A 53,555-nucleotide genomic window follows, 5' to 3' on the forward strand; every position below is an offset into this window, starting at 1 on the left:
TTGAGGGCGAGGCGCGGAGCGCCGATGAGGGGGGAGAGGGGCGCAGCCCCATTCGGGTGCGGGGGCTGGGGCTGCGGCCACAGGGAAGGGCGGGTGGGTGGGGACAAGTAGGCTGGCCCGCGTGCATCACCGTCAACCCCTCGGGAGAGAAATGCCCACCGCCATGGACCGACCGCACTTCATCGGCATCGGCGGAGCCGGAATGTCGGGCATCGCGAAGATCCTCGCCCAGCGGGGCGCCGCGGTCGCGGGCAGCGACGCCCGTGAGTCGGAGACGGTGACGGCCCTGCGCGAGCGGGGCGCAACGGTGCACATCGGGCACGCCGCCGCCCACCTCGCCGACGACGCGACCTGCGTCGTCGTCTCCTCCGCGATCCGCCCCGACAACCCGGAGCTGGCCCGCGCCACGGAGCTCGGCATCCCGGTCGTGCACCGCTCGGACGCGCTCGCGGCGCTGATGGACGGCCTGCGCCCGATCGCCGTCGCGGGCACGCACGGCAAGACGACCACGACGTCGATGCTCGCGGTCAGCCTCTCCGCGCTCGGCCTGCACCCCTCGTACGCGATCGGCGGCGACCTGGACGCCCCCGGCTCCAACGCCGACCACGGCACGGGCGGGATCTTCGTCGCCGAGGCGGACGAGAGCGACCGCAGCTTCCACAAGTACGCGCCCGAGGTCGCCATCGTCCTCAACGTGGAGCTCGACCACCACGCCAACTACGCGTCCATGGACGAGATCTACGAGTCGTTCGAGACGTTCGCGGACAGGATCGTGCCCGGCGGCACGCTGGTCATCGCCGCCGATCACGACGGCGCGCGGGAGCTCACGCGGCGCCTCGCGAAGAAGCCGTCGGGCCCGCGGATCGTCACGTACGGCGAGTCCGCCGACGCCGACGTGCGCATCACGGACGTGACGCCGAACGGGCTCAAGAGCGAGGTCACCGCCGTCCTCGACGGCACCGAGCTGCGCTTCGCCGTGTCCGTGCCCGGCCGCCACTACGCGCACAACGCGGTCGCCGCGCTCGCCGCCGGCGTCGCCCTCGGCATTCCGGCCGCCGAGCTCGCCCCCGCCCTGGCCTCGTACACCGGCGTCAAGCGCCGCCTCCAGCTCAAGGGCGAGGCGGCCGGCGTGCAGGTCGTCGACTCCTACGCGCACCACCCGACGGAGATGACCGCCGACCTGGAGGCGATGCGCGGCGCCGCGGCGGACGCCCGGCTCCTCGTCCTCTTCCAGCCGCACCTGTTCTCCCGCACCCAGGAGCTGGGCACGGAGATGGGCCAGGCTCTCGCCCTCGCCGACGCCTCCGTGGTCCTGGACATCTACCCGGCGCGCGAGGACCCGGTCCCGGGCGTGACCAGCGACCTGATCGTCGACGCCGCCCGCGCCGCGGGCGCCGACGTGCGGGCCGTCCACGACAAGGACGCCGCGCCCGCCGTGATCGCGGGAATGGCGCGGCCCGGCGATCTCGTTCTCACCATGGGAGCGGGCGACGTGACGGACCTGGGCCCGCAGATCCTGGCCCGGCTCTCGCAGCAGGCCGAACCTTCGAAGTAAGGGGATGCGACCCATGTCGTACGACGTCGAGAAGCCCGACGAGCAGTGGCGCGCGGAGCTGACCCCCGCGGAGTACGCGGTCCTGCGCCAGGCGGGCACCGAGCCCGCCTTCCGGGGCGAGTACACGGACACGAAGACCAAGGGCGTCTACTCCTGCCGCGCGTGCGGCGCGGAGCTCTTCACGTCGCAGGAGAAGTTCGAGTCCCACTGCGGCTGGCCGAGCTTCTACGACCCCAAGGACACCGACGCCGTCGAGCTCCTGTCGGACACCTCCCACGGCATGGTCCGCACGGAGGTCCGCTGCGCCCGCTGCGGCTCCCACCTCGGCCATGTCTTCGAGGGCGAGGGCTACCCGACGCCGACGGACCAGCGGTACTGCATCAACTCCATCGCGCTGCGCCTGACGGCCGACGACGGCTGAGCCATCGCCCTTGAGTAGCGTGGAGGGCATGGCTGCTGATCGGGCCCACGGGCCGGTTGGAGTGTTATGCCCCGGCTGCGGCGGGACGGGAGGCCTCCCGGTCCCCGTCGTGGCCGTCGGCAAGGAGGCGCGGCGGGGCGGGCTCGGGACGCGGCTCGCCAAGGGTCCCGGCAAGGCCGGGGACGGCCCTCTCCACTTCCTCGAAGGCATGGTGCTCGTCGCCCTCTCGCTGGCCTGGGCCTATATGGGCACCGACCAGGGGAAACCGCTGTACGTCGGGGGCGGGATCGGGCTCGCGGTGCTGCTGTTCGTCGCCACGCTGCTCGTGGTGCGCGGCGACGGGAGGGAGAAGGCCGCGGAGGAGGCGGGCCGGGAGCGCGCCGACCGGCTCTGGCTGCCCGCCCACTACTGCCCGGACTGCGTGTCCGTCTTCTGCCCCGAGGGCACCCCGTGGCGGGGGCTGCTCACCCCCGAGCAGTTCAAGAAGCTCGTGTGGACCGAGGCCGGGTACGGGGACCAGCTCGCCCCGGGCGACGAGGCGAAGGACGCCGTGGTGCCGCCCGGGACCGTCGTGCGGCCCTGACCTCCCGCACACCTGTTTCACCTCCGGCGTCCCGCGCGCTCACGTCCGGCGTGCTCAGCGGAACGGGACCGTCAGCCACGGGCTGTCCGGGTCCGTCGTCAGGGCGCGGTGGGCGTCGAGGACCGTCGCGTACCAGGTGCCGAACTCCTCCTCGTCGAAGTGCAGGCAGCGGCCGAGGACGTACCCGGCGGAGAACTCCGTCCAGGACGTGTACGCGGAGCGGGCCCCGTCGGCGGCGCGTTCGAGGGCGGCGACCAGCTCCGCGTGGCGCGCGTAGCGCGCGCCGCGGCCCCAGCGGGCCATCTTGGACGCGCGGCCGATGTCCCAGGCCGCGACCGAGTCGACCCGGCCGTCGGCGGGCAGCAGGCCGTCGGCGCGGAACCGCGCCTCGTAGCGCAGGACCTTGCCGACGAGGTCGCGCAGCGCCGCCACGAACTGGTCGAGCTCCGGGTCCTCGCCGGGCAGGTGCGGCGTGCCGGGGCCGCCGTCCGACGCCGCGCGCACCCGCAGCGTCGTCTCCACGCAGGCCCGCCACGCCTCCGGGTCCACGGGCCCGCCCTTCTCGGCGGCGACGGCCGTGCGGGCGCCGAGGACGAAGTCCCAGTACCAGGGGCTCAGTTCGCGGTCGAGCAGCCGCTCCTGGACGTCCAGCCACTCCTCGCGGTCCCGCACGCCCCACCACTCCTCGAGGCGCGCCACCTCGTTGCTGTAGCCCGCGCCGTGCCAGTCGAGCGTGTTCCACGGGGCGCCGTTGGCGTAGCAGAGGTGGGCCCCGCAGGCCAGGCCGTGCAGCAGCCGGTCCGCGTCCGGCGCGCCGGTGCGGCGCGTGTCGACGCGGTCGCCGGTGCGCTCCTCGTCGTAGTGGTCCTCGTGCAGGTCGGCCCAGACCTGCCGCTCCTCGTCCGTGGTGAGGTAGTACTGCTCGCACGGCGTCTGGCTGTTGACCACCAGGACGTCGACGTCGTCCGGCCACGCCCGGGCCAGGGTGCCGAGGGTGACGAACTCGTAGACCAGGTCGGGGTGCGGGCGCGGCAGAAAACCGGACGTGTAGACCTGCGCGACCCTGCGGCCGTCGGCGACCTCGACGCTGAACAGGGCGGGCGCGTCCGGCCGCGCGGCGAAGTCGGTGAGCGGCACCGGGCGGTAGACGCCCTCGACGGCGAGCGCACGCAGATACGTGTAGCCGTCGTCCGCCCGCGCCAGCTCGTACAGGTGCTCCTCCAAGTCGGCGGGGGCCTGCCAGTCGGCGCCGTCGGGCGGTGCGGGGACGACCGGGAACACCTCGTCGTGGTACTCGTCGTACTCGTCATCGGTGGCCGCGTCCATGCCCGTCCGCTCGCTTCCGTGTTCGGGGGAGTCGTCGGGGCGATCTTTCCCGACCGGGGCGCGGCGGCCGACGCCGGGGTCCGGCGCGGCACGGATCCCCGCGGGTCAGTCCGTGACCCGCAGCGGCAGCGACTTCAGGCCGTTGATGAAGTGCGAGACCAGTCGGCGCGGCGGTGCGGCGGTGCGCGGGGCGGGGACGGCCGACAGGAACTCCTCCAGGAACACGGTCAGTTGGAGGCGGGCGAAGTGGGCGCCCAGGCAGACGTGCGGGCCGTCGCCGAACGACACGTGCGGGTTCGGGGCGCGGGTCAGGTCGAGCCGGTCGGGGGCGGCGAAGGCGCGCTCGTCGCGGTTGGCGGCCGCGTGGAAGACGACGACCTTGTCGCCGCGCCGGATGCGGCGGCCCGCCAGGTCCGTGTCGCGGGCGGCCGTGCGCCGGAAGGACAGGACCGGAGGGTGCCAGCGGAGCAGCTCCTCCACGGCGGTCGGCACCGGGGCCTCGCCGGAGCGCAGGCGGCGCTGCTCGGCGGGGTGCTCCGCGAGCGCGAGCAGCGCGCCCGGCGCCGCGCTGCGCACGGTGTCGTTGCCCGCGACCGTCAGCAGGAAGAAGAACATCTCCAGCTCCCGCGCGGTCAGTTCGGGCGTGCCCGCGAGGGTGCTGAGGATGTCGTCGGCGGGGCGGCGGCGCTTGTGCGCGGCCAAATCCGTGGCGTACGCGAACATGTCGCGCAGCATCGCGGGGGAGCGGGGGTTGACCGGCCGCCCGTCGGGCCCGGTGACGGGCTCGGCCGCCTCGTCCGGGTCCTGGTAGCCGATCACGCGCCGCGTCCAGTGCAGGAGCAGGCCGCGGTCGCTCTCCGGTACGCCGAGCAGGTCCGCGAGGTTCATCAGGGCGTAGTCGTCGGTGACCGCCGCGACGAGGTCGCAGGTGCCGTCCCCGGCGCGGGCCTCCTCGACGGCGCGGGCGAGCAGCGTCCGCGCGCGGTGCCGTGCGACGTCCGCGAAGCGGGCGATGCGGCGGGGCGTGAACGCCCGGCTGACCAGCCTCCGCAGCCGGCCGTGGTCGGCGGGGTCCGCGCCGCCGGAGGACGGGTCCTGATTGAGCATCATGCGGCGGATGAACGGCAGGTCGGCCGGGTCCGGGTCGCGGATCTGGGTGGCGCCGAGGTGCGAGGAGTACGTCGCCGAGTCCTTCAGGACGGCGGTCACGTCCGCGTGCCGCGTGACCGCCCAGAACCCGGGCCCCTCGGGCCAGCCGAGCACCGGCGGCTCGTCCTGCCGGGCCACGGGGTGGTGGTCGCGCAGGACGCGGTAGCGGTCGTACGGGACGGAGTGCGCGTACAGGCGCGGGTCGAAGACGTCGGGGACGGCCGGGACCTCCGCCGTCCCGGCTGTCTCCGCTGTCCCCGCTGTCTCTGACGTCACGCCGTCTCCGGGGTCACGCTTCGGTGCCGCCCGGCGACGTCGTCGTGCCGTGCGTCTCCGCCGTCCCGTCGTCCGCCCGCAGGAAGTCCTCCACCGCGCGGATCAGGGCGAGCGGCGTCTCGTCCATCGCGTAGTGGCCCGCGGCCCGCAGCTCGACGAGTTCGGCGCGCGTGAACCAGGTCATCCAGGTCGCGCGCATCACGTCGGCCGACAGCGCGGGGTCGAGCTCACCGGTGACGGCGAGCGCGGGCACCGACGAGCCCTGGACGCGGTCGTGGAAGTCCTCGCCCGACCAGGAGTCGAGCCACGCCCGGGCCGCCTTGGCGTCGCTGACGGCGAGGGACCGGGCGACCATGCGGTCCAGCCACGCGGCGGGGCAGACGCCGCCCGTCGTCACGTCGATGATGGCGCGGCGGCTGTCCGGATCGTGCGCGGCCGAGGCGAAGAGATCCCACTGCTCGGGCGACAGGGAGAGCCCCGACGCGGGCACCGGCGAGACGCCGACGAGCCTGCGCACCCGGTGCGGCGCCGCGGCCACGACGCGCTGCGCGACGGAGCCGCCCATCGAGTGCCCGACCAGCGAGAAGCGCTCCCAGCCGAGCAGGTCCGCCAGGTCGAGGACGTCGGCGGCGCCCTCGGACGTGGTGTACGCGCCGACGGCGTCCTTGGCCTCGCCGTACCCGCGCAGATCCACCACCGCGTACTGGAAGGCGCCCGCGTCGAGGTCCGCGAGCATCGGCGCGAACGTCGACCGGTCGCCGAACCAGCCGTGCACGGCGATCACTTTGTGGGGGCCTTCGCCCACCAGGTCATGGGGGAGCGTGAAGGAGGTCACGACGGCCACGATGACCGCAAGTCCTGGGTGGCGCAAGGGTGCGGGGGTGCGGTCGGCCGGGGCAGGGGATGGTCGAACTCCCTTGCGGGTGCAGGGGGTTCGGGGGTGGGATCCGGCCTGCGGGAGTCGGGGCGGGCCGGGGGAAGTTGGCGGACCGGCTGCGGTCGGACGGTGCTGGTGGTCAGAATGTGGCATGGCCATCCGCCGTCTGACCTACCGGCTCGACGAGGAGCCGGGCTCCGGAACCGTCCGGCTGATACCCGTCCCTCCGCCCGCGTCGTCGCCCGCGTCGTCGCCCGCGTCGTCGCCCGAGTCGTCGCCCGCCGCCGAACCCGGGGTCCAGCGGCAGGTCCTGGAGTGGGTGCAGCTGGCCATCGGCGCCGAGTACGGGCGGGGCCGCGGCGGCGACGGAGGGGGTCTCAGTTTCAGCAGGCTGCCGGACGGCGGCAGCCTGCTGTGCGCCACCGCGGAGGCGGGCCCGGGCGTCGAGGCCGTCCACGTCACCGGGCCCGACACGGCACGGTTCTCGGAGGACTGGCCGATCACGCAGTGGGAGCCGGACGAGGCGCCGCCGACCGCCGGGGCGGGCCGTTCAGACGGTGACGGTGACGGCGGCGAGGGTGAGGGTGAGGGCGGCGGCGAGGGGCACCAACTCCCCGCCCCCGGTGGCCGGTTCGGCCGCGCCGCGCTCATCGCGTTCGCCCGCGCCCACGAACCCCGCGTCGCCCCCTTCCTCGCCGACGTGCGCCGCCTCTTCGCCGACCCGGCCGGGCGCCAGCTCGTCGTCGCCGAGGAGAGCCCCGACACCGTCGCCCAGTGGATCGCCCTCGCCTGCGCCTCGCTGCCCACCGCGTACGTGCCGTCGCTGACGTTCAGCACCCGCGCCGCCGACCCCGCCCGGGCCCCGCAGCACATCGTCGGCATCGGGCCCGACGCCGACTTCGACCGCTTCGACGCCACCGTGCTCGACCACCTCTACCGCGTCCACGACGGCCTCGACGGCCCCGGCAGCCCGCCCCTGACCGACACCTGGGCCACCTGGACGGCCCGGCTGTGGACCGCCGGGGAGCCGCCGCGGCCGCCGGACGGCGGACCCGACGGCCGGGGCGACCCCTTCGCGCCCGGCCCGCTCGTCCCGCGACTGCTGCGCGCCGGGCTGCTCACCGGCGCGGAGCTCACCGGGCTCGACGGCGACCCGCTGCGCGCCGCCGTCGACACCCTCGTCACCGCCCTGGCCGACGGCACCGCCGAGCCCGACGCGCTCACCGCCGTCTGCCGCGACGTCCACGCCCACGACCCCGCCGCGGCCGCCCCGCTCGCCCTCGCCCTGGCCAGGCACCGGCTCACCGCCGCGCACCCCGACCGGCTGACCGGCGAACTCACCGCGATCCGCGCCGATCTGCCGCTCGACGCCGCGACCGAGCGCGCGCTGCGCGGCGAGTTCGGCGGCGACGCCGACGACGCCCTGCGGCGCGCCCTGCGCGAACCCGTCGGCACCTGGGCCGAGCCGCTGCGGCTCGCCCTCGCCGTCGGCGCCGACGACGGGCGCCGCCTCGGCGCCGCCGTCGACCGGCTCGCCCAGGCCCTGCGCGACCCGACGGGCTCCGGCTGCGCCCCGGCCGCCGCGGTCCTCGACGAGGTGGGGCACGCCGACCTGACCCGGCGCGTCCTGGAGCGGCTGTGCGCCGACGTCCACGAACGCCGCCTGGACCGCCTCAAGGAGCTCGCCGCGTCGCCCCAGGGCGACTGGCTGCGCCGCAACCTGGACGACGGCTCGCCGCTGCCGCTGCGCCTCGCCGACGCGGCCGTCCGGTGGGGCGGCGACCCCGGCGGCCTGCGCGGCGTCGAGCTCTTCACGAAGCTCACCGAAGTGCTGCCGGGCCGCCGCGTGACGGACGCGGCGACGCTGTCGCACATGTGGTGGCTCGTCTGGCGCAGCGGCGCCCCCGACCCCGCCGAGCTGCCCTGGGTCGCCCGCACCTGCACGGTGCGGCTGCTCATCGACGCGAAGCTCGGGGTGCGCATGACGGGACTGCTCAAGTCGCCCGAGCGGGTCGACCGCGAACTGGTCGCGTTCGCCCGGGACATGCTGCACGAGCGGCATCTGACCATGAGCGAGCGCGCCACCGCCGAACTCGTCGTGCTCGCCCGCGACCTCGCCGACCACCGCGTCCCCGTGCCGAAGGGCCTGCGCCGCGTGAAGGTCCTGCAGCATGACGCGGCGCCCCTCGGCGTGACCGTGCGGTGCGGCGTGTCCCGGCTCGTCGCGCTCGCCCTGACCCGCACCGACGCCCAGACCGTCGCGCGGCACGCGTTCGGCCACCTCGTCGCCGCGGGCCCCGAACTCCTCGACCCCTACCGGTCGTTCATGCTCGACGAGGACAAGCGGCGGCAGCTGGACCACGAACTGCCGCTGCGGCCCGACGAGATCAGCGCCTACTACTACCTGTGGCGGCCCCGGGACCGCTCCGACATCAAGCACGACTGGCGGCGCGTCGCCGACGAGCTGCTGCACGAGATCCTCGCGCCCGTCGTCGTACGCCTGGACGCGCGGAGCCTGGACGAGGCAACCGACTTCGTCGCGCGGACCCAGGGCGTCAAAGGCGTGCAGAGGTGGAACGCCTGGCGCCATGGATTGCGTGAAGGGTAGTGCGCGGCTCCACATCGGCGTACCGACCATCGGCGTACCGACCCTACGACGTACAGCTCACCCCCGCACGTACCGACTGATCCACCTGGAGAGGACCAGCGTGAGCCACAGCAGCGACACCGTGATCGTCGACAATTTCCCGGGCGGCTCCATGGCGAGCCGCCCCGTGCACTTCATCTGGATGCTCGACTGCTCGGGTTCCATGAGCGTCAACGGCAAGATCGGCGAGCTGAACTTCGCCATCCGTGAGGCCATCCCCGAGATGCAGCAGGCCGCCAACGCCAACCCGGCGGCGTCGCTGCTCGTGCGCGCCATCTCCTTCGCCAGCGGCGCGAGCTGGCACGTCGGCGAGCCCACGCCCGTCGACACCTTCTCCTGGGAGGACGTGCACACGTACGGCGGTACGGACATGGGTGCCGCCTTCAAGCTCGCCGCCGGAGCGCTCCAGACCCCGCCGATGCCGCAGCGCGCGCTGCCGCCCGTGCTCGCGCTCGCCTCGGACGGGCAGCCCACCGACGACTGGCGGGCGGGCCTGCGCGCCATCGACGCGACGCCCTGGGGCAAGCGGGCCGTGCGCGTCGCCGTCGCCATCGGGGACGACGCGGACAAGAGCATGCTCAAGGAGTTCCTCGCCAACCCCGAACTGGAGCCGCTGCAGGCCAGGAACCCGCGCCAGCTGGCCGCCGCGATCCGCTGGATGTCCACGGCGGTCGTGAAGGACGCGTCGACTCCCAAGGTCGAGGACGGGGGGCCCGCCACGCCCGTCACCCCGCAGCTGACCAAGGGCGAAGAAGCCGACATCTGGTGACCGGACCCCGGCACGCGGCGCCCTCCGCGGCGGCGGCGCCCCCCGAGGCGCGCTGGGCGCTCCTGACGGGCGCCGTCAAGGGCGTGGGAAAGAAGTACAGCCAGGACCGCTTCGCGGCCAGGGCCACCGCGGACGGCCTGGCCGTGGTCCTCACCGTCGCCGACGGGCACGGCTCCGCCGCGCACTTCCGCAGCGACCTGGGCGCGCGCTGGGCCGTCGAGGAGTTCACGGCGTGCGCGGAGGCCTTCGCGCGGGAGGCGGTGCGGGTCGGCGCGGACGCCGCGAGCTGGCCGGGCCTGCGGGCCGAGGCCCGGCTGCTCCCGCAGGCCGTCGGGCACCGCTGGCACCGGCGCGCCCTGCTGCACGACGCCAACGCGCCCGCGCACGGCGCGTCGCCCGCCCAGCGCGCCGCCGCCCGGGCGCGCGGCAAGGGCCGCGGCACCCCGGACCTCGCCGCCTACGGCAGCACGCTCCTCGGCGCCGTCCTGACCGAACACACACTGATCTGCTGGCAGTTGGGCGACGGCGACATCGTCCTCGTCGACGACGCGGGAGCGCCGCACACGCCGCTGTCCACCGGGCCCGACATGGGCGACGAGACCGACTCGCTGTGCGAGCCCGAGCCGTGGCGCAAGACCCGTACGTACTGGCAGCCGATCACCGGCGGCCCGCCGCCCACGGTTCTGCTGTCCACCGACGGCCTGTCGAAGAGCTTCGCCGACCACCAGGGCTTCCTTGACTTCGCCACCGGCGTGCGCGAGCGGGCCGCCGAACAGGGCGTGCCCGCGGTGCAGGGCCAGCTCGGCGACTGGCTGGCGCGGGCGGCGAAGTACTCGGGCGACGACACGACGCTCGTCGGCGCCTTCGCCATGGATGCAGGCGTGGATGCAGGCATGGATGCAGACACGGACGCAGACGTAGAAACGATGGACATGGACACGGAACCGCGAGGAACGGGGACAGCAGGATGAGCAACGGCATGCTCGCCCGGGGCAAGAAGCTGGTGACCGAGGACGCCGAACGGGTCACGGTCGAGGAGCTGTTCGGCTCGGGCGGCCAGGGCGAGGTGTACCGCGTCACGACGTCCCACGGCGACCGCGCGGTGAAGTGGTACTACCCGCAGCTGGCCGACGCGCGGCAGCGGCACATCCTCGAAGGGCTCATCGAGAAGGGCTGGGACGACGACCGCTTCCTGTGGCCGCGGTCCATCGTGATGGACCCCGACGGCAAGGAGCCCGGCTTCGGCTATCTGATGGACGTGCGCCCGGCACGCTTCCAGGACCTGCCGGCACTGTTCCGCCGCGACCCGTCCGTCAAGGACGCCACCATGCGCACGCTGGTGACGGTCGCCCTGCACACCGTGGAGGCGTACCGCGCGCTGCACTCCAAGGGCATCGCCTACCGCGACATCAACTGGGGCAACATCTTCTTCGACCCGCGCACCGGCGACGTCCTGGTCTGCGACAACGACAACGCCGTCGTCGAAGGGGCGCTCGCGGGGGTCGCGGGCACGATGGACTTCATGGCGCCGGAGCTGGTCCGCGGCGACAAGGGCGCCCAGCCCGGCACCCAGACCGACCTGCACTCCCTCGCGGTGCTGCTGTTCCTGCTCCTGATGAACGACCACCCGTTCAACGGCGCGCTCGCCATGCAGATCCACTGCATGGGGGAGGCCGCCAAGCGCAAGCTGTACGGGACCGACCCGGTGTTCGTGTACGACCCGACGGACACCCGCAACCGCCCGGTCACCGGTGAGCAGCCGACCGTCATCGCGACGTGGGCGGCGCTGCCGAAGATCCTGCGGGACCTGTTCGTGCAGACGTTCACGGACGGCCTGCGCAGCCCGGCGCGGCGCGTGCGGGAGACCCAGTGGCGGGACGCGCTCAGCCAGGTCCTGGACGCCATCACGCAGTGCCGCGGCTGCGGCAAGCAGAACCTCACCCAGCCCGACGGCGCGCCGCCCGACTGCTGGAAGTGCGGCACGCCGCTCCAACTGCCGCCCCGCCTGGAGCTGGTGACGGCCACCGGCACGACGCTGCGCACCCGGCGCGGCATCCGCCTCGACCCGAGCGCCCGCCTCTACGCCCACCACCTGGACGGCGACCCGGATCGGCACGACTTCCGCGCCGTCGTCGGCGAGGTGACCGAACACCCCAAGCAGCGCGGCCGGTTCGGCCTGACCAACCGCACGCGGAGCGTCTGGACGGCCCGCAAGCAGGACGGCACGGTCCTCGACGTGGAGCCGGGCCGCACCGTCGCCCTCCAGTCGGGGCTGCTGCTCGAGTTCGGCGGGGGAGCGGAGGCGGAGGTGAAGGAGTAGGCCGCGTCGAGGGCGGCGGTGTGCGTGCGTCGTACGGGCTGCGGGTCACGAGCTACGGACCCGTGGGCGCGGGAGGGCGGCGCCGCAGTCGGCGGCGCCACCGTTGCCAGCGCTGCCAGCCCTGCCACCGCGCGGCCGACGGCCACGGTCCCGCCGTCGGCCGGGCGGGCGGCGGCGCCGGGGGCAGCACGGCGTGCGCCGGGGCGGCGGGCACGGCCACGGCGTCCGGGCGGGCCAGCGGGGTGACCGTGACGGTGCACGCCGTCTCCGGCACGGCCACGGTGACCGTGCCACCGGCCGCGCGGTGCCTGCTGCGCGGTACGTGGACCTCGCCGCGGCGGACGCCGTCGTCCCACACGACGAGCGTCAGGACGGCGGGCTCGGGCCAGCCGAACGACACGTCGGCGAGCCCGGCACCGGCCCGACGCACCCTCAGATCCGTGACGCCCACGGGGTGTTCCACGACGACGCTCGGCCCCGCCACCACGCGGTCGCCGAGCGCGCTCACCGCCGTCATCCGCAGCCGCTGCCCGGGCGGCGCGAGGAGCTCCGCGCGCAGCGGGGCGGCGCCGTTCGCGGCGTGCGCGGCGGCCAGGCTCCCCACCTGCGCGGACACGTCGGAGCCCGCCGCGACCGGCCCCGCGGGCCACGGCACGACGCTGCTCCCGCCGCGCTCAGGGGCGCGCCAGGCCAGGTGCACCCGGTCCCCGTCGCGCCGCGCGGTGAGGTCCGTGACCGGCGCCGGCCACTCCTCGGAGCGGGCCGTGACCCGCACCCCCGGCGACCAGACGACGCCACCGTCCGGACCTCCGCCCGGATAGCCGCAGTTGACCTCGTAGGCGTACGTTCCCAGCGGCAGCGGTACGTCCAGGAGCCGGTCCCGCTCGCACGGGACGACGGTGTGCGGGGCGCCGCCCGCCGAGCGCAGCACGCGGACGGCGGTCGCCGCCGGGTGCGGCCGCCAGCGCAGGCGTACGCCGTCGGGCACGGACACGGCCGTCAGGTCCGTGGCGTCCGGGGCGATCAGGACGGGTCCGGTGACGCGCGGCACCCCGGCGACGCGGGGGCCGACCAGGGGAAGGACGGCGTAGCGCAGGGCGCGGCCCAGCGGGGCCTGGGCGTCCTCGGCGGTCAACACGTCGGTAGCGGTGGCGAGTTCGACGGCCTGCTCCGGCGCGCCGTCGGGGAAGCGGAGGATCCGGTACGTCACGGGTCCCGGGCGGGTCCGGGGCGCGCGCGGCGGCTGCCAGGCCAGGCGTACGCACGGGGCGTCGAGGGTGGCCGTCACCAGTGGCCCGACGGTCCCTTGGGGTGCGGCGGTCGCGTGCGGTACGGCGGTTGCGTGGGGTGCGACGGCCGCGTCGGCCAGGGCGGTGGCGGCGCGGAGCAGGCCCGTGCGGGCCTCGGGGGCGTCCTCGGCCTGCCGCAGGGCGCCGAGCCACGCGGTGGCGGCGGCACGCCAGTCGCCGCGCTCCTCCAGCGCGCCCGCCTGTGCGGCGAGCCGGGCCACGGCGGCGGAGCGGTCCCGGAGCGAGCCGAGCAGCCGGGCGAGGACGTGGTCCTCCGGGTCGTCGGGCAGCGGTGCGGCCACGAGCTCGGCCGCGCGCAGGCGGCTCCCCGGCCAGAAGGAGTTGATGGCCTCGGCGGCCCGGCGCCGCGCCCCGGCGGCGGGAAAGCCGGCGTCGACGGCGGCGGCGAGCAGCCGGGCCTCACTGCGGTGCACGCCGAGCGCGATGACGTCGTCGGGGGTGGTCGGGGGGCTCGGGTCCGGCGGGCCTCCGGGGGCGGAGCTCTGGCCCGCGTCTCCCCCGGTGCGGCCCTCGTCCCCCGGATCGCGGTCCTTGAGCAGGCAGCACAGCTCCCAGAGCACCACCCTGCGCAGGCCCATCGGGTCGTCGCGGGCCAGCGTCTCCAGGGTGTCGGCGACGGCCGCCGCCGTGAGCGCGCGCCGGTCGGTGGACGCCTGCCAGGCCTCCCGCGCCCGCCGCACGTACGCCACGTCGACGCGCTGCCACAGGCCGCCGCGGCCCGGGAACCACAAGCCGTCCAGGACGCGGAAGCCGTCGTCGGTCTCCGGCCGCGGCAGGGTTCCGAAGACCCCGCCCGCCGCGCGCCGCCGCGCCGGTTCGCGCAGGAGCTCGGCGGCGTGCCGGAAGCCCAGGCCCTGGAGGGCGGCGCGCAGTTCGGCGTACCCGCGCATGCCGGGGAACTGCGGCAGGACCGGCAGCGGGGGCAGGCTTTCGGTGTCCGTGGCCCGTACGCCGGGCCGCCACGTCGTCGCCACCGGTCAGCTCCCGGGCGCCGTGAAGAAGTACACGCGGACCACCGCGGTGTCCGGCTTGCTGCCCAGGTCGTGGAAGTCGTCCGTCGCCGTCTTCGCGGTGAACATCCCCGGACGGCCCTTGCCGAGCAGCGCGTTGACGCGGTGGGCGTACACCGTGCCGCTCTGGCCGCCACCGAAGGTCAGCACGAGGGCGGCCCTGCGGCCCTCCCACTTCCGGGTCGACCTGCCGATCTGCGCGACGAGGCCGTCCCGGTCCGTGCCCCGCACCTTGAACTCCTCCGGCGTGCGCTCCACGGACGGCGGCCCTGAGTCCTTCGGCTTCTTCTTGTGCGCGCCGGACGAGCCCGCGCTCTGCGAGGGCTTCGGGCGCGCGGCGAGCGGGTCGGGGCGGTCCGCCATCGACACGAGGGCGAGGACGAGCAGCAGGTCGGCGAAGAGCCAGCCCGCGAGGACCACACCGGCGATCCGTCCGCCCGAGCCGCGTCCGCGCCGCCGCCGGGTCACGTGTCACTCCCGCGCCGCGGGGGCGTGGGGGGCCGTTTCGCGGGCGGGCGCAGGGCGCGGGTGCGGTCGGAGCGCAGGTCGGTGTCGACGGGGGCGTCCGCTGTGTCCGCGGGCGGAGGCGTCAGGTCTGGTCCGTCGTCGCTCTGGGGGTGGGTGTCGCCCGTGCGGGGCGTCGTTACGGGCCCGCCGTTCACGTCAGGTGCCGGTGGGGCGGGTGCTCCGGAGACGTCGGTGCCGGGTGGGCGGGAGGCGTCGGTCCCGGGACGGTTGGTCTCGGACCAGCTGACCTCGAACGGGTTGGCGGCGGGCACCGTCGCCCCGTACGGTTCGGAGCCGTGGCCATTCGCCCCGTGTGGATCGGATGTGTGGCCAGTCGCCCCGTGTGGATCGGACGTGTGGCCATTCGTCCCGTACGGATCGGCCCCGCGACCACCCGCCCCGAACAGGTCGGCCCCCTGGCCCCCCGCCGCCACCGCCCCGTTCCGTAACGGTGCCGCCAGCGACCGGACGCCCGAGTCGACGCGTGCCGCCGCGTCCTGCCAGTGCGCGGCCGCCGCGTCCCACCGCTCCGTCGCCTCGCGCATGCCGTCGACGGCGTCGTTCGTCCGGCCCGTGCTGGAGACGAGGGCCTTCGACGCCTGCTCGGTCGCCAGGGCCACCGCCGCCGTCTTGGCGACGAGCTCCTTCTGGGCGGTGAGCAGGGACTTCAGCGAGGACTCGACCGTCGAGCCCGCGGCCTTCACCTGGTCGGCGATCAGGCGGGCCGCGTCGGCGTTGGCGGTCTCCGTCTTGGCGGCTGCCACCTGGCCCGCGCGCAGCGTCACCCGGATGCGGTCCGCCGCCGTGCTCAGCTTCGGGATCTCGGCGGTGAGCCTGACCGCGGCGTCCTGCAGCGACGTGGTCGCGCCGGTCACCGCGCCGGTGGCCGTGACGAGCGCCTTGTGGTTCCGCTCCGCCTCACCGGCCAGGTGCCGCAACTCGCCCGCCGCCTTGGTGAGTTCGGACGTGAACTGGGCCGGGGACGCGCTGCGGCGCGGCGCGAGCAGCATCTGCAGCCGCGTGAGCACCCCCGCGAGCTCGGCGAGCAGCAGCTCGCGCTCGGCCTCCTGCTCCGCCTCCTCCCTGTCGGCCCGCGCCCGCACGCGCGCGTGCACCACGGAGAGGAGCACCAGGAGCGCGATCAGGACCACCGCCATCAGGGCCACGTTCTCGAACCGCCCGAGCGGCGACAGATGGCCGTCGAACCCCGACTGCCACAGTTGCAGGAAGGGCCGGGTCGCCTCCTCCTTGTCCGCCTTGCTGAGCTCCCCGTACGCGAGCACGGCCTCGCGCAGGCCGAACCAGGTCACCAGGAGCGGTACGAAGACGAGCGCGCCGAGCGCCGCCTCCAGGAGCCCGTCGCGCCGCGCCGACGGTCTGCCGCCGCCCGTGGTGACGCTCTCCGGGCGTACGTAGGCGTGGACCAGGTCCAGTTCGGCCCACCGGTCGAGGCGGGTGTCGTGCGTCAAGTCGTGGGCGAGCGTGTCGAGTTCGACGGCGCGCGGGCCGAGCTGCGGCTTCCCCGCCAGGTTCCGCAGATGCTTGATGAGCTCCTGCTTGTCCAGCAGCTGTGCGGGCGTCAAGCGTGCACTCCCTGTCTCGGGCCTGTCCCGGTCCTTCCCGGGCGTGTGCCGGTCTTTCCCGGCCGTCCCGGTCCTGTCCCGGGGCCGATGCGGTGCCTCGTCAGTCGAGGACGTCCCCCCTGCCACGGCGGTTCCGGCCGCCGCGGCCGAGCCGGGTCAACAGGGCCTCGGCGTCGGGGTGTTCAGGGTCCCATGTGAGGCACTTGCCAAGGGCCTCAATCGCCTCATCTCTCGCCCCGCGCCGGTGCAGCTCCTCCGCGTGCCGGTAGGTGCGCTGGGCGAGCAGGCCCCGCACCCGCTCGTTCGTCGGGTCGTGGCCGTACGCGCAGCGCAGCCACCGCTCGGCGTCCGGGAAGTGGTCGGGCGCCATGTCGGCCATCGCGGCCGCGCAGTGCACGTCGATCATGGCGTCGAGCACCTCGGCGTGCGCCGGATGCGCGGTGGCCTCCTGCCAGGCCAGATGGGACGCCTGCACGGCGTGCTCGTACTTGCCGAGTTTCAACAGGGCGTCGGCACGGGCGAGCCGGTGCCGCGAGGCGTCCCCCCACGCAGTGTCGCCCCCCGCGCCGGGACCGGTCCCGGCGTCCTGCGCCGCGTGCTCCTCCGGCCCGCCCTGCTCCGGGACCCGGCCCGGGCCCCTGTCCGCGTACCCGCCCTCGCCCTGCCGCGACGGCTCACCCTCACCCCGTCGCGACTCCCCGCCCTCGCCCGTCAGCCCGGCGAGCAGCTCCCGGGCCTCCGCCACGATGTCCCGGAGCAGCGCCACCGCCTCCTGGCGGCGCCCCTGCCCGGCGAGCTCCCGTGCCCGGTCGACGTCCCGCCGCACCGCGCCCGGCGTGTCGTCGGGGCCGAGCAGGGTCGCGGCGAGGGACGGCGTGTCGGCGAGCGTGTCACGGCCGGGGTCCGCGGCCTCCAACGGCCCCTCCTCCAGGGCCGCGTGACCGGACGACGAGGCGCCGCCGCCCGCGAGCCGCACCGCGTGCTTCAGGGCGCCGAGCGCGAGCAGCTCCCGCGGCCCGTGGGCCGTGCGCCGCCCGAGCTCGGCGACGCCCGACCGCACCTGCTGCATCAGCGTGCCGCCGCCGACCAGGAGCAGCGTGTCCACGTCCGGCCTGCCGAGCGCGGACTCGGTGAGCAGCGCGTGGACGCGCCGCACCGTGCGGTGGACGTGCGGCTTCAGGAAGGCGTCCAGGTCGGGGCGCGTGAACCGCATGCGCAGCGCGGGCCCGGAGCCGAGGTCGAGGGTGAGCGCCGCGACGTCGTCGGCGGACCCGTCGGCGCCGCCCAGGGACTCGCGCGCCTCCTGGGCCCGCTCGCGCAGGCCGAGCCACGCGTCCGCGCCGCCGCCGGTCACCGACGCGGGCCCGCGGTGCGCCCGCAGCAGCCGGACCGCGGAGGCGAGCGTGGCCTCGTCGAACGCCCGGCCGCCGGAGGTGGGCGCCCCGTCGTAGCCGAGCGCCCGGTAGTGCCCGCGCACGCCGCGCACCAGGCCCGTCTCGAAGCCCTCGTACCCCATGCCGTACACGAGGAACGTGCCGCTGTCCCGGTCCGTCGTGTGCCCCATGACCGCGGCGAGCGAGTCGCTGACGAGCCGCACCGGCGCGAGCCCGGCCTGCTGCGCGGCGTCGCGCAGGGCCTGGCGCTGCGCCGACTGGAAGGCCGCGGGCACACTGATCACCGTCTGCGCGAGAGGCCCGGACGCCCGCGCCTCGACCCGCTCGCGCAGCTCCCGCAGCATGCCCGCGACCACCGCGTCCACCTCCGCCGTACGGCCCCGCCACGGCACCGAACGGCCGCTGCCGAGCAGCGACTTGAGGCTCGGGAACACCACGGGCAGGACCCCCGCGACGGCGGGCGCGCACACCAGCCACGGCCAGTCGCCCACCGGCAGGTCGAGCCGCCGCACCGGCTCGCCGGGCGCGGCGAACAGCGCCCGCACTCCGGTGGCCCCGAAGTCGACGCCCAGGCTGACCCGGTCCGCGGCCGCCCCCGCCGGTCCCTTCATCCGCCCGCCGAGTCGTCGGGGACCTGGAGGATGCCTCCGTAGTCCTTCTTGTTGGGCAGCGACGGCACCGCGCGCTCGGAGTAGGCGACGGCGATCAGGCTGCGCAGGTTCTTCGCCTGCTCGGCGGTCTGGATGCGGTTGCCCTGCCGGTGGGCGGCCTTGACCTGCTCCACGGCCTCGCTGATCGCCTTGACCGTCTCCAGCGGCGCGCCCTCGGAGGCCAGTTCGGCCTGCCGGAACTGGCTGGCGAGCCCGCACTGGTGGTACATGTCGTCGAGGAGCAGCTCGGTGAGGCGCTTGTACTCGCCGCTGTCTCCCATCTCCACGGCCCGCTGCGCCTGCGCGACATCGCGGCGCACCTTCATCACCTGCGTGTGCTCGATGTACGTGCCGTACCGCTTCAGGAAGTGCTGGGCCTCGCGCTCGGCGAGCCCCAGCTCCTCGCGCAGGACCGCGCTGTCCACCTCCTGCTCGGTCTCCGGCGGCGGCATCCGCGGCTTCTCGCGCCGCGGCGTCGCCTCCAGGACCATGTCGGTGCCGCGCACGCTGATGCGTACGGTGATGATGCGGTCCGCCGAGTAGTTGAACGACACGTCCACGTGCCGGTTGATCTCGATCTCCTGCGGCAGCTCGAACTCGACGACGCCCTGCTCGTGGTTCTCGCTCGCCACATGGCTGTCGCCCTCGTACACCGGCACCCGGATCAGGCGGCTGTCCGTCGCGTGGAACGTGCGCTGGCGCGGCTCGGGCAGCGGGTACGGCGAGCCCGCCGGGATGATCGGCACGAACACGTCGCGCTGTGCGCCCCTGATCGCGGCGATGCCCATCGCCATGGGCGTCGACTCGAAGAGCCCGGTGGAGCCCACGGGCCGCGCGTTGACCAGGCTCTGCCCGCAGGCCGCGCACGCCTCGGCGGCGTACTCGTTGGTCGTCAGGCACGCGGGCGCCGGGCACTCCACGCCGTTCAGGGTCTCGGCGAGCACGCCCGCGCCGTAGGCCACGCACTCCATGGGGTTGATGTTGCGGCGCACCTTGTCGCTGCCGAAGTACTCCTCCACCGCCTCGTACACCGGCCGCGTCAGCGTGCCGCCGCCGACGAGCAGCACGTCCGAGATGTCGGCGGGGGTCAGCTCGTAGCCGGACAGGGTCTCCTTGACCAGGTCCATGGTGCGGGCCACAAGCGGCCGGATCAGCTCCTGGAACTCGTCGCGCGTGAGGGCCATTTCGACGTCGACGATGCCTTCGGGGCCGCGGTACGCCGCCGGGATCACGATGTACGTCTCCGGCAGCTCGTTCAGCTCCCGCTTGGCGGCCTCGGCGGCCTTCTTCGCCTGGAACAGGAACTCCTTGTCGCCGACCGGGTCGACGCCCCGCTCCTGCCGCATCCACGCGATGATCCGCTCCACGATCGCCAGGTCGAAGTCGTCGCCGCCCAGCCAGATGTCCCCGGCGGAGCGGAGCACCTGGAACTGGCTGTGGCCCTCGCGGTCCTTGACCGTGTTCAGGACGGAGATGTCGAAGGTGCCGCCGCCCAGGTCGTAGACCAGGACGCGGCTGCGCGCACCGCCCGGCTTGTGCAGGCCGAACGCCACCGCCGCGGCCGTCGGCTCGTCGACGATCTTCTTCACCACCAGGCCCGCACGCTCGGCCGCCTCGCGCGTCGCGGCGCGCTGCGCGTCACGGAAGTACGCCGGGACCGTGATCACGGCGTGCGTGACCTGCTCGCCGAGCGTGCGGGCCGCGTCCCGCACCACCTTGTCGAGGATCACGCTGGAGATCTCCGCCGGTGGCCGGGTGCGCCCGCCGAGCACCACATGGGCGCGCGGGTCGTCGTCGGGGCCCGTCACGATCTCGTAGCTGAGCCGGTCGCGGGCCTGCGCCACCGACGTGTCCGCGAAGTCGCGGCCCATCAGGCGCTTCACGGACACGATGGTGTCCTTGGGCTGGCGCACCGCCCAGTTGAGGGCGTCCTCGCCGACGAGCGTCTGCTCCTTGCCGTCGCGCCGCACGAGCCCGACCACCGACGGCGTGAGCCGGTCGCCCTTGCTGTTGGTGAGGACCGCGATGTCGTCGCGGTGCGGATCGTGGGCGGCGACCGCGCTGTTCGTCGTGCCGAGGTCGATCCCGATGGCCTTCATCCGTGGGTGGTTCCTTCCTGGCTCTCCGGGTGTCCTTCGTCCGTGCCGTCCGCCGCCGCGACGGCCACCCGGGCGGCGCGCAGCACGTGCCCCCGGTATCGATACCCGCGCCGGATCACCTCAAGGACCTCGTCGGCGGCGGCTCCGGGCGGCGCGGGGCGCACGTCGACGACGTGGTGCGTGGCCGGGTCCGCGCGCTCCCCGACGCGCCCGAGCACGTCGAGCCCCTCGTCCGCGACGGCCGACTCCAGCTGCCGGGCGACGAGTTCGACGCTCCGGTGGTACGCCGCCGGGTCCGCGGGCGCCCCGGCGGCGAGCACTCTGTCCAGGGCGTCCAGCGCGTCGGCGCACACGAGGAGCAGCCGTTCGGCGTGCGCGCGGTGCGCGGCGTCGCGGGCGGCGAGCGCCTTGGTTCCCTCGTACGCGGCGACGGCGGCGGCCGCCGTGGGGTTCCGGTCGGGTGGGGTCATGGCGCGCCCTGCCTCACGTACGGGAAAGATCGGCGGGGCCGGCGGGGCAGCCGTCGAAGCGGACGAGGGTGTCGACGAGCCGGGCCACGTCCTCGGCGGACAGCGGCTCCCCGCCGTCCGTGTCGTCCGCGCCGTCCATGCCGTCCGCGCCGGCCGCGGCGTCGAGCAGCGCGTCGACCTCCGCCACGGCGCCCGGCAGTTCGGCGGCGAGGTCCACGTCGTACCGGAACAGGTCGGCGAGCATCCGGCCGCGCACGGTCCGCAGCTCGTCCCAGGCCGCCTGCGTGACCGGCGTCATGAGCCGCCGCGCGAGCAGCTCGAACGGCACGTCCTGCATCGCCGTGTGCGTGGTCCACGGGGTCACTCCGGCCGGGGCGAGCGCGTCGTACGGGCACGGGGGGCCCGCGGCCGACGGGTCCTTGATCACGGGGTGCCGTCTCCTTCGGGGTCGGGGTCGGGGTCTTCGGGGTCGGGGTCTTCTGGGGTGGCGTCTTCGGTGGTGGGGGCGTCGGTGGTCAGGGCGGTGAGCCAGCGGGCCACCGCGTCGAGCAGGGCCCGGCGGACGCGGGCGGACATGGGGTCCGCGCGGGTGGCGCGGATCAGGTGGTGCAGGGCCTTGCGCACGTCGCCCTTGGCGAGCTCGGCCTCCGCGCGGTCGGTGAGGTCGGCGGCCCAGGACGCCAGGTCGTCCTCGTCGGGCGGCGGCTCCGCGCCGTCGCTGCGGATGATGTCGCCCATGCCCGCGACGCCCAGGTCGGTGGCGAGCATCCGGTCCAGCTCCTCCAGGGCCTCGCCGAGCGTCTCGCGGTAGTTGTGCGTGAGGGCCTGGCCGAGCCCGACGTCCAGGAGGCCGAGCGCCTCGTGCAGCAGGCGCAGGCGCACGGGCAGTGCGTCGGAGCGCTGGTCGAGGGTGAAGACGAGGGCGCGCGCCAGGTTGTCGCGGGCGTGGTTGGAGGCCGGGTTGAGGGCGAGGGCGCGGCGCAGATCGGCCTCCGCGCCGTACACGTCGGAGCGCATGCCGTGCTTGGTGCGGGTGTAGCCGCGCCACACGCCCCGCATCGAGTACAGCGACGAGAGCCGCCCGTCGAGCTGGTCGCGCACCTCCCGCTCCAGCGGGTGCAGGACCGGCGGCACCGCCTCGACGAGCGCGATCGCCTCGTCCAGCACGCCGCCGCGCCGGGCCCGCGGCTCGTCGGTGAGCGCCTCGACCCGGCCGAGCACGGTCCGCACGACCGCCTTCTTCGCGCGCGCCGTCATCCCCGCGCGCTGGGCGACGCCCACGAGCCGCTCCCACTGCTCAAGGGCCCGGCCGAGGCCGCCCTCGCCCTCGGTGAGCGCGGAGCGGGACAGCTCGAGGCGCACCCGCACGGCGAGTTCGACACCGTCCTGGAGCAGCCGGGCGTGCCGGTGCGGCAGCTGCACGTACGCCGGATTGCGGCGCAGGACGTCCTGGCAGTGCGCGCAGTCCGCGATGTGCCGGCGCGGGTCGGGCGCGGCCGCCGGGCCCGCGCAGTCCGCGGGGAGCGTGGTGAGCGTCGGGAAGGACGGCAGCGCCCGCAGCGCGGGCTCGAACTTGTGCACCGCCGACAGGACCAGGCCCTGCGCGAGCTCCGAGAACGCCCAGCGCAGCTCGCGCACCGCGTACTCGCCCGGGTCCTTGCCGTCCTTCGCCGCGGCGTCCAGGTCGGCGGCGAGCGCGGCCAGCGGCAGCTGGAGGTCGAGCAGGCGCAGATAGTGCGGCCCGCAGGCGAGGGCGCCGCGCGCCCCGGGGACGCCGGGCAGGCCGCCCACGTCCTTCAGGACCCGCGCCCCGCCCAGCTCGGCCTCCAGGAACGCCGCCAACTCCTCGTACCTCTCGGCCTGTTGGGGGCGGTCCTGCTCGGTGTGGCGCTGCTCGTACGCGGACAGCTGGCCGAACAGATCACGGCTCAGCTCCCAGCGGAGCCGGGTCAGGTCGTCGGCGGTCAGCTCCCGCTCGTAGGCGGCGGCGCGCTCGGCCCGCCAGTCGTCCCAGTACGCGTCGTCGCTGAGCAGCGTCGCCCAGTAGGCGAGCGCCGCCTCCCAGACGCGCACCGCGTGCTCCCAGGCGCCGCTCTGCTCCAGCTCCTGCGCCTGCCAGAGGCGGGCCACGGCGAGGCCGTGCACGACGGCCATGTCGCCCGGTGCGGCCGCGAGGCGCCGCTCCCACTCGGCGGCGGCCGCGTCCCGGCCGCGCGCGAGGAGCAGCAGCAGCGGGGCGTCCTTCGGGAAGCGCCCGCACAGCGCGTCGACGAGGCCGGGGCCCGCCTGTTCGTCGTCCGGCGACAGCGACGCGAGCGCGTCCCGCAGCGCCCGAGGCTCGTGCCAGCGGTACAGCAGCGCGTCCAGCTGGAGCCGCCGCCCCGGAAGCCGGAGCCGGTCCCAGGCGACGCGCTCCGACCAGGTCATGCCGCCGCGCTCCAGGAGCGTGTACGAGGCGTCGCTGACGGCGGCCATCGACACCCCGGGATGGACACCGGCCTCGCGCAGCGCGAGATACGGGAACGTGGCGTCGCGCAGCGCGAACGGGTCGGCGGCCAGCGGTGCGTGTGTCAGGCCGTCGGCCCAGGGCAGGAGGTCGAGCAGGCGCCGCAGCCTGCGCCGCCGCACCCCGGCCCGGTCCAGCCGCCCCTCCGCACGGCCGTACGCGGCGACGGCGTCGCTCCACCGCCCCTCCGCCTCCAGCAACCTCCCCTCGGCGTACGCGAGATGCGCCGCCGAGTCCCGGTGTCCCGGGCAGCCGCGGAAGGCGTCCGCCGCCTTCTGCCACTCCTGGTGGGCGTCGGCGAGCCGCCCCCGCGCGTACGCGGCGATCGCGGGCGCGTCCCGGTGGTCGCCGAGGGCCGCGGCCGCCGTCACGACGGCCGCCCACTCGCCGTCGGCCTCGGCGGCCCGCAGCCGCGCGTACCGCCCGCGCGCCGCGCAGTCCCCGTCCGCGAGCTCCTCGTACACCTCGGCACACCCCCGCCAGGCAGCGGCCCCCACGGCCCGCTCCTCCTCAACACGGGCCCGCGCATACCGCCGCCGCAACGGAACGTCCGCCCACCCGTCGGCCAGCACGGCGTAGACCCTCAGGGCGTCACTCCAACGGGAGGCGTCCTCGTGGGTGCGGGCGAGGGCGTAGAGATAGAGGTGCAACGGCTCGTGGCCGCCGGGGCCGGGGCCGGGGTGGGGCCGGGGGTGGTACGGGGGTGCTGGGGGCGGGGCTGTGGCGGGGGCTGGAGTCGGGGTGCAGGTTGTGTCTGTGTGGGGTGCGCTGTTTGCGTGTCGGGGGCTGTTGGGGCTGTTGGGGCTGTTGGGGCTGTTGGGGCTGTTGGGGGTGATGGCTGGGGCGGCGCCGGGGGTGCGGTCTGGGGGGTTGTTCGGGGTGCCGGAGGGGGTGCCGTTGGGGGAGTCGCTTGGGGTGCGGCCTGGGGTGTCGATCGGGATACCGGCAGGGGTGCCCTCGGGGGTGTCGCCCGGGGTGCCGCCTGGAGCGTTATCTGGGATGCCGGTGAGGGGGCTGTCGGGGGAGTCGCTTGGGGAGATGGCGGGGACGCCGCTCGGGGTGTCGTCGGGGGTGGGGTCCGGGGTGCGGTCTGAGGTGTCGCCTGGGGAGCAGTCCGGGGTGTTGCCCGGGGTGCCGTCCAGGGAGTCGCCGGGGGCGTTGGCCGGGCTGCTGCCGGGGGCGTTGCCTTGGGTGCCTTCCCAGGCGCTGCCTTGGGTGTCGCTGTGGGTGTGGTCCGGGGTGTTGCCGGAGGCGATGGCCGGGATGCCGCCGGGCGCGTCGCCTTGGACGTCGTCCCGGGCGTCGCTCGGGGAGTCGTCGGGGGTGCTGGTCGGGGTGCGGTCTGAGGTGACGCCCGGGGTGTGGTCCGGAGCGGCGTCCGAGATGTTGCCGGGGGTGCTGGCCGGGATGCTGTCTGGGGCGTCGTCTCGGGTGCGGTGCCGGGCGCTGCTTGGGGTGTCGCTGCGGGGGCGGTCCGGGGTGTCGCCGGGGGCGTTGGCCGCGCTGCCGCCTGGGGCGTTGCCTTGGGTGCCTTCCCAAGCGCTGCCTTGGGTGTCGCTGCGGGTGCCGTGCCGGGCGCTGCCTCGGGTGTCGCTGTGGGTGCGGTCCCGGGTGTGGTCCGGGGTGGCGTCTGGGGTGTTGCCGGGGGTGCTGGCCGGGGTGCTGTCTGGGGCGTCGTCCCGGGTGCCGTGCCGGGCGCTGCCTGGGGCGTCGCTTTGGATGGTCTGCCGGGCGCCGCCGGGGGTGCGGGCCGAGGTGTGGCCGGAGGTGCTGGCCGAGGTGTCGGGTGTGAAGGCGCGGGCGTAGATGTCGCGGGCCTTCGGCCAGTCCCCGCGTGCTTCCGCCCTGCGGCCCTCCGCCTTGCGGCGCAGTGCGGCGACGGTGCCCTCGCGGGCCGTGTCCGGGACGTCGGCGAGCAGCCCCGACGCCGCCGCCCAGTCACGCCGTTCGTCGACGGCCACCCGCGCGCGGGCGTACAGCCTGCGCGCCCCCACCTCCCCTCCCGCGTACGCGTCCGGAAGCCGGCCGAACCCGTCGATGACACCGTCCCAGTCCTCCCGCGCGTCGGCGGACCGCCCCCGCGCGTACAGGAGTTGATCGGCCACGTCCTCGAAGTCCCCGGACAGGACCGTGAGATACGAGACCGCCCCGACCCAGTCCCGCGCCTCGCCGCAGAGCCGGGCCTGCGCGTAGGCCCAGCGGGCTTCGGTGTCGGCGTGGGGGCCGACCCGGCCCCCGGGGGCGGCGGCGCTCCGCGGGGCGCCGTACGGCCGACACTCGGCGAACGCCGCCACCGCCGCGCCCCAGTCGCCCTCGTCGGCCGCCGCCCGCCCGCGTGCGTACGAGGCCCGCGGCGCGATGTCGGCGAGCAGCCCGGCCCCGGAGACCGGGAGGGCTCCGCCGCTCAGTCCCCCTGGGCCCCCGCCCGGCCCTCCCGCCACCGCCGCCGACCCGACGGACCCACCCACCCCGTCGACCGAAGCCACCAGCGCCCCGCACACCCCGTACGCCGCGGCGGCCCCCGGCCAGTCACCCGCGGACTCCGCCGTCCTCGCCTCCACGTACGCCGTGCGGGCGGCGATGGCCCGGTCGTCGGGGCGGAGTGCGCGGGCCTCGGACAGGGCTCGGGCGGCGGTGTCCCAGTCGCCCTGGAGGTGGGCCCGGTCGGCGGTGGCGAGGGCCTCGGTGAGGTGGAGTTCGGCGCGGGCGGCGGCGAGGCGGGCGTGCGCCTCCGCGAAGCCGGTGCCCGCGGCGACCACCTCCTCGTACAGGGAGATCGCACCGTCCCAGTCGGCGACGGCCTCCGCGGCGCGGGCGCGCTCCATCAGCTCGGCGGCGATCCGCAGCCGCTCCGCGCGGACGCCGAGCGGTCCGGGCAGCGGATGCGGCAGCGCGGCCCGGACCACGGCGAGCTGCGCCGCGGCGGCCGCCCCGTCGTGCCCGGCGGCGAGCAGCGCGCACAGCTTCTCCAGGTCGGGCCAGGCCAGTTCGAACGCGGCCTCGGCGCGCAGCCGCCGCTGCTCGTCCTCGTACTGCCGCGTCGGCGTCCGCAGGATGCGCTGCACCTGCGCCCACCGCCCGCGCTCCCGCTCGAACCGCGCCGCGCCGATCAGCGTGGTCGCGTCCACGTGCCCGACCGGGCTCTGGAAGGCGCGCAGCGCGTCCGCGCCCTCGCGCAGCGGGTCGGCGACCGCGCCACCGTCGTCGCGCACCTCGCGCGCCTTGAACAGCCACCCGTGCCGATAGCCCTCGTGCAGGAACAGCGCGGGCGTCGCCCACTCGACGGCGGTGTGCTGCGGCAGGTGCGTGATGCGGCGCCGCGCCGCGGTCACGGACTCGTCGACGGTCCGGTTGGCGGCGAGCCCCTTCATCAGCTCGGGGCTGAAGCGCCCCGCGGAGACGTCGCTGACGCGCCCCCGCATCGCCACCACCGCGGGCACGCCCCCGCCGATCAGCGCCTGCGCGAGCCCCGAGAACGGCTCGGCGTGCACCCCGTCAGGGCCCGAACTGTCCGCCCCGGAGCAGAGGTTGAGCACGGCGAGCCGCAGCCGAGGCGCCTTGAGGAGAATGCCGCTGAGCAGATCGGCGGGCACCCGGTCGACACCGCCGGACTCGGTCTCCAGGCAGACGACGCCCTTGCCGATCTCCTCGTCGTACGTCCCGTGGGCGATGAGTAGCACGGCCGTCGGCAGGTCGCCGAGCGCGCCGAGCGCCGACTCCAGACGCTCCCGGGTTGCGCCCTCGACGACCGTGGTGCGCACGGCGACCTCGGGCAGCTCCTGGCGCAGCGCGGCCACCTCCGCGGCCGCCCGCAGCGGCGGGCCCGCGGCGGGCGGCGACGCGCAGACGACGAGCAGCCGGATCAGGCTCGGCTCGTCCGCCGGGTCCGGCAGGCGCTGTCCGAGCGGTCCGCCGGGCAGCGAACGCACCAGCGAGTAGCCGGGGTTGAGGGCGAGCGACTGCTGCGGCAGGCCCGGCGGCGCGCACAGTGCCTCGACCGGCAGCTCGCGCAGGCGCGGCGGCAGGTCGAAGCGCAGCCGGAGCCCGCGCGCGGGGCGCATGCGCTGGGCGAGGTCGAGGGCGGTGGCGAGACAGGCCCCGGCGGACCCGGCCTGCCCGCCGAACCCGTCTTGCCCGGCGAACCCGGCCTCTCCGAAGGGGCCGGTCTCTCCGAAGGGGGCGGTCTCTCCGAAGGGGGCGGTCTCCCCTCCGGACCCGGCGTCCCTGGTGGACCCGGCCTCCCCGAAGAGGCTGGCTTCCCCGAAGGACTTGGCCCTTCCGGTGGCCCGGGCCTCTCCGAAGGACCTGGCCTCTCCGTAGGGCCTTGGCTCTGCGGCGGACCCGGCCTCCCCTTCGACCCTCGCCCCCTTGCCAGGCGCCCCGGCCCCTCTGTCGCCCCCGGCCTCCCCGCCGGACCTGGCTCCCCTGTCGACCCCGGCCTCCCCGGAGGCGCCGAACAGCAGCCGGTACACCTCGCGGCCGAGCCGCCGCAGCTGTTCGGCCGTGTGGGCCTCGCCCATCGGGGCGAGGCCGAGTTCCGCGTCGATCAGCCGGTCCCACCGCGCGCGGAACGCCGCGGGTTCGCCGTCCACGGCGACGACGTCGAGAGCGCAGGACGGCCCGCTCACGGCCACGAGGCAGTGGGACGGGCCGATGGCGCGGACCCGGATGCGCAGTTCCTCGTACTGGAGCACCGTCGTCGCTCACCTCCCGCTCTCGTCGAACTGCTCGCGCACGAAGTCGAGTTCGGACTGCGCCCGGCGGCGCTCCTCCTCGATCTCCGGGTCCTCGGGGAAGTGGGCGAGCGCGGCGGTCAGCGCCTCGACGGCCTCCTCCAGGGCGGTACGGGCGCCGGACAGGCTGCCGGAGCCCCAGCGCCGCAGGGCGAGGCCGCGCAGCACGATACCGAGGCTGATCTGCGTGCGCTGGACGTGGGGGCTGAGTGCCACCGAGCGCCGCAGGTCCTCCGCGGCCGCGTCGAGGTCGGGGTCGGGGTCCTCGCGGTTGGCCTCCTCGATGCCGCGGTGGGCGAGCACACGGGCCAACTGGCCGTCGATGCGCGGCCGTTCGTTGGCGCCGATGACGGAGCGCGCCGTCTCCAGGGTGGTCACGGCGCGGGTGAGGTTCCTGGCGCGGCTTGCGTCCTTGGCGGCGGCGAGCGCGAGACCGACGATCCGAGCCTGGGTGGGCCGGTACCGCGCCAGCTCCCTGCTGTGCACCAGGGCGCGGCGCCAGCAGGTGGCGACGGCGGCGAAGTCGGGGCACGGCGAGACGAGTTCGTCGTTCCCGAGGGCGATCCGGGCGTGCAGGGCGAGGTCCCGCGCGTCCCGCGCGAGCCGGTCGCGGCGGTCGGGGAACCCCGCGTAGCCCGGGTTCAGCTCGTCGAAACGGGCACAGTCCGCCTCGCACACGGCCACGGCACGGCCCCGCGCCCGGCACTCGGGACACCGCAGCTCGGTGAGCGCGGCGAGCGCGTCACCGGGCAGCCCCTGATCCACCTGCATACGGGCGAAGCCGAGTTCGGAAAAGCAGTGGACGAGCTCAAGGTCCCCCGGGCGGGCGGCGGCGAAGGCGCCGAACTCCCGCACCCTGCCGAGCGCGACGACGCGCAGCGGTCCACCGAGCAGGGGCGCGCCACCGAGCACGGGCGTGCCGCCCGGGGCCGCGGAGAGCTCGCCCGCCGGGCGCGGGAGCCCGCCCGCCTCCGCGAGTACCCGCGCGGCCTCGGCCTCGCGGTGGAGCAGCGCGTCGGGCGGCACCCGGGCGTCCGTGTCGGCTCCCTCCGCGAGGAACCGCGCGAGGCGGTCCCGGAGGGCGGTGCGCAGCACGGGCACCAGCGTCGCCGCCACCTCGGTGCCGTACCGCCGCCCGGCCCCGCGCCGCGCCCGCTCCCAGAAGGCGTCCGCGTACAGCAGGGCACCCCAGGCGCCCACGCATCCGTCGCTCCTGGAGGGCGAGTTGGTGAGGGCGACGGCCAGGGTGTGCGTGACGCGGTGGTCGGAGGGGTCGTGCCGGGTGGCGTCGTCGAGCAGGTCGACGGCCACGTCGCGGTGGCCGCCCGCGGCGAGGGCGGTGGCGTACAGCGGTACGAAGGCACCGCGGTGGCGGGCGAGCCGCCAGGAGGCGGCGAGCAGCGCGGCCGCCCGCTCCCAGTCCGGTACGTCACCCGCGAGCGCGGCGAGCGCGGCCTTCCGCAGACGCAGTGCGGTGTCCCGCGCGCGACCGCCGAGCGCGTCGAGGAGCCACCGCCCCTCGTGGTCGAGCACCCCGTCCCGCTCCGCCGTGCGCAGATCGTCGAGGGCGGCGTCGTACCTGCCGGACTTGGCGCGTACGTAGGCGCGTTGGACGATCGCGCGGGGGTGGTCGAGGGCCTGGGTGAGGTGCTCGTCGGCGGCTGCGAGATCACCGCCGCGGGCCAGCGCGCACCCGGCCCAGTACAGCGCCCCGGAACCCCCGGGATCGGCGGCCCGGGCCCGCCGGAACTCCTCCAGGGCCTGCCCGACACCGCCTTCGGCAAGCCGGACGCGCCCGAGCCCGATACGGGCACGGGCGCCGACGACGGCGCGCGCCGCCACCTCCGGGCCACCCGCGAGGCCGCCCCCGACGATCGGTTGGACCTCGGCCTCCGCGTCAGCTCGGGCGCTCGGCTGGGCCCGGGGATCTGTGTCGGTGTCGCTTTGCGTATCGGTCCCGGTGTTCGGCTGGGGCGCGGTCTCCGCGCCTGCCCCGGCGCCCGGCTGGGCCCCGGGTTCCGTGCCGGTCCCGCTGTCCGCGTCGGCCCGGGTGCCCGGCTGGGCTCGGGTGGCCGCTTCGGTCCCGGTGCCCGTGCTGGTGTCGGTGTCCGTGAGGGTGCCGACGTGCGCCTCGGTCCCGGCCTCCCCGTAGGCGTCAACGCCGCCTTCGGCTCCGGTGCCCGTGGCAACAGGGGCGACAGGTGGGCCCTCCGCAGCGGCCCCGGAACCGCCCTCCACAAGCCTCAGCGCCAGCGTGAAGCACCGCTCCGCCGCCGCGCGATCCCCGCTCTCCAGGGCCGCCTCGCCCTCCTCGCACGCCGCCTCCGCCGCGGCGCAGGCGCCTGTGCCCGCGACGGACGCCCCCTCGCCGTCGGCCCCCGCCGACCCCGCTCGCGAACCCACGTCCCACAAGCCCCCGATCAACGGCCGTGACGGCCGGTCAGCCCGCGGCCTCGTCCAACTCCGAGCGCCAGCGGCCCTGGTGGCGGTCGTAGTGCAGCGGCCCCACCTCGAAGGCGGACAGGTCGAGGGCCAGCAACTGCTCATACGCCACACCGGGCAGGTCCGGTTCCAGGACGATGCTGAGGCCACTGCGGTCGTCCCGCAGGACGAGGGGGCGGGGCGCGGTGCCGGCGCGCCGCGGGATCCGGCCGACGGCGCCCTTGAGGGCCGCGTACGCGTCCCGTACGGCCTCCGCGCCCAGGCCGCCGAGGAACGCCTGGAGCGGCAGCGAGGCGAGTACGAGCCAGGGGATGTCGCCCGCGCCGCGGTGGCCGACGGCGCGGCGCACGCGGGCCGTACGGACGCCGAGGCCGTCGAGCGCCGCCACCAGGTCCTGGCCGAGGGCGTCGGGGACCTCCTGGTCCAGCAGGAGTTCGGCGCGCAGTGGCGGTGCGTGGGGCGGCGGTGCGTGGGGCGGCGTGGACGACATGAAGGCGGCGTTCCCTTCCAGGAGGCTCCAAGGGTCGTGGCATCCAGAGGAGTTGCGGAATCCGCAGCCTAGGGGCGGCACCCGCGCCCGCGCGGGGAAACCCCGATCTCCGCCCCGCCGGACCCCGTTGAGCGGATCCCGCTCACCCATTTTTCCGGAATAGGCGATTCATGGAACTTTAGTGCTGCGTCGGGAGTCTCTCTGAGTGACCGCTGAACCACAGCTGTACACGGGGGTGTTCCACCATGACCGACATCGACGTTGGCGTGGATGCCGACTTCGACGCAGAGACAGAGACCGAAGAGACAGAGACCGAATCGGCAACGGGGGCGGACGGGCGCGAACTCGACCCGTACGTGGCCAAGTTGCCCGTCCCGCCCGTCCTGAGGCCCGCCGGGGGCGACGTACGCGAAGAGACGGAGATCGCCGTCCGCCCGACCTGGGTGCGGCTGCACCCGCAGCTGCCGCCCACGCTGATGTGGGGGTACGAGGGCTCGGTGCCGGGCCCCACCATCGAGGTGCGCCGCGGCGAGCGCGTACGGATCGCGTGGACCAACCGCGTCCCCAGGGACACGGAGTTCCCCGTCACCGCGGTGGAGGTGCCGGCCGCCGCGCCGCCGCCCACCACGCAGCCGGGCCGCGGCGGTGTCGAGCCCAACAAGGACGTGGCCGCCCTGCCCGCCTGGACGGTCACGCATGTGCACGGTGCGCAGACGGGCGGCGGCAACGACGGCTGGGCGGACAACGCCGTGGGGTACGGCGACGCCCAGCTGTCCGAGTACCCGAACGACCACCAGGCGGTGCAGTGGTGGTACCACGACCACGCGATGAACATCACGCGGTGGAACGTGTACGCGGGCCTGTACGGCACGTACCTGGTGCGGGACGACGAGGAGGACGCCCTTCAACTCCCCTCGGGAGACCGGGAGATCCCCCTCCTGCTCGCGGACAGGAACCTGGACACGGACGAGGACGGCCGCCTCACGGGCCGCCTGCTGCACAAGACGATGATCGTCGACCCGAAGAACCCGGAGACGGGCAAGCCGGTGTCCCTGCCCTTCACGGGCCCGTACACGACGGTCAACGGCCGCATCTGGCCGTACGCGGAAGTGCCCCCGGCCTGGCACCGCTTCCGCCTGGTGAACGCGTCCAACGCCCGCACGTACGACCTGGTCCTCGTCGACGAGGACAACAAGCCGGTGCCGGGCGCGATGTACCAGATCGGCAGCGACGGCGGCCTGCTGCCGCGCCCCGTACCCATCGACTTCGGCGGCCCGGGCGACCCGATGCCCACGCTGCCCGTCGCGCCCGCCGAGCGGTTCGACCTGCTCATCGACTTCCGGGCGCTCGCGGGCAAGCGCGTCCGCCTGGTGAACAAGGGCCCGAACGCGGCGCCGGGCGTGCCCGACCCGGCGGGCGACGTGCGCTATCCGCACGTCATGGAGTTCCGCGTCGGCAAGGGCCGCGCCCCGGACTCCTTCCGGCTGCCCGAGGTCCTGTCCGGCTCGTTCCGGCCGATCGGCCACGGCGTGCCGCACGGCCACCGCCTGGTCGTCCTCACGCCGCCCGCCACCAAGGGCGGCGGCGGACACCCGGAGATGTGGGAGATGGTGGAGGTGACGGGCTCCGTCCAGGTCCCGGCCGACGGCATCATCCAGGTGCGCGGCCCCGACGGCGCGACGAAGACGTACCGCAGGATCGCCCGCACGTTCAACGACGGCCTCGGCTTCACCATCGCCGAGGGCGCGTACGAGCAGTGGAGCTTCCTCAACCTCGCGGTGCGGCCGAACGTCACCCACCCGATGCACATCCACCTGGCCGACTTCCAGCTCCTCGGCCGCGACACGTACGACGCATCGGGCTTCGACGTCACGGTCGGCGGCACCCGCGAGCCCATCGCCTTCGACCCGGCGCGGCCCATCCCGCTGGCGCCCAACGAGCGCGGCTGGAAGGACGTGTTCCGCGTCCCCGGCGGCCAGATGCTGCGCGTGATCGGCCGCTTCGACGGGGCGTACGGCCGCTTCATGTACCACTGCCATCTCCTGGAGCACGAGGACATGGGAATGATGCGGCCGTACGTGGTGATGCCGAAGGAGGCCCTGAAGTTCGACCACGGAGCCGGCCACGGAGGCCACGACGGGGGGCACGGGTGAGGTCGAGGGCGCGTCGGCTGCGGTATTCAAGCCCGTCCGGCGTTTGAGGACGAGCGCGCAGCGCGAAAGACGGGACCGGAGTCCTACGGCACCGGAACCGGCTCCGCGGCATGGCGCACGCCGGCCCGCGCCAGCGCCCGCACGATCGGATGCGGGCGCGACCCGTCACCCCGCAGCTCCGGCTGGAACAGGGTGGCCAGGAAGAAGGGATGGCCGGGCAGTTCGGCGACGCGGACCTGGCCCTCCTCGTCGGCACCGGTGAGGCGAAGCCCGTGCTCGGTGAGCGTGGCCAGGTGGCGGGCGTCGCTCGGGCCGTACGAGCAGTGGTAGCGCTCCAGGGTCCGGTCGGCGCCGAGCACCGACTCCGCGAGCGAGCCCGGCGTGAGCCTCACCGTGCCCTCGTGGCCGACGAGGGAGCAGGCGAGCGGCCCGATCAGGAGGTCGTCGGCGTCCGGGTCGTTCTCGGCGTGCGCGACCCCGGTCAGGCCGCACACGTTGCGGGCGTACTCCAGGAGCGTGTGCTGAAAGCCGCCGCAGGTGCCGAGGAACGGGATGCCCTCCTCGCGCGCCGTGCGGATCGCCGCCAGGGCGCCCGCCTCGCTGCGGTACGGGCTGCCCGGAAGCACCCACACCGCGTCGAAGCCGGACACCGCGCCGGGCTCCTCGGCGTCCTCGGTCCCGATCCAGTACGCGTCGAGGACCAGGCCGTCGCGGAGGGCGAGCGCCTCCAGGAGGAGCGGCACGCGGGTGTGCGCGGTGACGTTGGGGGAGCGGTCGCCGACGAGGGCGATACGGGCCGTGGGGTTCTGGGCCGTGGGGTTCAGGGAGGTCATGGCGACCATCCTCAGCGGCGCCCCGCGTTCACGTCCAACGATGAAAACTGCACCCTCCATAAGCATCCGTGATGACCGTCTCCGGTGGGCATGGGTGATCCTGTCCGGCATGGATCCGCACCTGCTCCGCACGTACGTCACCGTGGCCCGCCTGGCGTCCTTCTCGGCCGCCGCCCGCGAGCTCGGCTACACCCAGTCCGCCGTCTCCCAGCACATCGCCGCCCTGGAGCAGGACCTCGGCGCCCCGCTGCTGACCCGCCGTCCCGTCGCGCCCACGCGCGCGGGCGAGCGGCTCCTGGAACACGCGGGCCCGCTCCTGCTGCGGCTCGACGCGGCCCGCGCGGAGGTCGCGGCGCTCGCGGGCGCACCGGACACCGGCCTCACGCTCGCCGCGACCCCGACGGCCCTGACCCCGCGGGCCCTCGGCGCGCTGCCGCCGACCGGTGTCACCCTGCGCGTGCTGCCCCGCACCTCCGTCCCGGAGGCGGTCGCGACGGGCGCCGCCCACCTGGGGCTCGTCGACGGCCTCGCCGCACCCAGCGACCCCCTGCGCGTCACCGACGTCGCGCCGCTCACCGCGCGCGGCATCGGCGAGGAGCCCGTGTGCGTCCTGCTGCCCACCGCGCACCCCCTCGCCCGCCGCACCGGACTGCGCCTCGGCGACCTCGCCGACGCCCGTTGGCTGGACGCGCCCGCCGCGGGCCTGCCCCTGGAGCAGCTGCGCGCGGCCGGCGGCAGCGCGGGCTTCCGCCCGGCCCTGCGCTACGACGGCACCGACGTCCGCACCCTCACCGCCCTCGCCGCGGCCGGGCACGGCCTCGCCGTGCTGCCCCGCTCCGCCGCCGTCGCGCCCGGCGCGGTGGCCGTCCCGCTGACCGAGCCGCGCGTCGTGCACCGCACCGAGCTGGTGCACACCGGCGCCCTGCGCGGCCCGGCGGCCGACTTCGCCGCGCGCCTGGACGTCACCCGTTCGTGAATCGTCGCGCGGTGTCACGCCGGGTAGAGCTGTGGCCGGAGGCGAGCCATGGAACAGACCGCGTTGCGTCCGAAGCCGATGCCGGGACATGAGCAGGACCCCGGCCGCGCACCCGCCAAAGACCCCAAGGGGCACCGCCCGCACGCCGCGCGCCGCCGCGGCAGACGTGTGGTCACGCTCCTGTTCGCCCTGCTCTGCGCGGTGGTCCTGGTCCTCGCGGGCGTGGGCATCGGCACGGTCGGCGCCACCGTCATCGGCATGAGCCGCCTCGCCGAGATGCAGCAGGGCGCCGCGAAGGGCGCGGGCGCCGCCGGGCAGCGGCCGGACGCTCCGGGGCAGGGCCCTGACGCGTCCGGCACCCCGCAGGGGACGCCCACCGGCAAGGCCCCGGTGACCGCCACGCCGTCGCGGCCGGAACCGCAGCTGGTCAGGGCCTCGGGTCCGCGCCCCGCCCTGGGCGTCGAGGCGGTCGACGCCCAGGGCCGCGACGGCGCCCTCGTCGTCGGCGTCCACCAGCCGGGGCCCGGGCACGCGGCGGGGCTCGTCCGCGGTGACGTGGTCGTGGCCTTCGCCGGGAACCGGGTGCGCTCGGCGGGCGACCTGGCGCGGGAGGTGGGCGGGGCGCGGCCGGGCAGAGCAGTCGCGCTGACGGTCCGTCATGCCAGTGGCGCGCGACAGGCGTTGTCGGTCACACCCGGCGTACTGACCTGAGTACCGGACTGCACCCGTGGGGTGCGGCGGCTCACACCACCCTGAAGTGCGTGGTCAACCGCCGCTCGTCGTCCAGGACATGGAAGGCGAGGCCCACCGGCGCGTCCAGGGACACCAGGCCCTCGCCCTCCCAGGGAAGGCGCAGCGTCGAGGTCACGCCGGGGCCCACGACGAGCGGCCGCCCGGCGAAGGTGGTCGCCGCGGGCGTGTGCGCGTGCCCGATGATCAGCGCGACGATCTCCGGGTGCCGTTCGACCAGGTCCGCGAGGGGCTCGGGGTGGCGAAGGCGCCAGGTGTCCAGGCGCGGGTGGTGCATCTCGACGGGGTGGTGGTGGAACGAGAGGAGCACCGGCGTCCGGCCGTTGAGCGCGTCGAGACGGTCCTTGATCCAGGCGTACGTCTCCTCGTCGATCAGCCCCTCGTCGCTGCCCGGCAGGCTGGAGTCGACCATCAGGATCTCGGTGTCGCCGACGCGGTGGGAGCGGTTCACCGGCGCGTCGGACGGGGGCTCGTCGAGGAGGCCGGTGCGGTAGGGCGCGCGCACGTCGTGGTTGCCGGGGCAGGTCAGGACGGGCCAGGGCGCGTCGGTGAACAGCAGGCGCGCGGCCTCCTTGTACTCGGACTCGGCGCCGTGGTCCGCGATGTCGCCGGTCACCAGGAGCGCGTCCAGCGTGCCGGGCAGCGTCCGCAGGTGGTCCAGGACGCGCTCGGCCCGCTCCGTCGCGCGCGGTGTCCCGTCCAGATGAAGGTCACTGATCTGGGCCAGTACCAGCATGGGCGTACGCCCCTCCCTGTCGCGCCCGCACCCGGACGCCCGGTTTAATGGATGCTGGGCATCTAACCATTAGTGTGGCGTCCGGAGAACAGCCACTCGGGAACAAGTGGCCTGTGACGTCCGGCGGGACGCGTGGAACGATGCCGGGGGAACCCGACAGACAAGATCCAGGACAAGATCCAGGACAAGAGCCAGGAGGCCCGATGACCGAGGCTGCGCCCGCGCCGTTCACCGCCGACGACTACCGCTCCCGCATGGACCGCGCCGCGCGCGCCGCCGCCGACGCGGGCCTCGCGGGCGTCCTCGTCGCGCCGGGGCCCGACCTGGTCTGGCTCACCGGCTACCGCGTGCCCGCCGACACCGAGCGGCTCACCCTGCTCGTGCTCGCCCCGGGCAAGGAGCCCGAGCTCGTCGTGCCCACCCTGGAGGCCCCGGACGCCGAACGCGCCGCGGGCGCCCCCGCGCTGCGGTTCCGGGACTGGACCGACGGCGTCGACCCGTACGACGTGACCGCGCCGCTGCTCGACAAGGGCGGCCGCTTCGCGGTGAGCGACAACGCCTGGGCGATGCACCTGCTCGGCCTCCAGCGCCGCCTTCCCGCCTCGTCGTACGCGTCGCTCACGGAGTCCCTGCCGATGCTGCGGGCCGTCAAGGACGCGGCGGAGCTGGAGCGCCTCGCCGCGGCGGGTGCCGCCGCCGACGCCACGTACGAGGAGATCAAGCAGGTGCCGTTCGCGGGCCGCACGGAGACCGACGTCGCCGGTGACCTCGCGGACCTGCTGCGGAAGTTCGGGCACGAGCAGGTGGACTTCACCGTCGTCGGCTCGGGCCCCAACGGCGCGAGCCCGCACCACGAGGCGGGCGACCGCGTCATCGAGCGCGGCGACATGGTGGTCCTCGACTTCGGCGGCCTCAAGCACGGCTACGGCTCCGACACCTCCCGCACCGTGCACGTCGGGGAGCCGTCCGCCGAGGAGCGGCGCGTCCACGACGTGGTGCGCGAGGCCCAGGACGCCGCGTGCCGCGCGGTGCGGCCCGGCATCGCCTGCCAGGAGGTCGACCGCGTCGCGCGCGCCGTGATCACCGAGGCCGGGTACGGCGAGTACTTCATCCACCGCACCGGCCACGGCATCGGCGTCACCACGCACGAGCCGCCCTACATGATCGAGGGCGAGGAGCAGGAGCTGGTGCCCGGCATGTGCTTCTCCGTGGAGCCCGGCATCTATCTGCCGGGCCGCTTCGGCGTGCGCATCGAGGACATCGTGACGGTGACGGAGGACGGCGGCCGCCGCCTCAACAACACCGCGCACGAGATGGCGATCGTCAACTGACCGTCAGCCCTGCGTGAAGTGCGCGAGCACGTCGTACGGCGGCGGCAACGGCCGCGCGCTGGCCTCGTCGAGCCGCCGTACCTGCTCCGGGGCCAGCGACCAGCCCACGGCCCCCAGGTTGTCGGTCAGCTGCTCCACGGACCGCGCGCCGACGATCGGCGCGGTCACCCCGGGACGCTGGAGCAGCCACCGCAGGGAGACCTGCGCGGGCGTGTGCCCGGTCTCCTCGGCGAGAGCCAGGACCGCGTCCACGACCCGCCAGGTCTCCTCCGTGGCCCGCTTGTCCCACGACCCGCCGCCGCGCGCGCCCTGCGGCGGCGCCTGCATGCCGCGCCGGAACTTGCCGGACAGCCACCCGGCGTGCAGCGGACTGTACGGGATGACGCCTACGCCCTCGCCCCGGCACAGCGGGATCAGCTCCCACTCGGCCTCGCGCGAAAGGAGGTTGTGGATCGGCTGGAGGCACACGTACGGCTCCCAGCCGCGCGCGTCGGCGACGTCGAGGGCCTTCTGGAGCTGCCCCGGGCTGTGGTTGCTCGCGCCGAGGTAGCGGACCTTGCCCGCCGTCACCAGGGAGTCGAGCGTGGCCAGCGTCTCCTCGACGGGCGTCGCCGCGTCCCACACGTGGGTCTGGTACAGGTCGATGTGGTCGGTGCCAAGCCGGCGCAGGCTCGCCTCCACGGCCGACAGGATGTGCTTGCGGCCCAGGCCGCGCGCGTTCGGCGCCTCGCCCGTCGGCAGGAACACCTTGGTGGCGATGACCAGGTCGTCCCGCACCCGGCCCTTCAGCCAGCGGCCGAGGATCTCCTCCGACGCGCCCTGCCCGTACGCGTCGGCCGTGTCGATGAACGTGCCGCCCGCGTCCGTGAACGCGTCCAGCATCCGGTGGGCCGTGCGCTCCTCCGCGCCGCCGCCGAACATCATGGCCCCGAAGCACAGCTCGCTGACGCGAAGGCCCGTACGGCCCAAGTACCGCTGTTCCATGGACGTGCCCCTCCTCGATGGACGTGCCCCTCCCCGAAGTCGCCCGAGGCTACTCCGCGGCGAGCACCGCGCACGACCGTGCGGGCAGCCGCAGCACCCCGTCCGCGCCCGGCGCCGCCACCGCGTCCCAGGCGGCGAGCACGCGCGCGTGGGGCACGCCCAGCGGGACCTCCCGCTCCGCGTCACCCAGGTTCACCGCCGTCCGCAGATCGCCGCGCCGCACGGCGAACCAGCGCGCCTGATCGTCGTACGCGACGCGCACCGCCGCCAGATCGGGGTCGATGAGGTCCGCGCGGGCGCGGCGCAGCGCGATCAGCTCGCGGTACCAGGCGAGCACGCGCGCGTGGGGCGCCCTTTCCGGCTCGGACCAGTCGAGGCAGGACCGCTCACGGGTCGCCGGGGCTTGAGGGTCGGGAATGTCAGCCTCGGCCCAGCCGTGGGCCGCGAACTCCCTTCTCCTGCCCCGCCGTACGGCCTCCGCGAGCTCCGGGTCCGTGTGGTCGGTGAAGAACTGCCAGGGAGTCGACGCCGCCCACTCCTCGCCCATGAACAGCAGCGGCGTGAACGGGCTCGTGAGCGTGAGGGCCGCCGCGCACGCGAGGAGGCCGGGGGACAGGGACGCGCTGAGCCGGTCCCCCTGCGCGCGGTTGCCCACCTGGTCGTGCGTCTGCGCGTACCCGAGCAGGCGGTAGCCGGGCGTGCGCGGCCGGTCCAGGGGGCGCCCGTGGGTACGGCCCCGGAAGCTGGAGTACGTGCCGTCGTGGAAGTAGCCGTGCGTCAGCGTCTTCGCCAGGGCCGCGAACGGCTCCTGCGCGAAGTCCGCGTAGTAGCCCTGCGCCTCGCCCGTGAGCGCGGTGTGCAGCGCGTGGTGGAAGTCGTCGTTCCACTGCGCGTCGAGGCCGAGCCCGCCGCCTGCGCGCGGGGTGATGAGACGGGGGTCGTTCAGATCGGACTCCGCGATGAGCCCGAGCGGCCTGCCGAGCTCGGCGGAGAGCGCCGCCACGGCCTCGGCGAGCTCTTCCAGGAACGGGCGCGCACGGTCGTCCCGCAGGGCGTGCACGGCGTCCAGGCGCAGCGCGTCGATCCGGTAGTCCCGCAGCCACGCGAGCGCGCTGCCGAGCAGATACGCGCGCACCTCGTCCGACCCCGGCGCGTCCAGGTTCACGGCGGCGCCCCACGGCGTGTGGTGCGTGTCCGTGAAGTACGGTCCGAACGCGGGCAGATGGTTCCCGGACGGGCCCAGATGGTTGTGGACCACGTCGAGGACGACGCCCAGACCGAGGGCGTGCGCCGCGTCGACGAACCGCTTCAGGGCGTCAGGACCGCCGTACGGCTCGTGCACGGCCCACAGCGACACCCCCTCGTACCCCCACCCGTGCCGCCCCGGGAACGGGCACAGCGGCATCAACTCGACGTGCGTGACGCCGAGGTCCGCCAGGTGCCGAAGGCGCCCGGCCGCCGCGTCGAGCGTGCCCTCGCGCGTGTACGTCCCCACGTGCAGCTCGTACAGGACCGCGTCCCGCAGGCCGCGCCCCGCCCAGGGCGTCCGCCACGCGAACCCGGCGTGCGCCACCACCGCGCTCGGCCCGTCGGGCCCGTCCGGCTGCCGCGCGGAGCGCGGATCGGGCAGCACGGGGCCGCCGTCGAGCGCGAAGCCGTACCGCGTGCCGTGCTCCGCCACGGCGTCGGCCGCCCACCACCCGGCGCGCTCCGGATCCCGCGCCATGGGGAGCCCGGCCCCCTCCAGGACGAGCTCGACCCGCTCCGCGTCCGGTGCCCACACCTCGAACCTCACTGGCGGCCTCCTCGGCCCGTGTCGTCAGTGCTGCCAGTCCCTGTACCGCCGTTGCCAGTCCCCGTGTCGCCGTCCCTCCATGGTGCGTCAGAAGTGATCGCCGCGAGGGCGTTCGGCGTTTTCTGGACACCCGGCCTGACCTGGCCGACAATCGTCAGCGTGACCACCACTTCCTCGGCCTCCGAGTTCGACACGTACCCGGCGCGGGTGACCGACGCCGAGCGCGAACAGGCCCTGGACGTCCTCAGAGAGGGCGCGGCACTCGGCCGCCTCTCGCACGACACGTTCGTCCGCCGCATGGAGCTGGCGCTCTCCGCCCGCCGCCGGGACGAGCTGGCCGCGCTCACCGCGGACCTGCGCGCGGAGAGCCGATGGTCACGCATGGTCCTCTCGACGGTCGGCGCGGTCTCCGGGTTCACGGTGAAGCTGCGCAGGGCCTGGCAGGCCGAGCGGCTGCCGAAGCTGCTCCTGCCCGCGCCGGGCGCCTACCCGCTGCGCATCGGCCGGGACCCGGCGAACGGCCTGCGGCTGAGCCACGACACGGTCTCGCGCGTGCACGCCGAGCTGAGCCACCAGGGCGGCCTGTGGGTGCTGCGGGACCTCGGCTCGACCAACGGCACGTCGGTGAACGGCCGCAGGGTGATCGGCGCCGCCGTCGTCCAGGCCGGCGACCAGGTCGCGTTCGGGCACATGTCGTTCTGCCTTGCGACGGCCTGACCGCAGGCATCCGCCTCGCGACGGCCCGGCTGGATGCCACCAGCCGTACGCCGAGCTCGTCACCCGGCCTGTACGCGCGCGTGGCGTGCCGCCTCCACCGTGGTGTGCGCCTGGTGCTCCACCTGGTGCTCCAGCGGCACCCAGCGGGCCTTGAACCGGTCGGCGAACGCCTCGCTCCACTGTGTCACCAGGCGCTCCAGACGCGGCGCCGCGCGGTCGTCGGCCTCCACGAGGACCCGCAGCAGCATCGCGGCGGCCCGCAGCGGCAGCCGCCGCCCGAAGGCGTCCACACTGCCGACGTACGCCATCGACGTCCCCGCGGGCGGCAGGCGCCCCCAGTCGTCGGCGAGCCCTGGCACGAGCCCGAGCGCCCAGCGGGCCGCCCGCAGCAGCGGCCCGTCCGCGCCCTGGAGGCGGGGCAGCGCGTCGCCGAGCACGTCCTCCACGAGCCCCGCGTCGTGCCGCAGGCGGCGCGCGAAGCCGCGCAGGGCGGCCCGGGGCGCCGGGTGCACGGCGATGTCGTCCACCATGTCGCTCGCCCACATCGGCACCTCCACGATGGCGGTCACGCCGCCGTAGCGGTGCGCGTGGTGCCACGTGGTGTGCCGGGCGTCCTCGGGCAGGCTCGGGTAGGCCGCCGCGGAGCCCGGCCCCGGAAGGACGTGCACGCCCGGTCCCGACTCCGGCCAGCCCGCCGCGTCCGACGCGCCCGTCTCCACCGGGATGCCGAGCCGCGCCGCCGACTTGGCGAACGGCTCGGCGAGCCCGGGGATGTCCCGCGTCAGCTGCACCCAGCTGCCGCCCAGGTCGGTGCAGTGCAGCGACACCTGCAAGTAGGGCCGCAGTTCGTCGATGACGCCGGTCAGGGCGCGGGTCTCGGGCGGCAGCCGGTCCGGCGGCAGGACGGACGGCGACCACTCGGGCTGCTCCGGGCCCGCGGGGCGGAAGAAGTGCCGGTGGTAGTCGAGGAGCGTGCGCGGCGCCGGGGTGCGGTGCAGGCTCGCGCCGTCCGGGTCCGCGCACAGCAGGAAGTGCCAGGACGTGCCGGTCCGTAACGTCCGGTCCCGCAGGGTGCGTCGGGCCAGGGCGAGCAGCGTCGAGCCGCCGGTGGGTTCGTTGGCGTGCGCGCCCGCGACGACCAGGACCGCGTGGGGGGAGTGGCCGACGGACAGCAGGTGCAGGGGGCGTCCGGCGCGCGAGGTGCCGACTTGGCGGAGGGTGCAGAGATCGGGGCGGTGGGCCGCCAACTCCCGAGCGCACAGGAAGAGTTCATGAACACTGGGATAGCGGTTTTCCGCCAGTTGACTCACCCCCCGAACGGTCCGCTGACGTAATTCGCAGTACGCCACGTAACGGTTCAGGTGTCAAGCACTCCGAGCGCAGCTTCCGCAGAGTCCGCGCACCGCCCTCACAGGTCCACCTCCGTCACCCGTACAGCCCGGCCGGGCCCGCGTGGTCCGACCGCCGGTGAGCGGCTGAAACCCGCCCGCGCGCCCGCCGTCACCGGCGCTCGAGGAGCGCGACAGGTAGCTCCGCGAAAAGCTCCGCCACGCGCGCGTGCCCGGTGAACATCCGCTCCGGGGAGAGGTCGGGGGAGAGCTCCGGGGAGTCGGTGGAGAGCAGATCCAGCCATTCGCCCTCGGGGAGCGCGAGCTCCGTGTCGCGCCAGCCGCCCGCGTCGGCCAGGCGCAGGGAGAGCCGGGTCACGGCCACGACCACGTCCGCGGAGCGGTGGTACGCGACGCAGTGCGCGGCGCCGGTGCCGGTCGCCGCCAGCGGTTCGTACGACCCCGCGCCGCCGAAGAGCTCGGGCCGCCGCGCGCGCAGGCGCAGCGCCGCCGCCGTCACCGCCAGCTTCTCGTCGGAGAGGTCCCAGGAGCCCCGGCGCGCGGCGAGGCCCTCCAGGAGGCGCCGGTCGAACGCGGCAGGGCGCCGGTTGTCGGGGTCGACCAGGGCGTGGTACGCGCGTTCCGTGCCCTGGTAGAGGTCCGGTACGCCGGGCATCGTCAGGTGCAGCAGCGCGCCGCTCAGCACGTTCACGCGCACGTGCGGGGCGAGGCCGTCGGCGAACGCGGCGACCGTACGCCGAGGCGGCCCGCCCGGCCCCGCGGCGAGGAACGCCACCACGGCCCGCTCGTACCCCTCGTCCCCCTCCGTCCAGCTCGTGTGCAGCCCCGCCTCCCGGACGTGCTTCAGCAGCGCCTCCTGAAGCCGCCGGGCGTGGGGGACGGGGGCCTGCGGCCGGTGGATCTCCGGAGCGAAGCCCACCGCCGTCTGCCAGGCGGCCCAGGCCAGTTGGGGGTCGGGTGCCCGCGTGCCGCCCGTGTCCGCGGTCTGGTCGGTCACTTCGGAGAGGAGGGCCGCCCAGCGTTCGGGTGCCTGGGTGAGGACGCTGACGCCGGCCCGTACCTCCGCGCTGCGCTTGGTGTCGTGGGTCGTCAGGACGGTCCCCGTGTCCGGCCAGTCGCGCTGCACGCGCGTGCAGTACCGGTGGAACTCCGCCACGTCGACGGCGGGCCGTCCGGGTTCGCCGCCCACCTCGGCGGCCGACACGAGCGGCGTGTGCCGGTAGAACGCCGTGTCCTCCACGGACTTGGCCCGCAGCGCCGCCGCCGTCTGCGCGAAGCGCGCCCGGAACTCCTCCCGCGCGGCCCCGCCCGGACCCCCCGCGGCCCCGCCAGGCCCCGTACCGAGCGCCAGGTCCCGTACGACGTCGACCGCCTCCGCCTCCTCGGGGACCGCGAAGGCCCGCTTGGCCTCCGCCGCGGCCGCCGCCGTGAGGACCGTCCCCGGATCCGCACCCCCGGAGGCGTACGGGCGGTAGACGTCAAGGCGCACCAGGAGCTCCCGCAGCGCGGTCCGCAGCGCCCACGGAGCGTGGTCCCACAGTGCGGGGTCCGCCGCGCAGATCCCGGCCGCCACCCGCGTGAGCCGGTCGACCTCGGCGGCCAGCTCGCGCGTGACGACCTTGTACGCGGCCCGCCGCACCGTCGCCGCCCAGTCGCCCCCGCGGTCGGCCGGCGGCGCCGCGAACCGGCGGTAGTGGGCGAGGAGTTCCCGCGCACCCGAGGCGTCGGTGAGCACCCCGTCGACGTGCCGCAGCGCGTCGTACCCGGTGGTGCCCGCGACGGGCCACGCCGCGGGCAGCCGCTCGCCGTCGGACAGGATCTTCTCGACGACCGTCCAGCGCCCGCCCGTCGCCTCGTTCAGGCGCGTGAGGTAGGCCCCGGGGTCCGCGAGCCCGTCGGGGTGGTCCACGCGCAGCCCGTCGAGCACCCCGTCGGCGAGCAGCCGCAGGACCGTCGCGTGGGTCGCGTCGAACACCCGGGGGTCCTCGACGCGCAGGGCGATGAGGTCGGAGATGGTGAAGAAGCGGCGGTAGTTGAGCTCCGTGCGGGCGAGGCGCCACCAGGAGAGCCGGTAGAACTGCGCGTCGAGGAGGCGCGGGAGAGGCAGCTTCTCGGTGCCCTCGCGCAGCGGGAACACGCGGTCGTAGTAGCGCAGGACGCCCCCGTCGACCCGCAGGTGCGCCAGCTCGGCGCCGAGCCGGTGCCCGAGCACGGGAAGCAGCACCCTGCCGTCGCCCGCGTCCCAGTCGACGTCGAACCAGTGCGCGGAGGCGGACCGGGGCCCGTCGCGAAGGACCTCCCACAGCGCGCGGTTGTGCAGCGGGTCCGCGGCCATGTGGTTCGGCACGATGTCCACGACCAGGCCGAGCCCGGCCGCGCGGGCCGCCCCCGAAAGGGCCCGCAGCCCCGCCTCGCCGCCCAACTCGGCCCGTACGCGCGCGTGGTCCACGACGTCGTACCCGTGCGTCGACCCGGGCACGGCCTCCAGGACGGGCGACAGATGCAGATGGGACACCCCCAGGGATGCCAGGTACGGCACGGCGGCCGCGGCAGCGGCGAACGGGAAGTCCGGCTGCAGCTGGAGCCGGTACGTGGCGGTGGGCGACGGCGGGACCACGGGCGCGGGGCGCTGGGGCGTCATGCGAACGTACGTACCCGCCCCGCTGATTTTCGTGCAGATTTCGTGCCATTGACGCATGCGTACGCGGGCGCGGGCGCCGTTAGCGTTCGATCATGGCCGAGAAGACGACCGCGAAGACGGCTGAAACGACGACTGCGAGGACGACTGCGAAGACGGCCACGGCCGGGAACGCGCGCACGGAGCGCGGGAGACGCGGGAAGGCACCCGGCCACGGCGGCACGGCGGACGCGTACCGCGAGGTGCTCCGCCGCACCGGAGCGGTACTCCCGGTGATCTCGTTCCTGGGGCGCCTCCCGGTCGCCGTGATCCAGTTCGGCAGCGTCCTCCTGGTGAGCGAGACCAGCGGGTCGCTGGCGACCGGCGGCGCCGTCGCGTGCGCCCTTGCGCTCGGGCAGGTGACGGCGGGGCCGTTCGTCGGGAGGCTCGCGGACCGGCGCGGTCAGCGGCCCGTCGTCCTGGTCTTCTCGGCGCTCAACGCCGTCGCCATCGCCGCCGTCGCCGTCGGCGCGCTGCTGCGGCCGCCCACGCCCGTCCTGCTCGTCCTGGGGGTCCTCGCGGGCGCGACCGTGCCCGGGATCGGCCCGCTGGCCCGCGCCCGCGTCGTGCCGCTGGTGCGCCGCTCGGGCGCCGAGGAACGGCTCGTGCACGCCGCGCTGTCCCTGGAGTCCACGATGGACGAGCTGTCCTTCGTGCTCGGCCCCGCCCTGGTGGGCCTCGCGGCGGTCGCGGGCCACCCGGCGTACGCGTTCGGCGCCGCGGCCCTCCTGGTGGCAGGCTGCGGCACGGCCTTCGCGCTGCACCCCACGGCCCCGACCGCATCGCCCGGGCTCATCGATGCGCCACGCGCGCGTGCCGACCGGCCGCGCCTCCCACGCGTGGTGTACGTCGTCCGCGTCGGCCTGGTCTTCCTGGGCGTGCTGCTCGGCGCGTGCGGGGCGGGGATCGCCGCGTTCACCAAGGAGGCGGGCGCGCCGGGCCAGGCGGGCCTGGTGTACGCCGCGATGGGCGTCATGAGCGCCGTCACGGGCCTGGCGACGGCGGCGGTGCCGGAGCGCGTCGGCCTGCCCGCGCGCTGGCGCGTCGCCACGGCCGCCGCCGTGCTCCTGTCGCTGCCCCTGGTGTGGACGGACAGCCTGGCGGGCCTGTACGCCGTCGTGACGGTCTTCGGCGCCGTGTACGCCCCGAACCTCGTCACCGGCTTCGCCCTGACGGAGCGGGCCGTGCCGCGGCACCGCATCGCCGAGGGCATGACGGTCGCGGCGAGCGCCTTCGTCGGCGGCCAGGCGGTCACGCTCGCGGTGGCGGGGCGGCTCGCCGAATCCCACGGCCCGAGCGCCGCGTTCGCGCTCGGCAGCGCGGCCGCCGCGGTGGCCTTCGCCGTCGCGCTGTCCGTCCGTACGCGGACGCCTACGCCGGACGCTGCAGCACCGTGAGGCTCCGGTCGGTGAGCGTGATCCGCTCCCCGGCCCGCACCTTCTGGCCCGAGCCCGGCGGCACCCCCTCCTCGCGCGCCGTGTCGACGACCGTCTGCCACCGCCGGCCCTGGTTGACCGGAACCGTGAATTCCAGCGGCTGCGCGGACGCGTTGAACATCAGCAGGAACGAGTCGTCGGTGATCCGCTCGCCGCGCGGCCCCGGCTCGGAGATCGCGTTGCCGTTGAGGAACACCGTCAGGGCCCGCGCCTGCGCCGCGTCCCAGTCGGCCTGTGTCATCTCCTCGCCCTCCGGCGTGAACCAGGAGATGTCCGACAGCTCGTCGTGGGTGCCCTCCACCGGGCGGCCGTGGAAGAACCGCCGCCTGCGGAACACCGGGTGGTCCCGGCGCAGCCACGCCATGGCGCGGGTGAACTCCAGGAGTGCGGAGTCGCCGTCGGGCCAGCGCACCCAGGAGATCTCGTTGTCCTGGCAGTACGCGTTGTTGTTGCCGCCCTGGGTGCGGGCGAACTCGTCGCCGTGGCCGAGCATCGGCACGCCCTGGGACAGCATCAGGGTCGCGAGGAAGTTCCGGATCTGCCGGGCGCGCAGCGCCAGGACGTCCGGGTCGTCCGTCTCGCCCTCGGCGCCGCAGTTCCAGGAGCGGTTGTGGCTCTCGCCGTCCTGGTTGTCCTCGCCGTTGGCCTCGTTGTGCTTCTCGTTGTACGCCACCAGGTCGTGCAGCGTGAAACCGTCGTGACAGGTGACGAAGTTGATCGACGCGAGCGGCCGCCGCCCGTCGCCCTGGTACAGGTCCGACGAGCCGGTGAGCCGGGACGCGAACTCCGCGAGGGTGCGCGGCTCGCCGCGCCACAGGTCCCGCACGGTGTCGCGGTACTTGCCGTTCCACTCCGTCCACAGCGGCGGGAAGTTGCCCACCTGGTAGCCGCCCTCGCCGACGTCCCACGGCTCGGCGATCAGCTTCACCTGGCTCACCACCGGGTCCTGCTGCACCAGGTCGAAGAACGACGAGAGCCGGTCCACCTCGTGGAACTGCCGCGCCAGCGTCGCCGCGAGGTCGAAGCGGAAGCCGTCCACGTGCATCTCCGTGACCCAGTACCGCAGCGAGTCCATGATCAGCTGGAGGACGTGCGGATTGCGCATCAGGAGCGAATTGCCCGTCCCCGTGGTGTCCATGTAGTAGCGCGCGTCGTCCTCCATGAGGCGGTAGTACGAGGCGTTGTCCAGGCCCTTGAAGGACAGCGTGGGGCCCAGGTGGTTGCCCTCGGCCGTGTGGTTGTAGACCACGTCGAGGATGACCTCGATGCCCGCCTCGTGCAGCGCCCGCACCGCCGACTTGAACTCCAGGACCTGCTGGCCGCGGTCGCCCCAGGAGGCGTAGGCGTTGTGGGGCGCGAAGAAGCCGATGGTGTTGTAGCCCCAGTAGTTGTTCAGGCCGAGGTCCACCAGGCGGTGGTCGTTCACGAACTGGTGCACCGGCATCAGCTCCAGAGCCGTGACGCCCAGCTGCGTCAGATGCTCGATCACCGCCGGGTGCGCGAGCGCCGCGTAGCTGCCGCGCAGCTCCTTGGGCAGCTCCGGGTGGAGCATCGTCAGGCCCTTGACGTGCGCTTCGTAGATGACGGTTTCGTTGTACGGCGTGCGCGGCGGGCGGTCGTCGCCCCAGTCGAAGTACGGGTTGACCACCACGGACGCCATCATGTGCGGCGCGGAGTCGAGGTCGTTGCGCTTGTCCGGGGCGCCGAAGTGGTAGCCGTACACCTCCTCGCCCCAGTCGACCCGGCCGCCCACCGCCCGCGCGTACGGGTCGAGGAGCAGCTTCGCCGAGTTGCAGCGCAGCCCGCGCGCGGGTGCGTACGGGCCGTGCGCACGGAAGCCGTACCGCTGGCCCGGCATGACGCCGGGCAGGTACGCGTGGCGCACGAAACCGTCGGATTCGCGCAGCTCCACCGCCGTTTCCGAGCCGTCGTCGTGCAGCAAGCACAGCTCCACGCGGTCGGCGGCCTCGGAGAACACCGCGAAATTCGTGCCGGCGCCGTCATATGCGGCACCCAGGGGATACGCCTGCCCAGGCCAGACCTGCATGCTTCCGACTCTTCCACGATCGTGGCCCCGGCATGGGGCGCCTTCACCAGACTCTGCTCGAAAGTAGGGCAACCACAAAGGAGTTGAGTCCGTCTAACCGTCTGACCACATACTCGACATGCCCAAGAAATGGGCCGGTACGGGGAGATAGGGGGAGGATGTGCGCACGCTAGTAAGACGCCATCTCGGCAAGGTCATAGCGGGCGGGGCGCTCGCCGTGGCCGCCACGGCCGCGATGGTCGCCGTCACGCTGCCGGATCAGGCGGGGGCCGAGGATTCGGGCAAGCGCAGCACGGCCGTGGGCTCTTCGCGCCAGGACGCGGTGGCGCCCGACGGCACCGTCGAGGACGCGCCCGACGAGGGCTCCGAGGGGGTCGGCAGCGACCCGCTGACCGACGCCGAGACCGAGCGGGCCGAGAAGGCCGCCCTGAACAGCATGGCCCAGCGCTCCAGCGCGCGGGACGTCGAGGGCGACCGGGGGCCGCAGCGGCTCTCCACGAACCTCAGCGAGAGCGAGCCGGACGAGTCGGAGGGTGCCGCGCCACGCCGCGCGGACATCATCTACTACGACTACAAGAAGGACACCGTCATCACCAAGACGGTGAACCTGGAGTCCGGCAAGGTCGAGTCGACGACCAGCTCGAAGAACGTCCAGCCGCCCGCCAACAAGGCAGAGCTGGCCGAGGCCGCGCAGCTGCTCATCGCGGACGAGCACGGCAAGGGCCTCAAGGAGGACTACAAGAAGTCCACCGGCAAGGCGCTGAACGGGCCCGGCGACCTGGACCTGAGCGGCTTCATCTTCCGCAAGGAGACGCGGGAGAAGGTCCCGTCCGACCTGGCCGAGTGCGGGGCGCACCGCTGCGTGCAGGTCGTCGCGAAGGTCAGGAACGGCCCGTGGATCGACACCCGGGCGTTCGTCGTCGACCTCAGCGCCCGCCACGTCGGCCGCCTCGACTGACCGCCCGAGCAGGGCACTTCCACACGTTTCTCTCCTCCTGAAGGAGTCACTTCCGTATGCACGTCTCGCACGGCAACAGACTTTCGCGCGCTCGCGCACGGGTCGGTTCGGCCCTCGCGGTGACCGCGCTCCTGGGCGCGGGGATAGCGGCGGCGGGCCCCGCCGCGGCGGCCCCCAAGGCCGCCCCGAAGGCGCCCGCGGCCGCCGCGGCCGACTGCAGCGACGCCTACAAGATCGAGCAGACCGTCGACGGCGGTACGACCTGGCGCATGTGCTGGCACTACAACACGTACTCCGGGCTCATCCTCGACAAGATCAGCTACCAGCCCAAGGGCGAGGCCAGGCCCATCCCGGTGCTCACCACCGCGCGCCTCGCCCAGATCCACGTGCCCTACGACGACGGCAAGGCCGAGTACGACGACGTCACCGGCGTCGAGATCGGCCGCTACCTCCAGCAGCTGAAGACCAGCGAGTGCCCGGGCGGCACCATCAAGACCGTGAAGGTCCCGGACAGGGGGAACGTCCCGGGCCTGTGCGTCACCACCCGCGCGCGCGGGCACGCGTACCGCCTGAACAACGACGAGAGCACCGGGGGCCGGGGCAAGGTCTACACGGCCCAGGGCAAGGACCTGCTCGTCTACACCGTCAACAAGGCGGCCTGGTACGAGTACATCACCGAGTGGCGGTTCTCGTCGGACGGCACCATCACGTCCAACGTGGGCGCGACCGGCAGCCTGTCGCCGTACGACTTCGACGGCGGCGACGGCCGCGGCTGGCCCATCGGCAACGGCGACCAGGCCAAGGCCGAGAGCCACTCGCACAACGTCTTCTGGCGGCTGAACTTCGGCCTCGACGGCTCGCCCAAGTCCAAGGTCGAGCAGTACGACTCCAAGGTCACCCCGCCGGGACCGGGCGGCGGCAGCCCCACCACGAAGACCACCCGCACGCCCATCACCAAGGAGCTCATGGGCGACCGCAAGGACATGCGCTGGTGGCGCGTGGTGAGCACCGCGGGCAAGAACAAGGACGGCCACCCGCGCTCGTACGAGATCGTGCCCGGCGCCAGCCAGAAGCACGCGGGACGGCCGTACACGAAGCACGACGTGTACTTCACCGAGTACAAGAAGTGCGAGCAGTACGCGAGCCACAACATCGGCTGCCCCGACGGCTACCCCAAGAGCGTCGACAAGTGGTCGAACGGCGAGACGCTGAAGCACCCCGTCAGCTGGGTCAACATCGGCTTCCACCACATCGCCCGGGACGAGGACCAGCAGCCCATGCCGGTCCACTGGCAGGGCTTCTCGCTGGCCCCGCGCGACGTCACGGCCATGAGCCCGCTCACTCCCAGTGATCTGTCCGGCGTGAACGGTCGGCCGCGTACCTGAAGTTGAGCAACGACCCTGCCCATCCGGCTGCACCGCGCGCCGGTCCCGGAGTACCCTTCCTTGATCGTTGACCGGGGGAGAGTCCCAGGGAGCGGAAGGCGGTGCGCGGGTGAGCTCGGAGGGGCGGGAGCTGCCCCCTGGTGACACGGGTCACGAGGGGAGCTCCGACGGCGTCCCGCCCGCAGCGGTGTCCTTGGCGCGGCCGATGGAGATGGGATCTCAGATCGGACCCGAACTGGACTGGGACGCCGACGCCTGGCGCGAGGTGCGTACGCGCGCACAGCGGGCCGGGCGGGCCTACATCTGGCTGAACCTGGTGGAACAGCGGCTGCGCGCGGTCGTGGCCGCTGTTCTGCGTCCCGTCTACGAACCCGTCCACGCGGACGACTGGGTGGTGGCCGCCGCGGGCCCCGCGGGCCAGGAGTGGGTGCAGCGGGCCGTCGCCGTGCGCGAGGTCAGCCGCCGCAAGGGCTATCTGCTCGACCCCGCCGACGACAACGTCCTGAGCTTCCTCACCCTGCCGCAGCTGCGCGAACTGATGGTCCAGCACTGGCCGTGCTTCGAGCCCTACCTGGACGACCGGCGCGAGGTCGAGCTGGCCCTGGACGAGCTCGAGGTCACCCGTAACGTGGTCTCCCGCAACCGCGCCCTGTCCCCGACGGTCCTCGCCCAGGCCGAGCGGGCCTCCGCGCGCCTCCTTGAGATCCTCGGCGCGGGCTCGGACGTCCCGTCGGCGCGCCGCCTCCCCGTGGACGCCGTCGAGGAGCTGGTCGGCGACCGGTACGCGGACGTGGTGGGCGTCCACGCCGACCGGGTGCGCCTGCTTCGCCAGTTCCCCGCCGAGGACCTGTTCGGCGACGCCCGCCGGGTCGACGCGATCGGGATAGGCCTGAACCTGCTGGTGCAGAACTTCTCCGGGCGCCGCCTGGTGCGCCTGGCCGAATCGGGCTGCCGGGTGCGCCTGCTCTTCCTCAACCCCGCGAGCAGCGCGGTCAAGCGCAGGGAGCGGGAGCTCGGCCTGAAGCGCGGCGAGCTCGGCCGCTCCGTCGAGTCGAACATCCTGCACATGCGCCGGGTGCGGGCCCGCCTGCGGGACCCCGGCGCCTTCGAGATCCAGGTCTTCGACGAGACGCCGCGCTTCACGGCCTATCTGGTCGACGGCGACGGCTCGGACGGCATCGCGGTCGTCCAGTCGTATCTGCGCAGGACGCGCGGCATGGAGGTGCCGGTGCTCGTGCTGCGCGGCGGCGGCCGCGTGGTGAAGGCGGGCGATCCCGGCGAACACGGCCTCTTCGCGACGTACCGGGAGGAATTCGAGACGGCCTGGGCGGACTCGCGCCCGGTGTCGTGACCGGTGCCGCGACCGGTGCTGTGGCCACCCAAGCGGAATCCGGCCATCGGATTGTCAGTGGCGCATGGGATCGTGGAGACCACTGGGGGAAAGCACCACGATGAAGGGGGCGGCCATGAGCTGGCACCGGGAGCTGCTGATCGGTTTCGACCTGGAGACGACCGGGACGGACCCGCGCGAGGCACGCATCGTCACGGGGGCGGTGGTCGAGGTCAGGGCGGGCCGTGAGCTGGGCCGCCGCGAGTGGCTCGCGGACCCGGGCGTGCCGATCCCGCCGGACGCGGTGGCCGTGCACGGCATCACCGAGGAGCGGGCGTCGGCCGAGGGCAGGCCGGCCGCGGAGGTGGCCGACGCGATCGCCGCCGTGCTCGTGTCGTACTGGCAGTCGGGCGTCCCGGTCGTGGCGTACAACGCCGCGTTCGACCTGAGCCTCCTCTCCGCCGAGCTGCGCCGCCACGCCCTGCCGTCCCTGCGGGAGCGCCTGGGCGGCGTGGACCCGGCCCCGGTCGTCGACCCGTACACCATCGACCGCGCGGTCGACCGCTACCGCCGCGGCAAGCGCAACCTGGAAGCGGTCTGCCGGGAGTACGGCGTGGTCCTGGAGTCGGCCCACGAGGCGTCGTCCGACGCGGTGGCCGCGGCGCATCTCGCCAGTGCCATTGCGTCCCGGCACGAGAAGATAGCCGCGCTCGGTCCTGCGGAGCTCCATCGGCGCCAGATCGACTGGTACGCGGAGTGGGCGGCCGACTTCCAGAACTTCCTGCGGAGGAAGGGCGACCCGGACGCGGTGGTGGACGGGACGTGGCCGTTGCGGGAGGACGTGGGCGCGGGGGTGCCCTAACGGGGGGTTCCCTAATCCCGCCCCTTCACCGAAACCAGGGGCTGCCGCCCCTGGCACCCCGCTTTTATCGGCGCTTCGCGCCTCGTCCTCAAACGCCGGACGGGCTAAAACCTTGCCGC

The 53,555-nt window shown here is 74.7% G+C and carries 37 protein-coding genes; 17 read left to right on the forward strand and 20 right to left on the reverse strand.

Annotated elements, in window-relative coordinates; all coding sequences use genetic code 11:
• Positions 1-163 precede the first annotated feature (163 nt).
• From murC to ACFWZ5_RS19980, 3 genes are all read left to right on the forward strand, one after another.
• Entirely contained in the window at positions 164-1,555 is a 1,392-nt protein-coding gene (gene murC, locus ACFWZ5_RS19970; protein ID WP_384792521.1) for a UDP-N-acetylmuramate--L-alanine ligase, read from the forward strand.
• 13 nt (positions 1,556-1,568) lie between these two features.
• A complete protein-coding gene (msrB, locus tag ACFWZ5_RS19975; protein ID WP_384792524.1) occupies positions 1,569-1,976 on the forward strand; it encodes a peptide-methionine (R)-S-oxide reductase MsrB in 408 nt (135 codons plus the stop codon).
• Between the two features lie 109 nt (positions 1,977-2,085).
• Positions 2,086-2,559: a hypothetical protein gene (locus ACFWZ5_RS19980; protein ID WP_384792527.1), complete on the forward strand. Its 474-nt coding sequence runs from the start codon at positions 2,086-2,088 to the stop codon at positions 2,557-2,559.
• 54 nt (positions 2,560-2,613) lie between these two features.
• Here the strand turns inward: ACFWZ5_RS19980 and ACFWZ5_RS19985 are convergent, their stop codons facing one another.
• The 3 genes from ACFWZ5_RS19985 to ACFWZ5_RS19995 form a co-directional block, all read right to left on the reverse strand.
• Complete coding sequence (locus ACFWZ5_RS19985; RefSeq protein ID WP_384792530.1) at positions 2,614-3,885, reverse strand: DUF1266 domain-containing protein; 1,272 nt, start codon at positions 3,883-3,885, stop codon at positions 2,614-2,616.
• A 105-nt stretch (positions 3,886-3,990) separates the two neighbouring features.
• On the reverse strand, positions 3,991-5,310 hold the full coding sequence (locus tag ACFWZ5_RS19990; RefSeq protein WP_384792533.1) for a cytochrome P450: 1,320 nt from the start codon (positions 5,308-5,310) through the stop codon (positions 3,991-3,993).
• Between the two features lie 13 nt (positions 5,311-5,323).
• A complete protein-coding gene (locus tag ACFWZ5_RS19995; protein WP_384792536.1) occupies positions 5,324-6,145 on the reverse strand; it encodes an alpha/beta fold hydrolase in 822 nt (273 codons plus the stop codon).
• 193 nt (positions 6,146-6,338) lie between these two features.
• On the opposite strand from ACFWZ5_RS19995, the gene ACFWZ5_RS20000 reads away from it, so the two are divergent.
• The 4 genes from ACFWZ5_RS20000 to ACFWZ5_RS20015 all read left to right on the forward strand — a co-directional run bounded on the left by ACFWZ5_RS20000 (position 6,339) and on the right by ACFWZ5_RS20015 (position 11,923).
• A complete protein-coding gene (locus tag ACFWZ5_RS20000; RefSeq protein WP_384890905.1) occupies positions 6,339-8,795 on the forward strand; it encodes a GTPase-associated protein 1-related protein in 2,457 nt (818 codons plus the stop codon).
• Between the two features lie 151 nt (positions 8,796-8,946).
• The gene (locus tag ACFWZ5_RS20005; protein ID WP_384792628.1) at positions 8,947-9,603 is read left to right on the forward strand and encodes a tellurium resistance protein; all 657 of its coding nucleotides are present in this window, start codon (positions 8,947-8,949) and stop codon (positions 9,601-9,603) included.
• A complete protein-coding gene (locus ACFWZ5_RS20010; protein ID WP_384792542.1) occupies positions 9,600-10,574 on the forward strand; it encodes a protein phosphatase 2C domain-containing protein in 975 nt (324 codons plus the stop codon). Before ACFWZ5_RS20005 ends, ACFWZ5_RS20010 begins: the two co-directional genes overlap by 4 nt.
• Positions 10,571-11,923 carry a protein kinase gene (locus ACFWZ5_RS20015; RefSeq protein WP_384792545.1) on the forward strand — a complete coding sequence of 451 codons (1,353 nt, stop codon included), beginning with the start codon at positions 10,571-10,573 and terminating at the stop codon, positions 11,921-11,923. Before ACFWZ5_RS20010 ends, ACFWZ5_RS20015 begins: the two co-directional genes overlap by 4 nt.
• Positions 11,924-11,975: 52 nt before the next feature.
• Here ACFWZ5_RS20015 and ACFWZ5_RS20020 read toward each other — a convergent pair whose 3' ends face one another.
• The 10 genes from ACFWZ5_RS20020 to ACFWZ5_RS20065 form a co-directional block, all read right to left on the reverse strand.
• Positions 11,976-14,207, reverse strand: coding sequence for a hypothetical protein (locus ACFWZ5_RS20020; protein WP_384792548.1), 2,232 nt, complete (start codon positions 14,205-14,207; stop codon positions 11,976-11,978).
• A gap of 3 nt (positions 14,208-14,210) precedes the next feature.
• A complete protein-coding gene (locus ACFWZ5_RS20025; RefSeq protein WP_384792551.1) occupies positions 14,211-14,711 on the reverse strand; it encodes a hypothetical protein in 501 nt (166 codons plus the stop codon).
• Positions 14,708-16,333 carry a hypothetical protein gene (locus ACFWZ5_RS20030; protein WP_384792554.1) on the reverse strand — a complete coding sequence of 542 codons (1,626 nt, stop codon included), beginning with the start codon at positions 16,331-16,333 and terminating at the stop codon, positions 14,708-14,710. Before ACFWZ5_RS20030 ends, ACFWZ5_RS20025 begins: the two co-directional genes overlap by 4 nt.
• Before the next feature lie 100 nt (positions 16,334-16,433).
• A complete protein-coding gene (locus ACFWZ5_RS20035; RefSeq protein ID WP_384792557.1) occupies positions 16,434-18,338 on the reverse strand; it encodes an Hsp70 family protein in 1,905 nt (634 codons plus the stop codon).
• Positions 18,335-20,476 (reverse strand): Hsp70 family protein, encoded by a 2,142-nt coding sequence (locus tag ACFWZ5_RS20040; protein WP_384792560.1) that lies wholly within the window; start codon positions 20,474-20,476, stop codon positions 18,335-18,337. The genes ACFWZ5_RS20035 and ACFWZ5_RS20040 overlap by 4 nt, the downstream gene beginning before the upstream one ends.
• Positions 20,473-20,946, reverse strand: a complete 474-nt coding sequence (locus tag ACFWZ5_RS20045; protein ID WP_384792563.1) for a nucleotide exchange factor GrpE — start codon at positions 20,944-20,946, stop codon at positions 20,473-20,475. The genes ACFWZ5_RS20040 and ACFWZ5_RS20045 overlap by 4 nt, the downstream gene beginning before the upstream one ends.
• 13 nt (positions 20,947-20,959) lie before the next feature.
• Positions 20,960-21,373 (reverse strand): hypothetical protein, encoded by a 414-nt coding sequence (locus ACFWZ5_RS20050; protein ID WP_384792566.1) that lies wholly within the window; start codon positions 21,371-21,373, stop codon positions 20,960-20,962.
• A complete protein-coding gene (locus tag ACFWZ5_RS20055; protein ID WP_384792569.1) occupies positions 21,370-28,146 on the reverse strand; it encodes a CHAT domain-containing protein in 6,777 nt (2,258 codons plus the stop codon). The genes ACFWZ5_RS20050 and ACFWZ5_RS20055 overlap by 4 nt, the downstream gene beginning before the upstream one ends.
• 9 nt (positions 28,147-28,155) lie before the next feature.
• The gene (locus ACFWZ5_RS20060; protein ID WP_384792572.1) at positions 28,156-30,588 is read right to left on the reverse strand and encodes a hypothetical protein; all 2,433 of its coding nucleotides are present in this window, start codon (positions 30,586-30,588) and stop codon (positions 28,156-28,158) included.
• Between the two features lie 37 nt (positions 30,589-30,625).
• Positions 30,626-31,117: a hypothetical protein gene (locus ACFWZ5_RS20065; RefSeq protein WP_384792575.1), complete on the reverse strand. Its 492-nt coding sequence runs from the start codon at positions 31,115-31,117 to the stop codon at positions 30,626-30,628.
• A gap of 245 nt (positions 31,118-31,362) precedes the next feature.
• Between ACFWZ5_RS20065 and phsA the strand changes: the two genes are divergently transcribed.
• Positions 31,363-33,270, forward strand: a complete 1,908-nt coding sequence (gene phsA / locus ACFWZ5_RS20070; RefSeq protein ID WP_384792578.1) for an O-aminophenol oxidase PhsA — start codon at positions 31,363-31,365, stop codon at positions 33,268-33,270.
• Positions 33,271-33,353: 83 nt separating this feature from the next.
• Here the strand turns inward: phsA and ACFWZ5_RS20075 are convergent, their stop codons facing one another.
• A complete protein-coding gene (locus ACFWZ5_RS20075; protein WP_384792581.1) occupies positions 33,354-34,103 on the reverse strand; it encodes a hypothetical protein in 750 nt (249 codons plus the stop codon).
• A 109-nt stretch (positions 34,104-34,212) separates the two neighbouring features.
• On the opposite strand from ACFWZ5_RS20075, the gene ACFWZ5_RS20080 reads away from it, so the two are divergent.
• Both ACFWZ5_RS20080 and ACFWZ5_RS20085 read left to right on the forward strand, forming a co-directional pair.
• On the forward strand, positions 34,213-35,079 hold the full coding sequence (locus ACFWZ5_RS20080; RefSeq protein WP_384792584.1) for a LysR family transcriptional regulator: 867 nt from the start codon (positions 34,213-34,215) through the stop codon (positions 35,077-35,079).
• Between the two features lie 48 nt (positions 35,080-35,127).
• Positions 35,128-35,790: a PDZ domain-containing protein gene (locus ACFWZ5_RS20085; protein ID WP_384792587.1), complete on the forward strand. Its 663-nt coding sequence runs from the start codon at positions 35,128-35,130 to the stop codon at positions 35,788-35,790.
• A 31-nt stretch (positions 35,791-35,821) separates the two neighbouring features.
• On the opposite strand, the gene ACFWZ5_RS20090 is transcribed toward ACFWZ5_RS20085, so the two are convergent.
• Entirely contained in the window at positions 35,822-36,565 is a 744-nt protein-coding gene (locus ACFWZ5_RS20090) for a metallophosphoesterase (RefSeq protein ID WP_384792590.1), read from the reverse strand.
• Positions 36,566-36,768: 203 nt separating this feature from the next.
• On the opposite strand from ACFWZ5_RS20090, the gene ACFWZ5_RS20095 reads away from it, so the two are divergent.
• Positions 36,769-37,896, forward strand: a complete 1,128-nt coding sequence (locus ACFWZ5_RS20095; protein WP_384792593.1) for a M24 family metallopeptidase — start codon at positions 36,769-36,771, stop codon at positions 37,894-37,896.
• A 3-nt stretch (positions 37,897-37,899) separates the two neighbouring features.
• Here the strand turns inward: ACFWZ5_RS20095 and ACFWZ5_RS20100 are convergent, their stop codons facing one another.
• Both ACFWZ5_RS20100 and treZ read right to left on the reverse strand, forming a co-directional pair.
• The gene (locus ACFWZ5_RS20100) at positions 37,900-38,880 is read right to left on the reverse strand and encodes an aldo/keto reductase (protein WP_384792596.1); all 981 of its coding nucleotides are present in this window, start codon (positions 38,878-38,880) and stop codon (positions 37,900-37,902) included.
• A 49-nt stretch (positions 38,881-38,929) separates the two neighbouring features.
• Positions 38,930-40,675 (reverse strand): malto-oligosyltrehalose trehalohydrolase, encoded by a 1,746-nt coding sequence (treZ, locus tag ACFWZ5_RS20105; RefSeq protein ID WP_384792599.1) that lies wholly within the window; start codon positions 40,673-40,675, stop codon positions 38,930-38,932.
• Positions 40,676-40,834: 159 nt separating this feature from the next.
• Between treZ and ACFWZ5_RS20110 the strand changes: the two genes are divergently transcribed.
• The gene (locus ACFWZ5_RS20110; protein ID WP_384792602.1) at positions 40,835-41,392 is read left to right on the forward strand and encodes an FHA domain-containing protein; all 558 of its coding nucleotides are present in this window, start codon (positions 40,835-40,837) and stop codon (positions 41,390-41,392) included.
• Between the two features lie 59 nt (positions 41,393-41,451).
• On the opposite strand, the gene ACFWZ5_RS20115 is transcribed toward ACFWZ5_RS20110, so the two are convergent.
• Together ACFWZ5_RS20115 and treY are read right to left on the reverse strand one after the other, a co-directional pair.
• Entirely contained in the window at positions 41,452-42,702 is a 1,251-nt protein-coding gene (locus ACFWZ5_RS20115) for a M14 family zinc carboxypeptidase (RefSeq protein ID WP_384792605.1), read from the reverse strand.
• Between the two features lie 190 nt (positions 42,703-42,892).
• On the reverse strand, positions 42,893-45,382 hold the full coding sequence (gene treY, locus ACFWZ5_RS20120) for a malto-oligosyltrehalose synthase (protein ID WP_384792608.1): 2,490 nt from the start codon (positions 45,380-45,382) through the stop codon (positions 42,893-42,895).
• Positions 45,383-45,474: 92 nt separating this feature from the next.
• Between treY and ACFWZ5_RS20125 the strand changes: the two genes are divergently transcribed.
• Complete coding sequence (locus ACFWZ5_RS20125; RefSeq protein ID WP_384792611.1) at positions 45,475-46,815, forward strand: MFS transporter; 1,341 nt, start codon at positions 45,475-45,477, stop codon at positions 46,813-46,815.
• Here ACFWZ5_RS20125 and glgX read toward each other — a convergent pair.
• Complete coding sequence (gene glgX, locus ACFWZ5_RS20130) at positions 46,790-48,901, reverse strand: glycogen debranching protein GlgX (RefSeq protein WP_384792614.1); 2,112 nt, start codon at positions 48,899-48,901, stop codon at positions 46,790-46,792. The two genes, ACFWZ5_RS20125 and glgX, sit on opposite strands and share 26 nt — an antisense overlap.
• A gap of 160 nt (positions 48,902-49,061) precedes the next feature.
• On the opposite strand from glgX, the gene ACFWZ5_RS20135 reads away from it, so the two are divergent.
• The 4 genes from ACFWZ5_RS20135 to ACFWZ5_RS20150 all read left to right on the forward strand — a co-directional run bounded on the left by ACFWZ5_RS20135 (position 49,062) and on the right by ACFWZ5_RS20150 (position 53,436).
• Entirely contained in the window at positions 49,062-49,859 is a 798-nt protein-coding gene (locus ACFWZ5_RS20135) for a Tat pathway signal sequence domain protein (protein ID WP_384792617.1), read from the forward strand.
• Positions 49,860-49,915: 56 nt separating this feature from the next.
• The gene (locus ACFWZ5_RS20140) at positions 49,916-51,244 is read left to right on the forward strand and encodes a copper amine oxidase (protein ID WP_384792620.1); all 1,329 of its coding nucleotides are present in this window, start codon (positions 49,916-49,918) and stop codon (positions 51,242-51,244) included.
• 109 nt (positions 51,245-51,353) lie between these two features.
• Positions 51,354-52,595 carry an SAV2148 family HEPN domain-containing protein gene (locus tag ACFWZ5_RS20145; RefSeq protein WP_384792623.1) on the forward strand — a complete coding sequence of 414 codons (1,242 nt, stop codon included), beginning with the start codon at positions 51,354-51,356 and terminating at the stop codon, positions 52,593-52,595.
• A gap of 115 nt (positions 52,596-52,710) precedes the next feature.
• Complete coding sequence (locus ACFWZ5_RS20150) at positions 52,711-53,436, forward strand: 3'-5' exonuclease (RefSeq protein ID WP_384792626.1); 726 nt, start codon at positions 52,711-52,713, stop codon at positions 53,434-53,436.
• The last annotated feature ends 119 nt before the right edge of the window (positions 53,437-53,555 follow it).

Origin of the sequence: Streptomyces sp. NPDC059003 (assembly GCF_042740445.1) — a bacterium.
Taxonomy (GTDB): domain Bacteria; phylum Actinomycetota; class Actinomycetes; order Streptomycetales; family Streptomycetaceae; genus Streptomyces.

Coding starts and splice junctions, on each gene's coding strand:
- murC (WP_384792521.1), top strand. CDS start 164: ATGGACCGACCGCACTTCATCGGCATCGGCGGAGCCGGAATGTCGGGC.
- msrB (WP_384792524.1), top strand. CDS start 1,569: ATGTCGTACGACGTCGAGAAGCCCGACGAGCAGTGGCGCGCGGAGCTG.
- ACFWZ5_RS19985 (WP_384792530.1), bottom strand. CDS start 3,885: ATGGACGCGGCCACCGATGACGAGTACGACGAGTACCACGACGAGGTG.
- ACFWZ5_RS20000 (WP_384890905.1), top strand. CDS start 6,339: ATGGCCATCCGCCGTCTGACCTACCGGCTCGACGAGGAGCCGGGCTCC.
- ACFWZ5_RS20005 (WP_384792628.1), top strand. CDS start 8,947: ATGGCGAGCCGCCCCGTGCACTTCATCTGGATGCTCGACTGCTCGGGT.
- ACFWZ5_RS20015 (WP_384792545.1), top strand. CDS start 10,571: ATGAGCAACGGCATGCTCGCCCGGGGCAAGAAGCTGGTGACCGAGGAC.
- ACFWZ5_RS20035 (WP_384792557.1), bottom strand. CDS start 18,338: ATGAAGGGACCGGCGGGGGCGGCCGCGGACCGGGTCAGCCTGGGCGTC.
- ACFWZ5_RS20040 (WP_384792560.1), bottom strand. CDS start 20,476: ATGAAGGCCATCGGGATCGACCTCGGCACGACGAACAGCGCGGTCGCC.
- ACFWZ5_RS20045 (WP_384792563.1), bottom strand. CDS start 20,946: ATGACCCCACCCGACCGGAACCCCACGGCGGCCGCCGCCGTCGCCGCG.
- ACFWZ5_RS20065 (WP_384792575.1), bottom strand. CDS start 31,117: ATGTCGTCCACGCCGCCCCACGCACCGCCGCCCCACGCACCGCCACTG.
- phsA (WP_384792578.1), top strand. CDS start 31,363: ATGACCGACATCGACGTTGGCGTGGATGCCGACTTCGACGCAGAGACA.
- ACFWZ5_RS20075 (WP_384792581.1), bottom strand. CDS start 34,103: ATGACCTCCCTGAACCCCACGGCCCAGAACCCCACGGCCCGTATCGCC.
- ACFWZ5_RS20080 (WP_384792584.1), top strand. CDS start 34,213: ATGGATCCGCACCTGCTCCGCACGTACGTCACCGTGGCCCGCCTGGCG.
- ACFWZ5_RS20085 (WP_384792587.1), top strand. CDS start 35,128: ATGGAACAGACCGCGTTGCGTCCGAAGCCGATGCCGGGACATGAGCAG.
- ACFWZ5_RS20090 (WP_384792590.1), bottom strand. CDS start 36,565: ATGCTGGTACTGGCCCAGATCAGTGACCTTCATCTGGACGGGACACCG.
- ACFWZ5_RS20095 (WP_384792593.1), top strand. CDS start 36,769: ATGACCGAGGCTGCGCCCGCGCCGTTCACCGCCGACGACTACCGCTCC.
- ACFWZ5_RS20100 (WP_384792596.1), bottom strand. CDS start 38,880: ATGGAACAGCGGTACTTGGGCCGTACGGGCCTTCGCGTCAGCGAGCTG.
- treY (WP_384792608.1), bottom strand. CDS start 45,382: ATGACGCCCCAGCGCCCCGCGCCCGTGGTCCCGCCGTCGCCCACCGCC.
- ACFWZ5_RS20125 (WP_384792611.1), top strand. CDS start 45,475: ATGGCCGAGAAGACGACCGCGAAGACGGCTGAAACGACGACTGCGAGG.
- glgX (WP_384792614.1), bottom strand. CDS start 48,901: ATGCAGGTCTGGCCTGGGCAGGCGTATCCCCTGGGTGCCGCATATGAC.
- ACFWZ5_RS20140 (WP_384792620.1), top strand. CDS start 49,916: ATGCACGTCTCGCACGGCAACAGACTTTCGCGCGCTCGCGCACGGGTC.
- ACFWZ5_RS20150 (WP_384792626.1), top strand. CDS start 52,711: ATGAGCTGGCACCGGGAGCTGCTGATCGGTTTCGACCTGGAGACGACC.